This is a genomic window from Tolypothrix sp. VBCCA 56010 (assembly GCF_050875635.1).
Classification (GTDB): Bacteria; Cyanobacteriota; Cyanobacteriia; order Cyanobacteriales; family Nostocaceae; genus Hassallia.
The window spans coordinates 1-57,671 of sequence record NZ_JBPAOH010000006.1 but is presented as its reverse complement, the minus strand read 5'-3'; the positions used below and the strand labels follow the sequence as shown (position 1 = coordinate 57,671).

At 42.0% G+C, this 57,671-nt stretch carries 49 protein-coding genes and 1 pseudogene (1 of these 50 running past the window's edge); 18 read left to right on the top strand and 32 right to left on the bottom strand.

The annotated features are described in order from the left end of the window. Positions 1-514, top strand: partial view of a prephenate dehydratase gene (gene pheA / locus AABK37_RS03540; protein WP_432550221.1) — the 3' portion only. 359 nt of this gene lie to the left of the window's left edge; 514 of the gene's 873 nt are visible here — the last part of the coding sequence; its start codon lies beyond the left edge, outside the window; the stop codon is at positions 512-514. A 56-nt stretch (positions 515-570) separates the two neighbouring features. On the opposite strand, the gene AABK37_RS03535 is transcribed toward pheA, so the two are convergent. The 11 genes from AABK37_RS03535 to AABK37_RS03485 form a co-directional block, all read right to left on the bottom strand. Beyond that, positions 571-1,218 carry an LON peptidase substrate-binding domain-containing protein gene (locus tag AABK37_RS03535; protein WP_432550220.1) on the bottom strand — a complete coding sequence of 216 codons (648 nt, stop codon included), beginning with the start codon at positions 1,216-1,218 and terminating at the stop codon, positions 571-573. Between the two features lie 243 nt (positions 1,219-1,461). Next, positions 1,462-1,779, bottom strand: a complete 318-nt coding sequence (gene rpsJ / locus AABK37_RS03530) for a 30S ribosomal protein S10 (RefSeq protein ID WP_008232935.1) — start codon at positions 1,777-1,779, stop codon at positions 1,462-1,464. 188 nt (positions 1,780-1,967) lie between these two features. Further along, positions 1,968-3,197: an elongation factor Tu gene (gene tuf / locus AABK37_RS03525; protein ID WP_432550219.1), complete on the bottom strand. Its 1,230-nt coding sequence runs from the start codon at positions 3,195-3,197 to the stop codon at positions 1,968-1,970. Positions 3,198-3,220: 23 nt separating this feature from the next. Then, positions 3,221-5,299: an elongation factor G gene (fusA, locus tag AABK37_RS03520; RefSeq protein ID WP_432550218.1), complete on the bottom strand. Its 2,079-nt coding sequence runs from the start codon at positions 5,297-5,299 to the stop codon at positions 3,221-3,223. Positions 5,300-5,481: 182 nt separating this feature from the next. After that, positions 5,482-5,952: a 30S ribosomal protein S7 gene (rpsG, locus tag AABK37_RS03515; protein WP_039742496.1), complete on the bottom strand. Its 471-nt coding sequence runs from the start codon at positions 5,950-5,952 to the stop codon at positions 5,482-5,484. A 398-nt stretch (positions 5,953-6,350) separates the two neighbouring features. Further along, complete coding sequence (rpsL, locus tag AABK37_RS03510) at positions 6,351-6,734, bottom strand: 30S ribosomal protein S12 (protein WP_006196398.1); 384 nt, start codon at positions 6,732-6,734, stop codon at positions 6,351-6,353. A 38-nt stretch (positions 6,735-6,772) separates the two neighbouring features. Continuing rightward, entirely contained in the window at positions 6,773-6,904 is a 132-nt protein-coding gene (locus AABK37_RS03505) for a hypothetical protein (RefSeq protein ID WP_432550217.1), read from the bottom strand. A 114-nt stretch (positions 6,905-7,018) separates the two neighbouring features. Further along, positions 7,019-7,348 carry a HesB/IscA family protein gene (locus AABK37_RS03500; RefSeq protein WP_432550216.1) on the bottom strand — a complete coding sequence of 110 codons (330 nt, stop codon included), beginning with the start codon at positions 7,346-7,348 and terminating at the stop codon, positions 7,019-7,021. 233 nt (positions 7,349-7,581) lie between these two features. Continuing rightward, on the bottom strand, positions 7,582-8,031 hold the full coding sequence (locus tag AABK37_RS03495; protein WP_432550215.1) for a phosphomannose isomerase type II C-terminal cupin domain: 450 nt from the start codon (positions 8,029-8,031) through the stop codon (positions 7,582-7,584). 211 nt (positions 8,032-8,242) lie between these two features. Further along, positions 8,243-8,518: a hypothetical protein gene (locus AABK37_RS03490; RefSeq protein ID WP_432550214.1), complete on the bottom strand. Its 276-nt coding sequence runs from the start codon at positions 8,516-8,518 to the stop codon at positions 8,243-8,245. Further along, positions 8,515-10,581, bottom strand: a complete 2,067-nt coding sequence (locus AABK37_RS03485) for a phosphodiester glycosidase family protein (RefSeq protein WP_432550213.1) — start codon at positions 10,579-10,581, stop codon at positions 8,515-8,517. The genes AABK37_RS03490 and AABK37_RS03485 overlap by 4 nt, the downstream gene beginning before the upstream one ends. Positions 10,582-11,317: 736 nt before the next feature. On the opposite strand from AABK37_RS03485, the gene gltB reads away from it, so the two are divergent. Then, positions 11,318-16,048, top strand: a complete 4,731-nt coding sequence (gene gltB, locus AABK37_RS03480) for a glutamate synthase large subunit (protein WP_432550212.1) — start codon at positions 11,318-11,320, stop codon at positions 16,046-16,048. A gap of 289 nt (positions 16,049-16,337) precedes the next feature. Here the strand turns inward: gltB and AABK37_RS03475 are convergent, their stop codons facing one another. The 10 genes from AABK37_RS03475 to AABK37_RS03430 form a co-directional block, all read right to left on the bottom strand. Beyond that, on the bottom strand, positions 16,338-17,249 hold the full coding sequence (locus AABK37_RS03475) for a polysaccharide deacetylase family protein (RefSeq protein ID WP_432550211.1): 912 nt from the start codon (positions 17,247-17,249) through the stop codon (positions 16,338-16,340). A gap of 975 nt (positions 17,250-18,224) precedes the next feature. Continuing rightward, positions 18,225-18,455, bottom strand: coding sequence for a hypothetical protein (locus tag AABK37_RS03470; protein WP_432550210.1), 231 nt, complete (start codon positions 18,453-18,455; stop codon positions 18,225-18,227). A 66-nt stretch (positions 18,456-18,521) separates the two neighbouring features. Next, entirely contained in the window at positions 18,522-19,832 is a 1,311-nt protein-coding gene (locus tag AABK37_RS03465; RefSeq protein WP_432550209.1) for a hypothetical protein, read from the bottom strand. 29 nt (positions 19,833-19,861) lie between these two features. Next, positions 19,862-20,230 (bottom strand): EamA-like transporter family protein, encoded by a 369-nt coding sequence (locus AABK37_RS03460; protein WP_432550208.1) that lies wholly within the window; start codon positions 20,228-20,230, stop codon positions 19,862-19,864. A 49-nt stretch (positions 20,231-20,279) separates the two neighbouring features. Continuing rightward, positions 20,280-21,263, bottom strand: a complete 984-nt coding sequence (locus AABK37_RS03455; protein WP_432550207.1) for a glycosyltransferase family 2 protein — start codon at positions 21,261-21,263, stop codon at positions 20,280-20,282. 44 nt (positions 21,264-21,307) lie between these two features. After that, positions 21,308-22,045, bottom strand: coding sequence for a class I SAM-dependent methyltransferase (locus AABK37_RS03450; RefSeq protein ID WP_432550206.1), 738 nt, complete (start codon positions 22,043-22,045; stop codon positions 21,308-21,310). Positions 22,046-22,162: 117 nt separating this feature from the next. Then, entirely contained in the window at positions 22,163-23,647 is a 1,485-nt protein-coding gene (locus AABK37_RS03445) for an ArnT family glycosyltransferase (RefSeq protein WP_432550205.1), read from the bottom strand. Positions 23,648-23,649: 2 nt separating this feature from the next. Next, the gene (locus tag AABK37_RS03440) at positions 23,650-25,053 is read right to left on the bottom strand and encodes a DUF2079 domain-containing protein (RefSeq protein WP_432550204.1); all 1,404 of its coding nucleotides are present in this window, start codon (positions 25,051-25,053) and stop codon (positions 23,650-23,652) included. 31 nt (positions 25,054-25,084) lie between these two features. After that, entirely contained in the window at positions 25,085-26,359 is a 1,275-nt protein-coding gene (locus tag AABK37_RS03435) for a mannosyltransferase family protein (RefSeq protein ID WP_432550203.1), read from the bottom strand. 78 nt (positions 26,360-26,437) lie between these two features. Continuing rightward, positions 26,438-26,791 (bottom strand): hypothetical protein, encoded by a 354-nt coding sequence (locus tag AABK37_RS03430; RefSeq protein WP_432550202.1) that lies wholly within the window; start codon positions 26,789-26,791, stop codon positions 26,438-26,440. Positions 26,792-26,976: 185 nt separating this feature from the next. Between AABK37_RS03430 and dxr the strand changes: the two genes are divergently transcribed. Both dxr and AABK37_RS03420 read left to right on the top strand, forming a co-directional pair. Further along, positions 26,977-28,173 carry a 1-deoxy-D-xylulose-5-phosphate reductoisomerase gene (dxr, locus tag AABK37_RS03425; RefSeq protein ID WP_432550201.1) on the top strand — a complete coding sequence of 399 codons (1,197 nt, stop codon included), beginning with the start codon at positions 26,977-26,979 and terminating at the stop codon, positions 28,171-28,173. Positions 28,174-28,611: 438 nt separating this feature from the next. Further along, entirely contained in the window at positions 28,612-28,809 is a 198-nt protein-coding gene (locus AABK37_RS03420; RefSeq protein WP_432550200.1) for a hypothetical protein, read from the top strand. A gap of 271 nt (positions 28,810-29,080) precedes the next feature. On the opposite strand, the gene AABK37_RS03415 is transcribed toward AABK37_RS03420, so the two are convergent. Next, the gene (locus tag AABK37_RS03415; RefSeq protein WP_432550199.1) at positions 29,081-29,581 is read right to left on the bottom strand and encodes an acyl-CoA thioesterase; all 501 of its coding nucleotides are present in this window, start codon (positions 29,579-29,581) and stop codon (positions 29,081-29,083) included. A gap of 120 nt (positions 29,582-29,701) precedes the next feature. On the opposite strand from AABK37_RS03415, the gene AABK37_RS03410 reads away from it, so the two are divergent. After that, positions 29,702-31,786: a CHAT domain-containing protein gene (locus AABK37_RS03410; RefSeq protein WP_432550198.1), complete on the top strand. Its 2,085-nt coding sequence runs from the start codon at positions 29,702-29,704 to the stop codon at positions 31,784-31,786. A gap of 221 nt (positions 31,787-32,007) precedes the next feature. Here AABK37_RS03410 and AABK37_RS03405 read toward each other — a convergent pair whose 3' ends face one another. From AABK37_RS03405 to AABK37_RS03390, 4 genes are all read right to left on the bottom strand, one after another. After that, the gene (locus AABK37_RS03405; protein WP_432550197.1) at positions 32,008-32,199 is read right to left on the bottom strand and encodes a hypothetical protein; all 192 of its coding nucleotides are present in this window, start codon (positions 32,197-32,199) and stop codon (positions 32,008-32,010) included. Between the two features lie 46 nt (positions 32,200-32,245). Next, positions 32,246-32,590: a DUF1815 family protein gene (locus tag AABK37_RS03400; RefSeq protein ID WP_432550196.1), complete on the bottom strand. Its 345-nt coding sequence runs from the start codon at positions 32,588-32,590 to the stop codon at positions 32,246-32,248. Positions 32,591-33,435: 845 nt separating this feature from the next. After that, positions 33,436-33,648 (bottom strand): DUF2839 domain-containing protein, encoded by a 213-nt coding sequence (locus AABK37_RS03395; protein ID WP_432550195.1) that lies wholly within the window; start codon positions 33,646-33,648, stop codon positions 33,436-33,438. A 137-nt stretch (positions 33,649-33,785) separates the two neighbouring features. Continuing rightward, the gene (locus tag AABK37_RS03390; RefSeq protein WP_432550194.1) at positions 33,786-35,372 is read right to left on the bottom strand and encodes a helicase C-terminal domain-containing protein; all 1,587 of its coding nucleotides are present in this window, start codon (positions 35,370-35,372) and stop codon (positions 33,786-33,788) included. A gap of 206 nt (positions 35,373-35,578) precedes the next feature. Between AABK37_RS03390 and AABK37_RS03385 the strand changes: the two genes are divergently transcribed. From AABK37_RS03385 to AABK37_RS03375, 3 genes are all read left to right on the top strand, one after another. Continuing rightward, entirely contained in the window at positions 35,579-36,541 is a 963-nt protein-coding gene (locus tag AABK37_RS03385; protein WP_432550268.1) for a M48 family metallopeptidase, read from the top strand. Between the two features lie 92 nt (positions 36,542-36,633). Next, positions 36,634-37,176, top strand: coding sequence for a hypothetical protein (locus tag AABK37_RS03380; protein WP_432550193.1), 543 nt, complete (start codon positions 36,634-36,636; stop codon positions 37,174-37,176). Positions 37,177-37,264: 88 nt separating this feature from the next. Then, positions 37,265-37,792 carry a hypothetical protein gene (locus tag AABK37_RS03375; protein ID WP_432550192.1) on the top strand — a complete coding sequence of 176 codons (528 nt, stop codon included), beginning with the start codon at positions 37,265-37,267 and terminating at the stop codon, positions 37,790-37,792. A gap of 106 nt (positions 37,793-37,898) precedes the next feature. Here AABK37_RS03375 and AABK37_RS03370 read toward each other — a convergent pair whose 3' ends face one another. Then, on the bottom strand, positions 37,899-38,162 hold the full coding sequence (locus tag AABK37_RS03370; protein ID WP_432550191.1) for a hypothetical protein: 264 nt from the start codon (positions 38,160-38,162) through the stop codon (positions 37,899-37,901). 164 nt (positions 38,163-38,326) lie between these two features. On the opposite strand from AABK37_RS03370, the gene AABK37_RS03365 reads away from it, so the two are divergent. Next, positions 38,327-38,524: a hypothetical protein gene (locus AABK37_RS03365; protein ID WP_432550190.1), complete on the top strand. Its 198-nt coding sequence runs from the start codon at positions 38,327-38,329 to the stop codon at positions 38,522-38,524. A 542-nt stretch (positions 38,525-39,066) separates the two neighbouring features. Continuing rightward, a complete protein-coding gene (gene lysS, locus AABK37_RS03360; protein ID WP_432550189.1) occupies positions 39,067-40,587 on the top strand; it encodes a lysine--tRNA ligase in 1,521 nt (506 codons plus the stop codon). An 86-nt stretch (positions 40,588-40,673) separates the two neighbouring features. On the opposite strand, the pseudogene AABK37_RS03355 reads toward lysS, so the two are convergent. Beyond that, positions 40,674-41,123: pseudogene (locus AABK37_RS03355) on the bottom strand (DUF29 domain-containing protein). A gap of 128 nt (positions 41,124-41,251) precedes the next feature. Continuing rightward, the gene (locus tag AABK37_RS03350) at positions 41,252-41,851 is read right to left on the bottom strand and encodes a glyoxalase-like domain protein (RefSeq protein ID WP_039742408.1); all 600 of its coding nucleotides are present in this window, start codon (positions 41,849-41,851) and stop codon (positions 41,252-41,254) included. Positions 41,852-42,076: 225 nt separating this feature from the next. Between AABK37_RS03350 and AABK37_RS03345 the strand changes: the two genes are divergently transcribed. Together AABK37_RS03345 and AABK37_RS03340 are read left to right on the top strand one after the other, a co-directional pair. Further along, entirely contained in the window at positions 42,077-42,706 is a 630-nt protein-coding gene (locus AABK37_RS03345; protein ID WP_089128634.1) for an RNA polymerase subunit sigma-70, read from the top strand. Positions 42,707-42,800: 94 nt separating this feature from the next. Further along, the gene (locus tag AABK37_RS03340) at positions 42,801-43,883 is read left to right on the top strand and encodes a tetratricopeptide repeat protein (protein ID WP_432550188.1); all 1,083 of its coding nucleotides are present in this window, start codon (positions 42,801-42,803) and stop codon (positions 43,881-43,883) included. Between the two features lie 856 nt (positions 43,884-44,739). On the opposite strand, the gene AABK37_RS03335 is transcribed toward AABK37_RS03340, so the two are convergent. The 3 genes from AABK37_RS03335 to AABK37_RS03325 form a co-directional block, all read right to left on the bottom strand. Next, complete coding sequence (locus AABK37_RS03335) at positions 44,740-45,525, bottom strand: hypothetical protein (protein WP_432550187.1); 786 nt, start codon at positions 45,523-45,525, stop codon at positions 44,740-44,742. Between the two features lie 226 nt (positions 45,526-45,751). After that, positions 45,752-46,219 carry a DUF2267 domain-containing protein gene (locus AABK37_RS03330; RefSeq protein WP_432550267.1) on the bottom strand — a complete coding sequence of 156 codons (468 nt, stop codon included), beginning with the start codon at positions 46,217-46,219 and terminating at the stop codon, positions 45,752-45,754. A 502-nt stretch (positions 46,220-46,721) separates the two neighbouring features. Continuing rightward, positions 46,722-48,296 (bottom strand): sensor histidine kinase, encoded by a 1,575-nt coding sequence (locus AABK37_RS03325; RefSeq protein ID WP_432550186.1) that lies wholly within the window; start codon positions 48,294-48,296, stop codon positions 46,722-46,724. Positions 48,297-49,084: 788 nt separating this feature from the next. On the opposite strand from AABK37_RS03325, the gene AABK37_RS03320 reads away from it, so the two are divergent. The 6 genes from AABK37_RS03320 to ppk1 all read left to right on the top strand — a co-directional run. Beyond that, on the top strand, positions 49,085-49,687 hold the full coding sequence (locus AABK37_RS03320) for a hypothetical protein (RefSeq protein ID WP_432550185.1): 603 nt from the start codon (positions 49,085-49,087) through the stop codon (positions 49,685-49,687). Between the two features lie 152 nt (positions 49,688-49,839). Beyond that, entirely contained in the window at positions 49,840-50,382 is a 543-nt protein-coding gene (locus AABK37_RS03315) for a hypothetical protein (protein WP_432550184.1), read from the top strand. Positions 50,383-50,446: 64 nt separating this feature from the next. Then, positions 50,447-51,343 (top strand): fimbrial biogenesis chaperone, encoded by an 897-nt coding sequence (locus AABK37_RS03310; protein WP_432550183.1) that lies wholly within the window; start codon positions 50,447-50,449, stop codon positions 51,341-51,343. A gap of 184 nt (positions 51,344-51,527) precedes the next feature. Continuing rightward, positions 51,528-55,127, top strand: a complete 3,600-nt coding sequence (locus AABK37_RS03305; RefSeq protein ID WP_432550182.1) for a carboxypeptidase regulatory-like domain-containing protein — start codon at positions 51,528-51,530, stop codon at positions 55,125-55,127. 98 nt (positions 55,128-55,225) lie between these two features. Continuing rightward, entirely contained in the window at positions 55,226-55,612 is a 387-nt protein-coding gene (locus tag AABK37_RS03300; RefSeq protein ID WP_432550181.1) for a four helix bundle protein, read from the top strand. Between the two features lie 172 nt (positions 55,613-55,784). Then, positions 55,785-57,671 (top strand): polyphosphate kinase 1 (gene ppk1 / locus AABK37_RS03295; RefSeq protein ID WP_432550180.1); only part of this gene is annotated, 1,887 nt, incomplete at its 3' end.

The window sequence follows — 57,671 nt, the reverse complement described above, 5'->3', positions numbered from 1 at the left end:
GCGATGGTTGGAAAAATATCTGCCTAGCGTGCAGCTGATTCCCACTAATTCTACAACCGAGCCGCTACAACGCTTAGAACACGACAAAACGGCAGCAGTGATTTCATCTAGTAGGGCGGCGCAATTGTACAACTTGCCAATACTAGCTAGGGGAATTAACGACTATCCAGAAAACTGTACTCGCTTTTTGGTGGTAAGTCAAACTGAAGTAGACACAGCTTATCGAATAGCTTCAGCAAGTGCTAGTCATACTTCTTTGGCTTTCAGTATGCCTGCAAATACACCGGGTTCTTTGGTTAAACCGTTACAAATATTTGCCGAACTTGATATTAACCTTAGCAAAATTCAGTCTCGCCCGACAAAGCGATCGCTCGGAGAATACTTGTTTTTTATTGATTTAGAAGCAGATTCCACCGAGCAAAAAATGCAATCTGCTTTGGCTGAATTAAGCACTCACACAGAAGTATTAAAAATTTTTGGTAGTTACAATGTTCTACCAGCCAACGCTCTATAAGTTAACAGTCTAAAGTCTAAAGATACTTTAACTGTTGACTGTTGACTATTAACTCATTATTTATCATTAAAGGTGTCTTTGAGAACAGTCCGAGCTGCCAAATGATTGCGAGTAGAAGTCAAAATTTCTGCTTCGCGTTCTAAGCGAGCTGCGGTGTCTTGCATTTCTAACAATAACTGTTGCTCTGGGGCTACACCATAAAGGTTACTCGCTACCCAGTAAGATAATTCTATCGGCAAGTCTGGCAAATCTTCTGGTAGTTCGATATTTTGTTCGGTCAACTTAGATGATAGACGCACAACATCTCGCAGCAGTTGTTCTACATCTGTTGCTAAAGGTCGTAAATCTTTGCTTGGTGGGTGGTCTTCAATCCACTCAACTAAACCAACACGATATGGCTTTTCTCTGACATATTCTAGGACGCGAAATCTTTGTTGTCCTAAAGTTAGCATCTTCATGCGGTCATCTGGCAGGCGTTGGTAATGAATAATTTCCGCACAGCAGCCAACGTTGGAAATTGTGCCTTTTGCTTGATCGTACATCAAAACACCAAACCTGCGATCGCTCTCCAGAATCGTGTTCATCATGATTCTGTAGCGAAATTCAAAAATATGTAGTGGTAATGGTCTGGTAGGAAATAGAACTACTTCGGGTAACGGGAACAGAGGTAGTTCGCGAACCGCAATTTTAGAAGAAGATGCCATTGTTGCCTTGGTATAAATTTAATCTTTAAAAGATATTATTTTTTGCTTTTCCCGTTTATTGCTTACATTCTACCATTTGTTTTCCGGCTAAATAAAAAGCCCTGAGACATATTTCTTCAGGGCTTTGTAAATATTCATACTAAGGATGTTGGGCAATGGGCAATGGGCAATGGGCAATGGGCAATGGGAGATTTTTTCCATGCCCTATGCCCCATGCCCTATGCCCCATGCCCCACTATCCATTTACAATTTCACTTCAATATCCACACCAGATGGCAAATCAAGTTTCATCAAAGCATCAATAGTTTTAGAAGAAGGCTGATAGATGTCAATAATGCGGCGATGGGTGCGAGTTTCAAAGTGTTCTCGTGAGTCTTTATCGACGTGAGGCGATCGCAGTACGCAATAAATTCTGCGTTTTGTTGGTAAAGGAATCGGTCCTATGGCTGTAGCGTTAGTCCGGTTAGCTGTGTCTACAATCTTCTCGCAAGATGTATCCAGTAAGCGGCGGTCAAAAGCCTGTAAGCGAATTCTAATTTTCTGCTGTTGTAGAGTTGCCATCTTTAATTGTCCAGGTTCTGATTAATTAGGGGACTGGGGAGTGGGGAGTAGGGAGTAGTGAGTGGTAATTTCTTTTTTTACCCTATTCCCTACTGCCTATTCCCCACTCCCTAAATTTGAGGTCAGAGAAAGGAGCAGAGAGGCATTATACCATCTCTGCTCCATATTTTGATTAAATTACAGAAGTGTTACTTCAGGATTTTGGATACGACACCCGCACCGATGGTGCGACCACCTTCACGAATAGCGAAGCGCATACCTTGTTCAATAGCGATCGGGTTGATTAATTCCACACTCATTTTAATCCGGTCTCCAGGCATCACCATTTCTGCCTCTTTGCCATCATCGGAAGTGAATGCTGTAATCGTGCCTGTTACGTCTGTTGTCCGCACATAAAACTGAGGACGATAGCCAGAGAAAAATGGAGTCTTGCGACCACCTTCTTTTTCTGTCAGCACGTACACTTCACCTTCAAATTGGGTGTGGGGAGTAATCGAACCGGGTTTTGCTAGCACCATACCGCGTTCAATATCAGTTTTCTGAATACCGCGCAATAGTACACCGGCGTTATCCCCAGCCATACCCTGGTCAAGACTCTTCTTGAACATCTCAATACCAGTTACGGTAGTGGCGCGAGTGTTTCTGATACCCACTAGTTCAACGTTATCGCCTACTTTGACTATACCCCGCTCAATCCGACCTGTGGCAACAGTACCACGACCTGTGATGGAGAATACGTCTTCAATCGCCATTAAGAAAGGCTTATCGACATCTCGCTCAGGAGTGGGGATAAACGAATCTACAGAGTCCATCAACTCATAGATTTTATCTACCCACTCATTTTCACCGCGTTGGGTCTTAGGATTCTTGGTCATAGCTTCCAGAGCTTGCAGACCAGAACCTTTGATAATGGGGATGTCGTCACCAGGGAAATCGTAGCTAGAAAGCAATTCTCTCAGTTCTAGTTCTACTAGTTCCAATAGTTCTGGGTCATCCATCAAGTCTTCTTTGTTCAAGAAGACAACCAAGCTGGGTACACCCACCTGCTTTGCTAACAAAATGTGTTCGCGAGTTTGGGGCATGGGACCATCGGTAGCAGCTACTACAAGGATGCCTCCATCCATTTGTGCTGCACCGGTGATCATGTTCTTCACATAGTCAGCGTGTCCGGGACAGTCTACGTGAGCATAGTGACGATTTTCGGTTTCGTACTCAACGTGAGCGGTATTAATTGTAATACCCCGTGCCTTTTCTTCGGGTGCGTTATCGATTTGATCGTAACCCTTAGCCACAGCTTGACCCAAAGCAGCTAAGGTCATCGTGATAGCTGCTGTTAAAGTAGTTTTACCGTGGTCAACGTGCCCAACAGTACCGATATTTATGTGGGGTTTATTCCTTTCAAACTTTGCGCGTGCCATTAATCCTCGTTTCCTTTATCTAATTAAGCGTTCCCTTTGCTTTTAGCAATGATTGCCTCTGCCACGTTACGAGGCACTTCGTCGTAGTTGCTAAACTCCATTGAGAAGATGCCCCGACCTTGGGTTTTAGACCGGATGTCAGTAGCGTAGCCAAACATTTCTGCCAATGGTACTTTAGCAGTTACTTTGGCAATTCCCTGCTCAGATCCCATCCCCTCAATTTGCCCACGACGGGAATTGAGGTCGCCCATAACATCTCCAAGGAAGTTTTCGGGAACTTCTACCTCAACTTTCATCATAGGCTCTAACAGGACAGGTGAGGCTTTCATGACAGCCTCTTTCATCGCCATTGAGCCAGCGATTTTGAAAGCCATTTCCGACGAGTCTACATCGTGGTAAGAACCATCAACCAACGTTGCTTTGACATCAATTAATGGATATCCAGCGAGAACACCGCTTTCACAGCTTTCTTTCATTCCTTGTTCGGCAGGTCCGATGTACTCTTTCGGTACGATACCACCGACAATCTTGGAAACAAATTCAAAGCCAGTTCCTGGTTCTCCGGGTTCTAAATTGATGACAACATGACCGTATTGACCTTTACCACCACTCTGACGGATAAATTTGCCTTCTACTCTGTTGACACCTTTACGAATGGTTTCGCGGTAAGCTACTTGTGGCGCACCAACATTCGCTTCTACCTTAAATTCTCGCAACATGCGGTCTACAAGAATTTCTAGGTGTAACTCTCCCATCCCTGCAATCACGGTTTGGTTTGTTTCTTGGTCAACACTGACACGGAAGGTGGGGTCTTCTTCCGAAAGTGATTGCAACGCCTTGGATAATTTATCCATGTCGTTCTTGGTTTTGGGTTCAACCGCTACCGAGATGACAGGTTCAGGAATAAACAGCGATTCCAGAATAACTGGTGAGCCGTCATCACAAAGGGTGTCACCTGTCAAGGTATCTTTTAATCCCAACGCGGCTCCTAAATCACCTGCACGCAGTTCCTCGACATCTTGCCGCTCATCTGCTTTCAAAACCACCAAACGGGAAATCCGCTCTTTTTTATTCTTGGTGGCGTTGAGGACGTAGCTACCCTTTTTGAGAACCCCAGAATAAACACGGACAAAGGTAAGGCGACCGTAAGGGTCAGCCATAATTTTGAATGCCAAAGCCGATAGAGGTTCGTTGTCATCAGCGCGACGCTCAACGGTATCACCATTCAGCAGCGTGCCTTGAATTGGCGGTACTTCAGTTGGTGCTGGCAGGTAATCTACAACTGCATCTAACATCAATTGCACGCCTTTATTTTTAAAGGCGGAACCGCATAGTACTGGGACAATCGTACCTGCAATGGTGCCTTTACGCAGAGCAGTACTGATTTCTTCTGTTGTTAGTTCTTCGCCCTCGAAGTACTTGGTCATCAGATCGTCATCGGTTTCTGACACTGCTTCTACTAACTTGACGCGGTATTCTTCCGCTTTTTCTTGCATGTCGGCGGGGATATCCGTTTCTTGGATATCTGTTCCCTGGTCATTGTTGTAGATGTATGCACGCATCTGCACTAAGTCAACAATGCCTTTGAAGTCGTTTTCGGCACCGATGGGCAGCTGAATGGCGATCGCATTTGCCCGCAGGCGATCGCGCATCTGATCGTGAACTCGATAAAAGTTCGCCCCTGTGCGATCCATTTTGTTAATAAAGGCGATCCGAGGCACTTTGTAACGGTCTGCTTGCCGCCACACTGTCTCTGACTGCGGTTGCACGCCGCCCACTGAACAAAATACTGCAATTACACCATCCAACACCCGCATCGAACGTTCAACTTCAATCGTGAAGTCAACGTGACCCGGTGTATCGATAATGTTAATTTGATGATCTTTCCAACTGGTTGTAATCGCAGCGGCAGTGATGGTAATTCCCCGCTCCCGCTCTTGTTCCATCCAGTCTGTTACGGCTGTTCCCTCGTGGACTTCACCGATTTTGTGAATAATGCCAGAGTAAAATAATATTCTCTCTGTTGTTGTTGTCTTGCCCGCATCTATATGCGCCGCAATCCCAATGTTGCGTACTTTCTCTAGTGGGATCGTACGTGCCACAGCTGCCTCCTAAGTTTTCGCCTCATGATATCTTGTATATTACACTTTGTTAAGTTTGTATACTTTTACGGAAAACCGCCTTTTTTTATAGAAATCCACGATATACCGCTTTTTTACTAGCGATATATCGGTTCTCTACGTAGTTTAGGCATCCTGTTATGTAACACAGGTAAGAATGCCAGTTAGTAACGATAGTGAGCAAAAGCTTTGTTAGCTTCAGCCATCCGGTGCGTTTCTTCGCGTTTGCGAATGGCGTTTCCGGTTTCGTTGGCAGCATCCATTAATTCATTTGCCAGTCTGCTTGCCATTGTGCGTCCGGGTCTAGCCCTTGAAAACTGCACCAGCCAGCGCAATGCTAGGGTGGTACCGCGATCATTACGTACTTCCATCGGTACTTGATAGGTTGCTCCACCAACCCGACGAGCTTTTACTTCTACTAAAGGCGTTGCATTTCGCACTGCTCTTTCAAAGGTTTCTAAGGCATTCGCTCCAGTGCGTTCCTCAATTGTTTTTAAAGCATCATAAACAATCCGGGCGGCAAGTGATTTCTTGCCATGACGCATTATCCGCCGAATTATCATGCTAACAAGACGACTGTTATACACGGAGTCAGACGGAACTGGGCGCTTTTTAATAACACCACGACGAGACATACTTTACCCTTACTTCGGATTTGCGAACCAGATTATATGCGTTACATGCGATCGCTGCGACGCTCTCTCAACTTAACTTGTTGCCCAAAACTTGACACAACAAGGCGACAATATTATATACCTTAATATCAAACAAAATTAAAATGCTGCTGTCGCTCTTCAGCATTCTAAAAAATCCTGCACGCACCGGGTGTAGGTGGAAGCTTTACCAATTTAACTTGATTTCACCTAAACTAGCTACCATCTCTGATGGCTGCCGTTTCTGAGCAAGCCTCCGGCAAACAAGCATACCCTTGGGGAAGCTGCTTTACGTCTACACTAACGTTAACCGTTTTTTGGCGCTATACACAAAGCTGAAGCAATTAATCGCTATTTAATGCGATTAATTAACTATCATTCTATTTTTTCGCTTCTTTCGGACGCTTGGTTCCGTATTTGGAACGACCTTGCTTGCGGTCTTTGACTCCGGCTGTATCTAAGGTGCCACGAATTATGTGGTATCTCACGCCTGGTAAGTCCTTGACCCGACCGCCACGAATCATCACAACGGAATGCTCTTGCAGGTTGTGACCAATTCCGGGAATGTAAGCTGTGACTTCAAATCCCGAAGTCAGTCGTACCCGTGCTACTTTACGTAGAGCTGAGTTCGGTTTTTTCGGTGTAGTTGTGTATACTCTTGTACAAACGCCTCGACGTTGAGGGCATTGCTTCAGAGCTGGGGACTTGGTTTTCTGACGCGCTTTTTCGCGTTCAGTTCGGATGAGCTGCTGTATGGTTGGCATGAGTTACAGCGCGTGAAGCTGCTTTAAGGTCTAAGTTTTCAACAAATCCTTATTATATCGTTTTCTGGGGGTTTTGTGTCAAATATTTGTTGGTTGTAGGGCATGGGGCATGGGGCATTGGGTAGGCAGTGCCGTGCGGAGGTTCCCTCCGTTGAGGCACCTGCCGTCATTGGTAATGGGTAATCGGTAATGGGTAATGGGAATCGGATAAATTTTTCCTTGTCTTTTTGTCTTTTTGTCCCCTTGTCCCCATGCCCTATGCCCTATGCCCCACTATCCACTATCTACTGACTGATAGAGAAAGAATTGCCGCAGCCACAGGTAGCGATCGCTCTTTGATTATGAAAGCGAAAACCACCGCCCATAAGATCCTCTGAATAATCGAGTATTAAACCATTGATATAATCTAAGCTGGCAGGGTCTATGAGTATTCGGATGCCGTGAGAATCAAAGAGGCGATCGTCATCTTTCACCGCATCATCAAAAGAAATATCATAAAACCACCCCGAACAACCACCGGGTTTGACTGCCAAGCGAACGAAAATATTTGACAGCAGCTGCTTTGATTTTAATCGCCCAATTTCGCTGACGGCTGCTTGACTCAGTTCAATCATAAAATTTACGTTCTTAAGTTGAAAACCCCATCTTCATATTACAGATGGGGTTAGTATTTAAGGCTGCTTTGCAAACCTTTGATATTTTCAATCGCGATTGACACGCCCAGTTAGCAAAGACGTTTTTTACTCACCAAAATCCGCTATGAACGCCGACACTTACGCACAGCCGCGTCCAGGCTTCCAAGCCGATCGGGGCGACCTGCGAGATATGATAGAAACACAAAGGCGAATTATCTACTTTTGACAGCGGTCTTTGAGTTTTCATCATTAGTACGGGCGTAGTCATCTTGGTAGCGCACAATATCATCTTCGCCTAAGTATTCTCCATTTTGGACTTCAATCAACACCAAAGGAATGACACCAGGATTTTCTAGACGGTGAGTTGTACATTGAGGTACGTAGGTTGACTGATTATTGCTTAGTACCACTTCGCGATCGCCACAAACTACCTTAGCTGTACCAGAAACGACAATCCAGTGTTCGCTGCGGTGATGGTGCATTTGCAAGCTAAGGCGGTGTCCCGGCTTAACTTCGATGCGCTTGATTTTGTATCCGCGCCCTTCTTCCAAAACCGTGAAAGAACCCCAAGGACGCAACTCGGTTGCAGCAACGCCTCTAGGAGTGCCGGCTGGAGGTATGGGCAGTGTGTTGATTTGTGTTGTTTCAGAAAATTGAGCCATAAGTTACCTCATTAGGAGACATGACAAATTGCTTGTACTCTTTACCATTGATGAAAAAATATGGCGCAATGTAGCAACCGTGAAAATAAGCAATTCAGTTCACCTTTGCCAAACATAGCAGAACCACATTAAATGGTGTAATCGGTAACTACTGAAATTTCTGTATCTACACCAAGTCTTCATTAAGTAAGAGCAAAGCTTTGACTAACCTTTAAGAAAGGGAGTGGGGGAGTGGGGGAGTGGGGGAGTGGGGGAATGAGGGGCAGGGGGCAGGGGGCAGGGAGACAAGGGGAGCCAGCGCCGTGCGGAGGTCACGAACGTTGAGGCGCCTGGCACAGGACAAGGGGAGCCAGCGCCGTGCGGAGGTCACGAACGTTGAGGCGTCTGGCACAGGACAAGGGGGAAATTCCTCTTCCTTGTCTCCCTTGTCTCCCTTGTCTCCTTGTCTCCTTGTCTCCCCCTCCCCCCCTCTCCCCCTCTCCCTCATCGGGGTTGGAGAAAAATACCGATTCCGTTGTGGACGCGGGCGGCGGTGTTGGGGGAACGGTCGAGTAGTTGTCCTCCTAAGTACAGGCTGGTAGAACTACCGCCGTCTAAATTAAGGGCGTTCACACACCCCATACGCTGCATCAATTGGGCGTGTTCTGTCAAGGTGGGACCTGCACCACCTGCGCGATTATGAACGGCAGCAATCATTACTGTGCCTGTTGCTGTTGTACAGATGGCGCTGCGAATCGCTTTTTCGGCAATAAAGGCATCGCTGAATTTTTCGGCTTTGGCATCAAGGACAATTTGATTATTTTGTACTAATAGCGGTCCTGCGCCAATAATGTTGGGGTAACGGCTAAAATCAACGGGAGTGGTGGTGCTGGAAATGCGTAAGCTAGTGCCAATGGGCAATAGATTCGCATTATTGACGGCGTTACCGCGCAAGACTAGCAGGTAGCCATTTTGAGGAATATTGACAGGGATGCTAGCGTCACCAGCTTTGCCGCCTAAGAATTGATTGGTAACTTGGTTATTTTGGACGACGAGAATGATTTCGTTGTCGGTAAGGAAGGTGTAGGTTCCCCATGCGGGGGTGTAACGGGCGATACCGCTTTGAACGTAACCACTGTTGACAAATGAAATCGGTAGCTGCTGGTTATTGGAGGTGGTTAAGGTTTCTGCTAAGGTGAGACGACCAAAGTAAAATTGTCCGGAGTCATTCCAAGCGATCGCTCCTCGGTTGAGTATTGGACTAGATAACCATTGATTATCCCGACGAATCGCACCTAAAGGTAAGCGATTATTGCGGTTAAAATAACCACCATTAATTCCAGCTACGGCTAAGTATTGTTGCGCTGTTTGAATTAAAGGGGCAGTCCCTGTAAGAGTATTGAGGTTGGTTATTATTGGTTTCAGCTTTAATCCCACGGTGCGGGGATTAACTTCTAACCAAACAACCGGAAATCGTTCTGTGCCTAAATTGACAATCTGCTGTCGCCAGCGCAACCCCTGCGCCCAGGTAATATCTTTTTCTATTAATGCATCGGGGCGAATATCAACAATCAGGCGATCGGGGTTTGGTATAGTACTTATCCGGGGCGCTAGACCAAAGGGGACACTCAAATGAATTATCGTTTGGTTGTTGACCACTTCCACTTGTTGAATAAGTGGTTCTGGAATCGGTTCCGGGGTTGTTTCCGGAATTGGTGCTGGTATTATTACTGGTGGTAATTGTTTGAGAAAATTTGGCAGTTGTAATGGTGCTGGTGCTGGTGCAGGAGGAGTATAGCGTTGCAGCAAAACCGGATCGGCGATGCCATCTAAGGTAAGTATCCACTCTCTATTTGGCGGTGCGGAGGTTTTGGGGGTGACTGTATCCGGGTCGGGTGGCAGCGCTTTTTTAATTGGTAACTCTTGTCTAATTTGCCAAGCAGTAGGGCGATCTAAATTTACAACGATGCGAGCCTGTTGAAGAGAAGCAACGCCAACAGTTGAAGATTGTGGACTTTGACTAATATCTGTTACTTTTGCGACTGGGGTGGAAATCACCAATGTGTTGCCATTAACTTGCATCTGCCATTGAGATGTTTTTGCAAAATTAGTGATATCTAAATACCGATATCCTCCTGCCAAGACGCTGCTTAAAACCACTGGCTTTGTCTGAAGCGAAAACCACTGTACTGGCTGTTTGCTGGGATTGTTGCTGTTTAAAAAATCTACTCCAACTAATTGCCTGAGTGCCCCATCACTTAGATAAGTGCTAAATGAGCCTGATTTAGAACGTTTTTGTAACCAAATACCTGGTAAGGTACGACCATTGAGGAAAATTTGATTACCATAAGAGATCACCCCTGTCAAAGGAGGTTGAGGTAACTGTTGAGTCAAAATCGGTGCTAATTTTACTTCTACCGGAGACTGCTGGGCAAGAGTGGGAAAGGTAGCAGATAAGCACAGTACTGTTGAAATTATTGGCGAGACAAAAGTTGAAAAAAATTTTCTATTGCCCTTATTAGCAATAGCTTTACGGTCTTCTTCTCGGCAAAAATTGAGCATTTTCACCATAACTTACTAGGTAATTTGGAAAACTATTACGGACAAGATGAATTAACTAATGTTTCTTAATATCAAAAAATCCTGACATCAAGTTTGAACTACAACGTGATAATCTATATCTTGGAGTGTTGTATTTTATAAAATTCAACGAGTAGTTTACCTACCAAAACCACTGCAATTTCCGTGTGTTGACTAACACTTTAAGCCAACCAGACGATAGCGGTAGTCTTGGTGATTAAAGTTGAATTTAAGTCTTCCATCCTTACGGATGGTTGCAACTTAAGCGAGGTAGTGGTGGTAGTAACACAGGTGGCAATGGGTAGAAACGCAAAATTTCCATAACAACAAAGATTTAGGAATTGTCAAATGGGCATATAGTGTAATACGCTGCTAAATATTGTTAAATATAAAGAATTTCAGCTTTAAAAACAGTGAAGCTTTAAAAACCCGTTTTGTTCCAGGTCGGTCGATAAAGACTATACCAAAAAAGTAACTTTGATTTAAAAACAGCTAATTGAGGAAATACATAGCTTCACGATATAAATAAAAGACTGTTGATTCTCCAGAAAATAAACACAAAAAAAATAACGCGATTAGTTTAACACGGGTGAACCAAAAAATAAACCTGAAGTTAGATTTTTTTTTCCTAATTTTAGGTAATTCTCTATTTTTGCATTTTTCAATGTGAGAAATTTTTTTTCACAGTAGTGGCAAAATTCATAACTCAAGTTATCAGCAATAAAATATGAATAATCAACCCATGAATCAAGACCAACAAATGACATTTTCGGATACGTCTTCAAGGTGTAACTACCAGGGTCCTCGATGGTTAGTAGAAGAACGAGATGCTTGTGGTGTGGGCTTTATCGCCCATCGCCTAAACCAAGGTAGCCATGAACTTGTAAGTATTGCCTTAGCTGCTTTGACTTGTTTAGAACACCGGGGTGGTTGTAGTGCAGACCAAGATTCCGGTGATGGTGCGGGAATATTGACAGCGATTCCTTGGGAGTTGTTCCAAGCTGAGTTTGCCACAAAAGGTGTGGAACTGACTTCTACCAAAAATATTGCTGTAGGAATGATATTTCTACCGCAAGATATAGAAACAGCGCTTTCATGTAAGACAATAATTGAGGAAGTAGCTGAGTCAGAAAAATTGACTGTACTGGGCTGGCGAGTAGTGCCGGTGCAATCTAATTTATTGGGGATACAAGCAAGAGAAAATCAACCCCAAATTGAACAAGTTTTGCTAGCTTCCGATAAAAGTGGCGATGAATTGGAACGACAATTATATATTGCTCGTCGTCTGATTTTCAAAGCTGTAAAACACATTTGGGAAGATTTATACATCTGCTCTTTGTCGAGTCGGACAATTGTCTACAAAGGCATGGTGCGTTCTGCTGTATTGGGAGACTTTTATCTCGATTTAAAAAATCCGGCTTATAAAAGTGCATGGGCTGTATATCACCGCCGCTTTAGTACCAACACTATGCCCAAATGGCCCTTAGCGCAACCAATGCGGCTTTTGGGTCACAACGGTGAAATTAATACGCTATTGGGTAACATCAATTGGATGATGGCACGAGAAGCATGTCTGAATCATCCAGTATGGGAGAATCGCTTAGAAGAACTCAAGCCTTTTGTTCACATCGATAACAGTGACTCAGCTACTTTAGATAACGTAGTTGAGTTATTGGTGCAGTCTGGACGCAGCCCACTGGAAGCGTTGATGATTATGGTTCCAGAGGCTTACCGCAATCAACCTGATTTAAGTAATTTCCCAGAAATTGTCGATTTTTACGAATACTACAGCGGTCTGCAAGAAGCTTGGGATGGTCCAGCACTTTTGGTATTTGGCGATGGTCGGAAAGTCGGTGCAACACTTGACCGCAATGGCTTAAGACCGGCTCGTTATTGTATCACCAAAGATGACTATATCATTGTCGCTTCTGAAGCTGGGGTAGTGGACTTACCAGAAGCCGATATTGTCGAAAAAGGCAGACTCGGACCTGGGCAAATGATTGCCGTGGATTTAGAAAGCCATGAGGTGCTGAAAAATTGGGAAATTAAACAGCGCATCGCCAAACAGCAGCCATATGGAGAATGGTTGCAAAAGTACCGTCAAGATATGAAGTCATTAGTCGGTGAATCGTCTGTTAATGGTAATGGCAACGGACATCATGCAGTCAACGGTAACGGACATTCTACAACCAATGATATAGAGAGTATGAGCGGGGTTTCGCCATCCCGATTGCAACATCAAATTGCTTTTGGCTACACCACAGAAGATGTGGAAATGGTAATTCAGCCAATGGCGATGGATGGGAAAGAAGCGACTTTCTGTATGGGGGATGATATACCTCTAGCGGTACTGTCTGAAAAACCCCATTTGCTGTATGACTATTTCAAACAGCGCTTTGCTCAAGTGACAAACCCGGCAATTGACCCTTTGCGGGAAAGCTTGGTGATGTCGTTGAAAGTAGAATTGGGTGAAAGGGGTAATTTATTAGATCCGAAGCCGGAATATGCTAAAAGGCTGAAGCTAGAATCGCCCGTGTTGAATACAGCAGAGTTGTCAGCAATCAAGCTGTCGGGATTTGCTACCGCTGAGTTGTCAACGCTGTTTGAAATAGCCGCAGGTCCAGATGGGCTGAAAGCAGCTGTCGAGGCTTTACAAGCACAAGCTGTGGAATCGGTGCGAGCTGGTGCGAATATTTTAATTCTGAGTGACAAGGTAAGTGACGGCATCGGTACAGAATACACCTATATTCCGCCTTTGTTGGCGGTGGGTGCGGTACACCATCACTTAATTCGTGAAGGGTTGCGAATGAAAGCATCCTTGGTGGTGAATACGGCTCAGTGTTGGAGTACACATCATTTTGCGTGTCTAATTGGCTACGGTGCTGGTGCGGTTTGTCCTTATCTGGCTTTGGATACTGTACGCGATTGGTGGTTAGAACCGAAGACGCAAAAGGCTATGGAACGTGGTACAATTACCACTTTCACTTTAGAGCAAGCTTTTGGTAACTATCGCAAAGCGGTGGAAGCAGGTTTGTTGAAAATTCTCTCGAAGATGGGAATTTCTCTGCTATCTAGTTATCAAGCAGCGCAAATCTTTGAGGCGATCGGCATCGGTCAAGATTTATTAGAGTTGGGATTTTATGGTACTACTTCCCGCGTGGGTGGTTTGAGTATCAGCGAACTCGCTACTGAGGTGCTTTCGTTCCACTGTAAGGCTTTTCCGGAACTGACAACTAAGAAGTTAGAAAACTTAGGTTTTGTCAATTACCGTCGTGGTGGCGAGTATCACATGAACAGTCCGGAATTGGCAAAAGCGCTGCATAATGCTGTCGGGATGGCTAAAGCTGAAAACGGGGCTTCAAGCAAAACTGTTTATGACCATTACGAGGTATATAAGAAGTATTTGCAAGATAGACCGATAACGGCGTTGCGTGACTTGCTAGACTTGCAAAGCGATCGCCAACCCATCCCCCTAGAAGAAGTAGAATCTGTAACTGAGATTGTCAAGCGCTTCTGCACCGGCGGTATGTCTTTAGGTGCTTTATCGCGAGAAGCTCATGAAACTTTAGCGATCGCCATGAACCGAATTGGCGGAAAATCTAATTCTGGGGAAGGTGGCGAAGATCCGGTACGCTTTAAAGTTCTGGATGATGTAGAAGATGGTTACTCGCCTACACTACCGCACCTGAAAGGTTTGCAAAATGGCGATACTGCTTCAAGTTCGATTAAGCAAGTCGCATCCGGACGCTTTGGGGTGACACCTGGGTATTTAATGAGCGCTAAACAAATCGAAATCAAAATCGCTCAAGGTGCAAAACCGGGTGAAGGTGGACAACTTCCAGGAACAAAGGTTAGTCCTTACATCGCCATGTTACGCCGTTCTAAGCCTGGAGTAACGCTGATTTCCCCACCACCGCATCACGATATTTATTCGATTGAGGATTTGGCGCAGTTGATTTTTGATTTGCACCAAATTAACCCGAAAGCACAGGTATCGGTGAAGCTGGTTGCGGAAATTGGTATCGGTACAATTGCGGCTGGTGTGGCAAAAGCAAACGCCGATATCATCCAGATTTCCGGTCACGATGGCGGCACGGGCGCATCTCCCTTAAGTTCGATTAAACACGCTGGTTCCCCGTGGGAACTCGGATTGAGTGAAGTGCATCGCGTGTTGATGGAAAATAGTTTGCGCGATCGCGTAATTTTGCGCGTTGATGGCGGCTTTAAGACTGGTTGGGATGTGGTAATCGGTGCGTTGATGGGTGGTGAAGAATTCGGTTTCGGCTCGATCGCCATGATTGCTGAAGGCTGTATTATGGCGCGAATTTGTCATACCAACAAGTGTCCTGTAGGTGTCGCTTCGCAAAAAGAAGAACTGCGGAAACGGTTTACTGGTATGCCAGAACACGTAGTCAACTTCTTCTATTTTGTTGCGGAAGAAGTGCGGAGTCTGTTAGCGCGACTTGGTTATCGAACCCTTTCGGAAATCGTTGGACGTGCCGATTTATTGAAACAGAGGGAAGAGGTTAAGCTGACGAAAACGCGATCGCTAAATCTCGACTGCTTGCTGAAGTTGCCCGACGCTAAAGAAAACCGTAGCTGGTTGCAGCATGAAGAAGTTCATAGCAACGGTGTGGTTTTGGATGATGAATTGTTAGCCGATGCAGATATTCAAGCTGCGATTGACAAGCAATCTACTGTGACGAAGACTTGGAAAATAGTCAATACAGATAGAACAGTCGGTGCAAGATTAGCGGGAGCGATCGCATCTCAATACGGCGACAATAACTTTGCAGGGCAAATTAACCTCATCTTTAAAGGTAGTGTCGGACAAAGTTTTGGTGCATTCAATCTTCCAGGCATGAATTTAATCTTAGAAGGAGAGGCAAACGATTACGTAGGTAAGGGAATGCACGGTGGTGAAATCATTATTAAACCCCCGGCAAATGCTAACTATAACCCAGCACAAAATGTGATAGTTGGCAATACCTGCCTTTATGGTGCTACCGGTGGAGTATTGTTTGCCAACGGTAAGGGGGGAGAACGCTTTGCGGTGCGTAATTCTAAAGGTACGGCAGTAATTGAAGGTGCAGGAGATCACTGCTGCGAGTATATGACTGGTGGTGTAATTGTCGTCTTGGGTAAAGTTGGACGCAACGTAGCTGCTGGGATGACTGGTGGACTTGCGTATTTCTTAGATGAAGAGGGTGGATTTCCTGAGTTAGTTAATCGGGAAATCGTCAAACTTCAGCGGGTGATTACCGAAGCTGGTGAAAAGCAACTGCAAGAATTAATCAAAGCACATGGCGATCGCACTAATTCACCAAAAGCGAAGATGATTTTGCAAAACTGGCAAGAATTCTTACCCAAGTTTTGGCAGTTGGTTCCCCCTTCTGAAGCTGATAGTCCAGAGGCAAATCCCCAGTTTATTGCCGAAAAACAACTCAGTTCAGTTTAGAATATCATGTCCTTCGTAGAGACGTTCCAATGGAACGTCTCTACCATGATATATAGCGGTTCTGTTGTTCGATGTAATACACAAGGATACCGCAGCTCCAAAGGACAATTCATGAATTGTCCCTACAATCAGATAGCAGTCCGTTTAGGATTTGTGAAAAAATAAGATCCCCGATTTCTTGGATAAATCGGGGATCTGAAATTATCAATTTTCACAAATGAAATAGAATTATATATTAGTTTTTAATTGTTATTAACTTAACTAATGATTAATAACTAATAACTAATAACTATTGTTTTTTAGCTGTCATTAACTTTTGGTCTTTATCTTGCATTTCTAAAAGTTCTGGTACAGTGACAAAGCTATAACCCTGCTTTTTAAAGTAGTCAATAATTTGTGGTAAAGCTTGTACAGTTCTGGAACGATTACCACCACCATCATGTAGCAGCACAATTCCGCCCGGTTTTGATGCCCTCGTCACATTACTTATTAATCTAGATAAAGCTGGACGGCTGTAGTCTAGAGAGTCAGCAGACCACATGACTATTGTATATTTTTGGTTTCTGGCGTAAGCAGCCACTCCATTGTTCATCATCCCCCCAGGTGGTCGGAACAAAGTTGTTTTCACACCAGTAGTTTGATAAATCAGGTCAGATGTGCTCTCAACTTCGTAAGCCGCTACTTGTGGATTCATGGAATGATATCTGTGAGTCCAAGTATGATTAGCAATGACATGACCTTCAGTCACAATTCGCACACCCAATTCTGGATGCTGTTTCAGCATTTGCCCAACAATAAAAAATGTGCCTTTAATGTTATTTTTTTTGAGAATATCCAGTACTTTAGCTGTACTTCCAATCCAAGGACCATCATCAAAGGTAAGAGCAATTACTTTGTGATTTGGACTGAGTTTTGCTTCTGCGATCGTTACCCCTTGAAAACGTTGTGGCACACTGTAAGCAAGACCCTTTGCTTTGGCTTCTTGCTGCCAAGTTCTCAGCATCGCCGATTTGAACTGCTCAATGCGCTGAGTTGTTTCTATACTAATAGAGTTATTGTTTGAATTTATACTAATTTTACTTTTTGCCTCGGAAGCTTTTGGGTTAATAGGCATCATTAAACCAAGGCTTAAACTGCTACCTAAGGCAAGCAGAGCAATTATGATTCCTTGCGACCAAAAAAACGACTTACTGTTTTCCACGTCATAGCTCCTTCAAGGGTCGAACCATCAGTCTCGGTTCTGACGGTACTTTATAGCACATTTTTTGTAATTATTAGATACCAACTTTTTTTCTGGTAATCCTGAAGAATTAAGAATTGATTAACAGAAATATAATAAAAATTGAGCAAATTAATTGCACAAGTTTAATTTCAGCTTAGATTATCCGGCTTGAGGCGATAGTAGCTAATAATAGCTATATGAATAACAAATCATTTGCCTAAACATATTTGTTATTTTTTAATATGAATTTTAAGTGTCAGACAAAAAATGAAGTTAAGACTTCAGAGATAATTTATCCTTCTTTTGTCACCAGACCAAGACGAAAAGGCTTTATTGTTTTCATGCTTTATCCTTTGTCATTCATACTTTACAAAAAATATTGTACTGCTAAATGTTATTCCTTCCTTTTTAAAAGATAGTTAAATTTGGAATTTACTCAATGTATCTTTTGCCGTTTGTTAATTACTTAAATGTAAATTAACTTAATATAGTTTCTATGAAGCAAGATGCACTAATACCCTTAGAATTACCTCTGACAAAACTCAAAATGCTTGTATAGCAAGCATTTCAATAATTTTAAATGGTAGCGTAGCTTTATTTTTGCCGCGACGTGCTAGTTCGTCAACGTGCATACAATAAAAGTAATTTACTAACTATCCTGATTTGAATCAGGGTAATTTTAAATTATGATACTTTGGCTATTAAGTATCAATGGAGACTAAAACACTGTCTTATTGTCTGCCACTTTTAACTATTAGTTGATTGCAGTTATTACTTTAGTCATACTACAATTATATCTCCTTGAATATAGTATAAATACTGAACCCAGAAAAAAGTTGTTGCTTAAGCCAGTTAAAATACTGTATACTCTAGTCTGATTGAAGCATTTAATTTGCAATCAAAAAGTAATATTGAATACGAGCAACACTGAAAATGTTGAGTAAGGGTGTATTTTTATATACTAAATGCCCCAGTTAAATAATTAGTAATATGACATGATTCTGCGCGTCCCCAAACAAAATGACGAGCACAAGCAGCACCCCACATGCGATCGCGTCTCAATACAATACCGTAAGACAAACGATTTAGAGAAATTGTACCTCCCGATGCCAGTAACATACCGATGCCACAAAAACCATAGACAACAGTAATTAAACTAAGTTCCCGACGTAAGCGGCATAACAAATATATACTTAGGATTTATATAATATGATTTCTTCTCGTAGTAAGCACTTCAGTGCTTACTACAGTTTAAGCTAACCAAAGTTCTTGGGAAAATCGTACAGCAAAGGTGGCTAAAATAATCGCAAAAAATCCTATAATTGCATATCCCCAACGCGGATAACGAGCAAGCAATAGTCCAAATGCAAACGACAGCGACACAATACCATAAGCGTAACGTTCAACAGAAGCGGTAAGTCCGGTATTAAGAATTAATGCATACGATAAAAAACCATATATAACAGCAACCAGAGGAATTTTATTTCTATAAAACCAAAGTAAATAAACACCACCGAAAATAATTAATATTTTAATTAATGGTTCACTTGTAAATTGATCGTTAGGTAAGGAATTGCGTGTTAATAACCATAGCAAAATCCATAGTAAATAAAATCCATAGCGCACCTTGGTAGCACCGAACTTGCCGCGAAAACGCCATAACAAATAACTGCTACCGATAATAATTGCGAATAGTAAAGGATGCAATGGATCTTGAATATAGCCATTTAAATTAGTTGGACCGATGACGATTTGCATCAACATTTTCCGCCAACCTTGCCAGTCAAACCCGACCGAAGAACGCCATCCTTTTTGTGCGTGAAGAAATGCGAAAGCGTCGCCAAATTTAATTTGGCAATACAAATTGTAAAGAAGCAAACCGCTACTAACAGCTAAACTAGCAACATAGGCTTTTAAACCTCTGCGTTCTTTCCAGGAGACAAACAAAAAAGCAGGTATGAGTGTGATTCCAGTTACTCGTGTTGCTGTAGTTAATCCACCCCAAAAAACTGTCCAAATATATTGTCTTTTATCGAAAGCTCGCAAAGCAGATATGCTGCACAATAAAAATAATCCTTCTGTGTAAACTACAGTTCCGTAAACTGAATAAGGACACCATGCTAAAACAGCAGTTGTCCACCGTGCCGCACTTTTACCATAACTTTCGTTTACCCAAGAATAGAGTATTATCAAAGCAGCTAAAAATGCAAAAGTATTTATCAATGTGCCTGCCACTGCAAAAGGCAAGCCAAGATTCATAACAAGTCGGATAATTAAGGGAAATAACGGAAAAAATGCAGTTGAATATAATGCTCCATTATCGGTAGTTTGATATCCTGAAGTTGCAATTAAATGATACCAAATACTATCCCATGCAGTGAAAACATCCCAGCTAAATGTGGCAGCAATACCATTTGCGGGAGCGGTAAATAAAGGGGCAATTAACAACATAGCAACGGCTATGACAAATCGGCTCAATAGCCACATCGCTACTACAAAAAAAATATTTTTGTTTGTATATGCTATTAGCTTGGTGAGATTTTTATTAAAGAATTTTGTCATTTATTTATTTTTAACATTGATAATTTGATTTATTTTTGGCAGACAACTAATATAACTCCACCTACAATTAAGCTTAAGCCTATTAAACGAATCGAGGGAATTGATTCTTTAAAGATGAAGTAACCCAGCAAGACTGAAAAAACATAAACCAACGATGCAGAAGGACCGGCAACACTTAAATTGACTCTAGTTAACAAAAGGATGTAAGCAACAGCACCTAGACCGTAGAAAGCTAGTCCGGTTAAAAGTTCCGGTGTTGTAATAATGCCCAAAACTAAATTAACAGCATTACCTAAATTAACTCTGTCTAACTTCAGTGCGCCTAATTTTAAAAAAAACTGTCCTGTTACACTGGCAAGAACAGACATCAACAGTAAAAAAAATTCTTGTAAAGTCACAAAACTTACCTGAAAATTATTGTAGTGTTTTTATATATGTTGCTACGAATTAAATTGATGAATGACGAGATGGCTTAGACGCGGGTGTTGTTGTATGATTTACATCACCAATTTCCTTGACGATATAAACAGGACGACCTTTGACTTCTTCATAAATACGACCAATGTATTCGCCTAAAATGCCAATACAGAATAATTGGACAGAACCCAAGAAAAATAGACCAATTGTAATTAATGTGAAGCCAATTAATGGAGAAGCTGGATCGAATAAGCGCCAGTACAGCACTAAGAGTATCATTAATAGAGCGATCGCTGCTGAGAGCATTCCTAAATAAGTGGCTAGTCTCAAGGGAACTTTTGACAGGGAAACTATTCCATTCACTGCTAATGCCCAAGACTTACCGAAAGTATACTTTTCTTTGCCAGCAAAGCGAGGATCTCGTTCAAAATATACAGATGTTTGCCGAAAACCTACCCACGCTCTTAAACCGCGAATGTAGCGGTTGCGTTCGGGCATTGCATTGAGAATATCTACCACTTGCCGATCCATCAAGCAAAAATCACCTGTATCGGGTGGTATATCTACATCAGCTAAAATTCTGAGTATGCGATAGAAGGCGTAAGCTGTCAAGCGTTTGAGCCAACTTTCTTTTTTGCGAGAGAGACGCTGGGCATAAACTACTTGATAGCCTTGTTGCCATTTTTCTATCATGGGTAAAATTAGCTCTGGGGGGTCTTGCAAATCGGCATCCATAACGATGACGATTTTGCCTTGAACGAAGTTCAAACCCGCAGTTACAGCGATTTGATGACCAAAGTTGCGTGCAAAACTGAGGTAACGCACGCGACGATCGCAATGGTGAAGTTCGCGAATCATGTTTAAAGAGCGATCGCGACTTCCATCGTCAATTAAAATTAACTCAGCCTCACCGTCTAATTGCTCGATTAAATTACTCAGACGACGATACATCTCGGTGATGTTCTCTTCTTCGTTATAAATCGGTATAACTATAGAGTAGATTGGTTTATTCACTGTTCTTATGTATGTTTTACTGCAAATCATAACCTTCATAAATTTTATTTATTTTTATGTGCTACAAGCAAAATAGATACGCCAAAAGGAAGGCTCAAATTCATTAAGTGACGTTCGCTTGCAAATAATAAACTTAAAAACTTATTGATATGTTTCGGTGGCAAATGCAAATCGCTGTTATCAAGAGAATTACTTTCAAGTTTTAAAAGTTTTCGCAAGTAACGCACGCCTGCAACGATAGGAAACAAAAAAAAGTTAAAATAACTGCTGTAATGAACAGTATAGCCAGCCTTTCTCACAATTTGTTGCAAATTTTTCAATACATAACGACGTTTATGATGGTTAATTTCATCATGCTGGCTCCACAAAAACTGGTAAGCAGGAACTGTAACTAACAATGCTCCTCCAGTCTTTAATTTTCTATGCAATGCTAAAAGTGCTGCCAAGTCATCATCAAGATGTTCCAAAACATCGAGTATGAGAATTATGTCATACTCTTTGCTAAAAGGAATTTTATCAGGCAAGCCACCCAATTTAACCGGAATTACTTGCCGCTCATTGGCAATTTTACAAGCGATTTCATTCAACTCCATCGCTGAAACTTGACCGTGACTCTTTAACATTCTCAAATTACCACCCGTACCGCAACCAACTTCGAGAATTTGGGCATTTTTCGGTAAACTTAGTTTCCGAATCGCTTGTTCTATAATCATCCGCCGACCGACAAACCACCAATGTTTATCTTCAACGGATGCATACTGTAGGTAAAAGTCTTTGTCCATAAAGTGTTACTTCTTATTCACAGGACTTACGCAAAAACTCTCTGCAACTCTTATTCCTTCGTGTCCTTCGTGCCTTCGCGGTTCGTCCCATCCGTGAAGGAGTGCGTAAGTCCTAATTCACTCTAAACTATGCTTGGGTGTACATTTGTGAACTTTATTTAAGAGATAATGTTCTACGGTCTTTTTTTCGTCTGTGTAGATTTTTGAATAATTTTCATTAATATAAGCCATAAAGTCACTATCACTCTTTATTTGAGAAATCCACCTTCCAAGAACCATTTGTTCAGGACAATAATTTTGTAAGATAGTCAGCAATTGTTTAGATGTTAAATCTCCTGAGTTAAGCCGTTTATATGATATTACTGCCATTTCTGGAGGGACGCGCAACCCAGCATAAAAAGCATAGATTGGACGGTCTGTAAATACCCAATGAGTTGAATTTTTGTGTTTTAATAACAGTTGTATAACTTCTACATCTGTGGGAGGTCTACCTTTGGGATTGGCTGGAGTTGTAATCATCAAGAAAATGAAAGTTGCACTTAGTATCAAAAATATGAATTTTTTTATTTTTAATGACTTAGAATGATGCCAATTTTTGCAGAAATCAAGAAATGAAGCAATAGCATAAGCAGCTAACCAAGAGATAGGAATAGTCAGCAAAAGGTAATGATGATACCAGATTGGTTTATGTTTTATTAAAATTAGTGTTGCAGTTACTAGCCAAGCTAAAGGTAAAAGACCATTTCGCTGTTTTTTGATAATAATTGTGAGGATACCGAGAAACGCTAGAAAGATATATTCATAATCTGGACTGATTATCTTTTTGAGATACTCAAAATTATTAAAATTTACTAATTTTATTTCACTCGGTTGGTGAAAATGAGATTCAAATATCTGGTCTAAATGAGAAAATTGCTGAAAGCACAAGCCAATTAATAAAAAAACAACTCCCAGACTACCAAGCCACCAAAGAAAAGGTTGAAGAATAATTTTCAGTTGCTTTTTTGGAAAAATCGTTACATTTGTCAATGCCAGAGAAAAAAGCATTAAAGGAATCAGAAATACTGTCAAAAATTTGATTTGCAAAGATAACGCTAATAAACCTCCAGACAAAATCAGAAAAGGCTGACGATACTGCTTTTGATAAAGATTTAAAAAATAAATCGAAAGCATTGCCAGTGATAGCGAGGGAATACCAATCATCACGGAAAAACTCAGGCGAATAAATAGCCCAGAAGTGAATAATACAAGTGTGGCAACAAAAGCTGGTATTTTTCCGAGTTCACTGTTGATAATTTGATAAAAGCACCAAATTAATAGTGCTGAAAAAAGTATGATTAGAAAGCGGGCAGCAAAGATGGACTGACCGAATAAATGAAACCATTGCGATAAAATAACGGTAAAAAGGGGTGGTTGGTCGTTCCAAATTTGAGTGTAAAGAGAAAACCCTTGTCCGTAAAGAAAAGCTTTAATTAAATTCAGTCCTTCGTCGTAGTCTAATTCCAAAGACTGTGTAATTGGCTTGAACCTGATGGCAAGTACAAAGCCAACAAACAAAGACATAATCAGCAGGTGAATAAAAATATTTTTCAGTTTGGGCATACTCACTTTGCCGACGATTTTTTCACAAATAAATAAACGTCATCACGCTGGTAGCTTAGTCGCAAAAATTCCGTATTTTTCAGCTTGTTTACTAAGTTGGTAGCAAACTGTGGATTGCGAGTACCGTCTGGGTGACGCACATTGAGCAATATATATTTAAATTGGGCAAAATCAGGGATGAAACCGCTTAAATCATCGACAAACTGGATCTGTTGTCGGTGGGTTAAATGCGGGCAAATACTGTGAGTACTTAAAACAGCGCCTTTGGTTTGAATTTGGGCGATCGCTTCTCGTGTTGCTTGCCAATTATCAATTGATCTGAGATATCGCGACCAAAAATAGCCATACTTTCCCAGCACTATAAAAGCTAGCAACGCCCACAAAATAATAACCCGTCTCGAACGCAGCCATCCTCTACCCGCAGCTAAACTGGCAATTACAGCTAAAATCAAAAAAGGCAGTATCGGTAAAGAATACTGGTGAATTAAGTCGCGTTGCGCTTGCTTATCAGAAAGAATATTCAAAATTAATGCGGGAATAGCACTCACCAAAGGAGTTAGATGTCTTGGTGCAAGTCCCCAAATCACCGGGGCAATTAACAGTGCTAAATATCCGAGGGTATCTAATGAAAAGATTCTCCCTAATATCAACCCTGGCTGAAGGATGAGATTTCTGGCAATATCTAAAACTGAGTTGCCTAGATAGCTATAACGTTGTACCGCTGCTGCTTCATGATTGCTGAAGAAGGGAATAATCGCTTGACTAGCAATCAAAAACCAAGCGCACCCAGCAATCAAAGCGAATATACCGCACACGCGCCGCTTCTCAAACACCAGCAGCCAAAAGCCCATCGCCGCAACTGTCAGCGATAAAACGGCTTTACAGCCCAAAATAAAGATAATGCCTATACAAAACCACCCTACTTGACCTAGCCGCGCTGCCAAAACTACCCCCAGCAATACGGGGACAGCCATGACTTCTGGGTGGAATTCAAAAATATTGACATTAAAAATTAAGGGGTACAACAGATAAACTGCTGCCATTGTGGTTGCTTGAGTTTGCTTCAGTCCGGCTTGCAGTGAAAGATAGTAAGTAGGCAAAGCACCCAAAGCTAACGCCACTGCTTGCACAGCTAACAGCCAGTATGCGCTAGGGTAAATCTTGTACAGTAAACCGAGTAAATAGACTGCCCAGGCTGCATGGTTGCCCATGTGATGAAAGCCTAAAAAAGAAGAGATAGGTGGCAGTCCTTGGCTAATTAAGTAAACAACCTGGTCGTAAATTCCGAGATCGAAAACTCCTGATTGAAACAGGGTATGTCGTAAACTGCTGCACGCAAATAGAATTAAGGCACTGATGGCGATCGCCCAACCGACAGCGCCAAGTTGAAAAACAAGTTTTTTCACCCTAAGCTCTTTATCTTCTCATCACTTCGCTTTAACCTACCCACAGTTCTTGAGCAAATCTAATACTCAAACTAACGAGTAATATGGCGAAGAAGAACAGTGTTAAGTATCCCCAACGAGGATGGCGAGATAATAATACACCAAAAGCTACGCTTGAGGATACAATGCCGTAGACCAAACGACTTAGTGACCAAGTTCCCCCAGAAGCAAAAATTAAGGCTAACCCGCAGAACCCATAAATTACTGTGACTGGTGTCAGCTGACTGCGTAAGTGCCATAACAAGTAAATACCACCGAAGACAGAGATTGTATTAATTAACGGATCGCCTGCTAATAGCCACAGCAATAAGAATAAAGCCGCAAAACCATAATCTACTTTTGCAGAACCTAATTTTTGCCGAAAGCGCCATAAGAAATATCCAAAAGCGACAACGATCGCAAATAACAACGGATGCAACGGATCTTTTATTGCGCCATGTTTCCAATTGGTTGTACCAACTGTAATTTGCATTAGCATTTTCCACCAACCCAGCCAATCAAAGCCTAAAGAAGGTCTCCATCCTCGTTGTGCTTGGATAAATGCTAAAGGATCGCCAAATTTAATTGCACAATACAAGCTGAATGAAAGTAAGCCGATCACAGTCGCAAAAGACGCGACATAAGCAATCGGTGGTCTGCGTTGTTGAAACGAAGCGATCGCTAACGCGGGTATCAATGCGATGCCCGTTGGACGTGTTGCTGTCGCCATTGCACCCCAAAAAGCTGTCCAGCCATATCGCTGTTTGTCAAAGGCTTGCAAAGCTGCTGTAGACAGCAATAAATATAACCCTTCAGTATAAATCACCGCTGCAAACATCGACAACGGACACCAAGCCAAGACAGCAGTAGCCCACCGTGCAGAATCCTTCCCGTAATGCTCTTTTACCCAAAAATACAAGCAGTAAAGCGCTGCCAAAAATGCTATATTGTTTACCAGCGTGCCTGCCACTTCAAACGGCAAACCAACAGCCATGACGAAGCGAACTATTAAGGGAAACAGCGGGAAAAAGGCAAGATTGTGTCCTTTACCGTCATCGGCGTATTCATAACCAGAAGTAGCGATCGCTCGGTAATGTATAGTATCCCAAGCATCAAATACCCCCCAGCCAAATGTCGCTGCAATTCCTCCTGGTGGTGCTGACAATAAAGGTGCAACCAGCAACATCGCTATCCAAATCAACATTCGGCTTGTTAGCCATATCGCTGCTGGATAAAGCAAGTCATTTTCTGGGAAAATTTTTCTTATAAGTACCGGAACTTGAGCCATAAACTAGAGTCTTTCAAGAGACTGTTTTGTGCATCGTTTTACTTTTAATTGTGAGTATGCAATAGACTTTTGCATAAATCAAAAACAAGAACCCCACCTTCTTTTGGCTTGTGCCAAAAGTCCCCTCCCCGCTTGCGCTAGGGTGTACACACAAGTATGACCAGCATAGGTTTCAATTCTAGTAGTTTCGTAGAGTGTGTTATGGACACGCCAAAATAACTTTTGAGTTCGCCAAAATAACTTTTGAGTTCGCCGAAATAACTTTTGAGTTCGCCGAAATAGCTTTTGAGTTCGCCGAAATAACTTTTGAGTTCGCCGAAATAACTTTTGCGTTCGCCGAAATAGCTTTTGAGTTCGCCAAAATAACTTTTGAGTTCGCCAAAATAACTTTTGAGTTCGCCAAAATAACTTTTGAGTTCGCCGAAATAACAATCGCGGTGTTCTCAAGTTGGGGGTGGGGTTTTGGACACTTTTGCTCGTAGGTCTAAGAAATTTGTCATATTTTACACACAAGCTTTTTACTCGCGGCGATCGCCAAATAAGAATAATATCTCATTGCTGCGCTTGGGTTGTCCCCAGCAATTTATAGTAAAGTTGTCTTTAAATATAAAACAAATATGAAACCGATTACTCTGCTTGGTTCCACTGGCTCTATCGGTACTCAGACTTTAGATATTGTCTCGCAGTATCCGGATCAGTTTCAAATTGTCGGATTGGCTTCTGGGCGCAATGTAGAATTGTTAGCGGCTCAAATTCGGCAATTTCGACCATCTATAGCAGCGATTTGCGATGAAGATAAATTACCCGCACTCAAAGAAGCCATAAAAGACCTCGATCCCCAACCGATTTTACTGGCAGGTGAAGCTGGAGTAATCGAAGTTGCCCGCTACGGTGAAGCCCAAACGGTTGTCACCGGTATCGTTGGTTGTGCTGGTTTGCTACCCACCATCGCTGCCATCGAAGCTGGTAAAGATATCGCTTTGGCAAACAAAGAAACTTTGATTGCTGGGGGTCCTGTAGTTCTACCGTTAGTTGAAAAACACGGTGTAAAATTATTACCAGCAGATTCCGAGCATTCTGCTATATTTCAGTGCTTGCAAGGTGTTCCCAAAGGCGGCTTGCGGCGGATTTTGCTTACTGCTTCTGGTGGCGCTTTCCGCGATTGGGATGTAGCCAAGTTAGCAGAAGTGACAGTTGCCGACGCTATCAAGCATCCGAATTGGTCGATGGGTCGGAAAATTACGGTAGATTCTGCTACTTTGATGAATAAGGGATTGGAAGTGATTGAAGCGCACTTCCTTTTTGGGATGGATTATGAAAATATTGATATTGTCATTCATCCTCAAAGTATTATTCACTCGCTGATTGAGCTGCAAGATACGTCAGTTTTAGCTCAATTAGGCTGGGCTGATATGCGTTTACCTATACTTTATGCTTTATCTTTTCCCGATCGCATCTACACTGATTGGCAACAACTAGATTTGGTAAAAGCCGGAAATTTAACTTTCTGTGAACCAGATCACCAAAAATATCCTTGCATGAAACTAGCTTACGCTGTCGGTAAAGCTGGTGGATCTATGCCTGCGGTATTGAATGCTGCAAATGAACAAGCTGTAGCGTTATTTTTAGATGAGAAAATTGGCTTTTTAGATATTGCTAGATGTATTGAATCGGTATGCGATCGCTTTAGAGATGATAACTCTGCCAATCCTTCTTTAGATGATATTGTGGCAGCTGATAAATGGGCAAGACTTGAAGTGTTAGCAGCAACTGAAAATTTCGATGCGCGATCGCGTATCATTTCTCTGCGATAATCAGATTAATAGCCTGTTTTATTCAGCCTTTAGCGTTATAAGGCTAATAATACAAACTCAATCTTTACAATACATTGATTGTCTGAAAGGGCGGGGAAACCCCGCCCCTACTGTGGTATTATTTTGGAAAATTGGTATAATATTATGTAATTAATTACTTGACAAAACGTTACTTTACATACCGTTTTTTGTGTCGCTTTCCGGTATATTGAGCGCAGGACAATTACACAAAAAATGCCCAAGTATAAAAAGCTCGATTATATAACAATCCTATATGATTTGTGAAAATTCACATCGCCCCAGAAACCCCGTTTCTTGGAGAAACCGGGTTTCTAAACTTGGGTGAAAGAGCGATGGGCGCAATAATTGTTACTAAATGTAAAATTTTATTCTCAACACAAGACTTTTTTCAAGGGTGATTATTAAGGAATTAATAATATGTTAGTTGCTTTAATTGTAGCGTGGGTAGTATTTACAATATTAGTGAAGATAGTAAAAACGACCGTCAGCAGTGCAATGACAATTGCGGCGATCGTTGTTTTATTACAAATAAGTTATGGCATTACTCCTCAAGATATTTGGAATCAAATAATTCACTTGCCTCAAACACTATCGCAAATACATGGCGGTAAATAACGGTAAAATAATACCCCCGCAGATGCCCGCAGGCTGTAAGCCTGGGGCTATACGAACGAAGGCTACCTTCGCAGCCTAAGATGATAAGGCTGCCTTCGCAGCCTTTGCTTGTATAGTTGCACCCTTCTAGGGTGTCGGCGGCGATAAATTTGCGATATTCCCCCAACAACTAACCACCAACAACTAACAACCAACAACTAACCACCAACAACTAACCACCAACAACTAACCACCAACAACTAACCACCAACAACTAACCACCAACAACCAATCAATTATTCCTCGATCCCCCAAGCCGCGCTAATGCATCTTGAACAGTTGTAGGCAACTGAAGCATAACTTTACCTCTTTCTTTGTCCACCGCGACTAATGTCACCTTGGCAGTAACGTATAACTCTTGCCTATCTGGTGATTCAATCGCATAATCCCAATTAATATGCACACCACTTACCTCACTCATGCGCGTTCTGACGACTGCTGTCATACCTAAGCGAATTGCCCGATGATAGCGCAACGACAAATCTACAACTGGTAAATCACATCCTAAAGCAACTAAATCAGCAAATTCAATGCCTATAGATCGCAAGCATTCTATTCTTGCTTCTTCCATCCAGGCAATATAAGAACCGTGCCAGACAACACCTGCATAATCAGTATGGTGCGGTTGCGCTCTGATAAGATATTCAAACCAATTCTCAAATGCCCTCAGGGTTGGAGTGTCAATGGCACTTGTTGGCGATAATTGTGGTTGATTTGATTTTTCTTCAGACATTTTAACTTTTCTTAGCAGAAATTAGAGATTTTTTACCAATATAATGGTAAAAAAATTAGTTGCCTTGTACAATTTAGTGGTTTCAAATTAACACTCACCAAATAAGGTGAGGGTTTTATTATGCGTCCTCATTTTTATTACTTCAGTTTTGCTATTGCTAGTTTACTTCTTTTCCCAGGTTGTGGGACGACATTATCAGCAAATAAGTCAGTCAATTTAAATACTATAAAAGAATATAATTACCGAAATTTGGCTCAGGCATTACCTGAGAAAAATAGCCAATCAGAAGTTAAGCGGCTAAACGCAGAGGCGATTAAACTATTACGTGCAAATCGCTCTGAACAAGCATTGCAAACATTGCAGAAAGCGCTATTACTGACTACAGACACTGGAGAACGCTGGTGGGAAGCGGTGACGCTGAACAATATTGGCAGAGTGTACCAAAAGCAAGGTCAGTATTCACAAGCACTTAAATCTTATCAGCAAGCTTTATTCATTAACAAAGAATTAAGCGATCGCGTTCAACTTGGCAAAACCTACAGCAACATCGGTAATCTTTTCGATATTCAAAATAGACCAGATTTAGCAGTTTTTTTCTACAAGCATTGTCTCATCAACCGCGAGCTCGCACGTCTTGTACCAGCAGCGCTAGAAGTAGATCCGGATGCTTACAGCATAACTGTTGCCCAAACATATCGGACTTTGGCTGAAAGATTACTGCAAGCGCAGGGACGCATTTCCCAAGCGCAGCGGGCTATGGATTTACTCAAAGTCGAAGAACTACAACAATATCTCCTGAATGTACCTGGAAATCAACGCACTGCCAAAGGCATTGAAATATCCCCATCAGAAAAACCAACCAAACAAAAGTTGGATCAAACTCTGGATAATGCTGTTGTTTTGGGTAAAGAACTGACAAAATTACGTCAGATTTCTCCGGAAAAGCGATCGCCTCAACAAAAACAACGTATCGCCCAACTGGTAACAAATCAACAACAACTGTTGGATCGATTCAACGATTTTATCAATAGTCCTCAGGTAAGATCCCAAGTAGAACAAATTAACCGCACCGCCAGAAGGCAAAATTTAGATTTGGAGAGTCTTAACGAAATTCGCGATAATTTGGCGCAATTACCCAAAAAATCCGTCCTCGTCTATCCATTAGTTTTACCAGATAGCTTGGAATTGGTACTGGTAACTCCTGATTCCCCGCCGATTCATCGTACCGTAGCTGTCAAACGCGAAAACCTCAACCAAACAATATCAGCTTTCCGTCAAGCTTTACAAACTCCCAGTCAAAATGCCAAAAAACCTGGACGTCAGTTGTATAACTGGTTAATTAAACCGATAGAAAACGACTTGAAGCAAGCTGGTACACAAACTATAATTTATGCACCAGATGAACAGTTGCGCTACGTTCCTCTAGCGGCTTTATATGATGGTACACAATGGCTAGTGCAGCGCTACAGTATCAATCACATCACCGCTGCCAGCTTAACTAATTTCAACACCCAACCCGAATCTAAATTGCGGGTTTTAGCTGCTGCTTTTACGAAAGGTAATTATGAAGTTAGAATTGGTAATCGAAAGGTTGCCTTTTCCGGTTTGCCCTTTGCAGCGCAGGAAGTGCAAAGCTTGGCAACCACTGTCCCCGGAACCAAGACAATTTTAGATGCTGCTTTCAGCCCTGCTGCTACTGTGCCACAATTGGACGACTATACAGTTGTCCATTTTGCTACTCATGCTGCGTTTGTGACGGGTAGACCGGAAAACTCTTTTATTTTATTTGGAAATGGCGATCGCGTTAACTTGCGAGATGTCGCTAATTGGTCATTACCCCGTGTGGAATTGGTAGTATTAAGTGCCTGCGAAACTGGCTTGGGAGGCTTTTTAGGCAGCGGTGAAGAGATTTTAGGCTTTGGCTATCAAATGCAAAAAACCGGCGCTAGGGCAGCGATCGCTTCATTATGGGCTGTCGATGATGGCGGTACAGAAACTTTGATGACTGCTTTTTATACTTTGCTCACTTCGAGTAAGCTGGCAAAATCTGAAGCTTTAAGACAAGCACAAATTGCTTTAATTACCGGAAAATCGCCTACAAGTAAACAGCAAAACGGTAGTAACAATATATCCCCTGCCGTTGACGCTAGCCTCAATCATCCTTACTATTGGGCTTCTTTCATTTTGATTGGTAATGGCTTATAATATGCAACCGCAGCAAACCTACTTAAGAATCAAATGTCAATTTTACAAATTGTTTCTGAGGAGAGATTGACAATTTTGTCTCAGCTTAAAATAAACGCATTCTGATAGAAGCGACAAAAAGAATGCTTTTATTAAGTTTTGATTTGTGATTTTATGCAGAAGCGGAAGCCAGACAAGGCAGCCAATAACTTTGGTGATAATGGGGTGTAGGTAAAAGGCGATCATGTAAGCCACAAATACCAATAGCGCGATCGCAGTTTTTTCAAATCGAGCCAGCCAGTTGCACAGTCAGGGTTTCCCGACTTGAACAATAGCCGCGTTGGGATTTTCCCGTTGCCTTTGTTAAGTGCAGAGCCGCCCATTCGACTGCTCACCAATTGCCAATTACCTCTTAGTAATTCCCAAATTGACATCTACCTTTGGGAGGTTTTTTAAATACCCCATTAGACACAGAGATTTTTAACACTTCTTGGCTAGAGTTTTGTTACCTGTAGAAGTTGGCGTAGGTTGCTTGACAATATTGGCAAGTTCCTGTAGTTGGTTGATTGCTTCTGCACCTTCCAACTTCATTAATTCGCGATCGTCCCGCATCTCCGTCCAAGTGATCCCGTAATCAGATACCAAAAAGCGAATCAGATGATTGTCACCCAAACTAACCATAAATGAAGCACTATTCATCTGGTCGCCACAGGTGTAGCAAGATGCCAGATATCCACGTCGCTCAAGTACAGTTGCCAAGGCTTGCAGGCTCATTACCAAGTCTTGAACGAATTGCCGATGTTGTTGCGCTAGTCTTAGAAACACGTTTTTCCTCCAAACACCACTATCATTTGATTGAAATTTATATTTTCTTTAGATTTCTTCATCAACTGGTATTGTAAACTATTCATTACAATTTCCAGATGGATGTTGAGTCGTTGAGTGGCTACCTTGCTAAGGGTAGTGCATAACTCGTTGGCGTTACGTATCAAAATATTCAGTTTGCAGATCCAAAATTTCGGACAGAATAGAGAAACTTAATCTTACCCTTATACTCCTGTGTCAAAGTAGATGCTTGCGGAAAGCAATCCGCTTTAAGAGTAGCGCAAATTTGGAACAAGTCAACCACGCAAAAGATACATATCATATCTTTTTCGCGAATTTACAGCCAGATTTTGGATTGGCACAAGCTCTCACGCCTTGTTACGTCTTCTGATTAACTTTTGATAACCTGGTTAGGTTGTACTGTGTCAGAATCAGGAAAAAGCGATCGCGCTTTGTATACGTCTAGCTTGGCAGATAATCTGGTAAATTGTCGGTTTCAGGTCGGGCTGAATCTATAGTTCTCGATTTTTACCATCCGCAATCAAGGTAAGACCTATCGGTCAGTTTAATAGAAGTCTAATCTAAAACCCAAAACCTGTGGTCTTATTACTGAGAATAAGTCAACTCAAAAACGCCATGTTGCCATTTAGGCAGGTTTTTCAGCCTTTTCTTCATATTTTCATAAACAGTTGCATAAAATACAAAAACTTTTGTTACTGATTTGAGTAAACAGTAGTATTAGATACAAAAATTTTTATTTTTATCAGACTTACACAATAAAAGATAAAAGACAGCTTGATTGTTAATCGCTGTCTTTTATGTAAAAATTATCCGCGCACTCTTCTTTAGACGACTTGCCACCAACCGAAAGCAGGACCAATAAAACGGATTGTTATCCAGGCAATAACTGTAAGGATAATGCCAATCCAGGCACCTTTAGTAGTCCATTGGACAAATTTTTCGGATTGACTTTTGGTAATGGGAACCCACGGTAAGATGCGAGCTTCTTGACCGTATTTTTCTCCCAGAGCAGTTTTACGACGCTTTGCTTCACCCATAATCAGTAATTCAAAGTTACAAAATTTTTACGCTGTGACTACAGTTGTTTTAAATTCCTAGTCCCCAGTCCCGATGATAACTTGATTGCGATTGAGGCGATCGCTTGTGCTTGACAAAACGTAAATAGCCAAGAAGATTATGTAGAATTTTCCTCATCTTCTGTAGAAAACAAACTGGGATCGAGATAGTTAATACGTGCTAGGGGACTAAGGGCAGCCAAAACTTGAGTACCGTAGCTACGATTTACCACACGAGTGTCAAGTAAAGCAACAATGCCTTGACTTTCTCGCACAGGAGCGATCGCCCGTTGCAATTCATTCAAAGCAGCAGGCAATAAATATAAACGAAACCAATCTTGATGCGATCGCTTATAATAATCAACCCTGCCAGCGACCAACGGATTTTCTAAAGATGGCAAAGGCAAAGTCGCAATAATTAAAAGCTTCGGTGAAGGCAACACACCTTGATGCGATCGCCAAAATTCCCAACCACTGACCAAAATACCATTTTCATCCAAACAGGTTTTTTCTACCTGCACCCGCGAACCAAACTCAGATGCTAAAATTGCCCCGACTCGAGCCTTTAATGGCACATCCCCCACCAGAATGACTGTCAATCCTGGCGCAGTTGCACTTAAACAAAGCAGCGTCCGGACTTTGTGAATAAAAGCTGATTGAAATTCCGGCGTATTCGGTAGAGGTAACTTATGCGGCAAATATAATTGAATCGCTTCTGTTTGGCTATCAGAAGAAAACTTCAAGCAAGTTAAATCATCCAACCCCAAACGCGCTTTAAAAATAGAAGCTTCAGTTTCCGGTTCTAAAGCGCTACCAATCAACACCACAGGTTGCCGACTCCATATGGGCGAGAGAATTTTTCCTACTTCAATTGGCGCGTAATGTAAAGAAAATAAACCTTGGCGACGGGCAATAGTCGCCCAGAGGAGTACGGGCGGGGTTCCCCCGCCCGTACCCCCGCCCGTTACCCCGCCCGTACCCGAATTTTCATCAATGTTTTGAAATGCCTGAGCGAAGTGTTTCCACACATCGGGGAGCGTAGCTGGATCTAAAGCCGAATAAAGACGGCTGAGAATTTCTGTTTCCGGCTGAGAAATCAGATAACATTCGTAAGGATTAGCCGGATGCTGGAACAGTTCCCGTGTCAGTTGTACCCTTACCTCGCGAATGAGTTCGGCTTGATATGGACAAGCTAGCATCAATTGATCCCAATCATGGGGTTGAATTTCTCTTTTGAGTTGATGACGCACCCAATCTTCCAGATCGTCCACGCCATCAATAATTGTGGGAATACCTGCCGGAAAATCGTCTGTAAAAGTCAGTTGCGCTTTTAACCAAGCTTCAGGGGAAGTGAGAAACAATCCTTGGAACCCATCTTTTGGGAAAGCGTCACCGGTTCTAATCGGTTTGCCGACTTGCAGCCATTGCTGTAGTCGGGGAATTTCCACTTTTACAAGGCGTTGTTGTACCAATTCCGGGGCAACAATAATTACAGAACCATGCCACATTAATGCGGATGCTACAAAACTAGTGCGATATCGTCCTTGATAACCGCAAACCGCCCCGACTTGAATTAAAGCGCTACGTCCGGTACGCAAGGCGCGTGCTACCAACCTTGCCATCGTCAAATGATGGGGCCAGGAAGGGAAACCCGCCTGCGATCGCAAAAAGTTATGTAGTGACAAATGAACTTCTGCCTCAATCACGCGCTTTTATCCCCATACAAAGTAATTTTTACCTACAAAGCCCCACTTCTATCATGTTGTTATTGGGTAATGGGGAATGGGGAATGGGGAATGGGTAATCGGTAATGGGTAATGACCAATTACCGCGTTCCCAATTACCTTTTTCCCAATGCCCAATGCCCGCTTGCCCAATGCCCAATGCCCAATTACCAATTTCGGTGTTCATTATGCCTACATACACAGGAATTTCCAGCGAAGCCTTCAGGCATCCACTGGATCGCCAAGCCGAGGAAGCTTTACGAAATTTACCCGGATTTGATTTGATTGCTCGTAAATTTGTGGAATTTGTCTACGAACGCCCTCAGTTAGTCTATCTAATGGGCAACACCATCCAAGTCGGGCCGCGTCAATATTCCACTATTTACCAGATGTTTCGGGAATCCGTGCGAGATTTGGACATAATCTGTGAACCTGCACTGTTTGTCTCACAAAATGCCCAAGCAAATAGTTATGCTTTAGGGCAAGAGCATCCTTACATAGTCATAAACACAGGGATTCTAGACTTACTGAACGAAGCCGAGATTCGGGCGGTGCTAGCCCATGAACTGGGGCATATTAAATGTGGTCATACTATTTTAATTCAAATGGCGATGTGGGCGATGAGTGCCGCTAATGCCTTAGGTAGGTGGACTTTTGGTGTGAGCAATTTTGTTACACCAGCTTTGATTTATGCCTTTTTTGAATGGCGGCGCAAAGCCGAGCTATCTGCTGATCGCGCCGCGCTGTTGGTGATGGATGATTTAAATACGGTCATGTCTTCGATGATGAAAGTAGCTGGCGGTAGCAGCAAATATGCCCACGAATGCAGTTTACAAGAGTTTATCCGTCAGTCAGAAAATTATCAGGCTGATGAAGATGTGCTTAATCAAGTGTATAAATTTTTAATGTATAACGGCGCACAAGGCGAGATGCTCAGTCATCCTTTCCCCGTAGAGCGCTTGCACTATCTACGTGAGTGGGCAGTATCAGAAGAGTATCAGCAAATAAAGAAAGGAAATTATATGCGATCGCCCGCTGAGGGTGCTGTCAATGTAGGGGCACAAACACCGCAAAATCAAGAAGCAGAAAATTTACGCCGGAAAATTGAAGAATTGCAACGAGAAATTAACAAAATGAAAAAAAGGGACTAGGGATTAGGGAGACAGGGAGACAGGGGGACAGGGAGACAAGGGGACAAGGGGGACAAGGGGGACAAGGAGGACAAGATGAATTTTCTTCTCCCTTGTCTCCCCCCTCTCCCTTGTCTCCCCCATCCCCCCCTCCCCCACTCCCCCACTCCTCCACTCCCCCATTCCCAAATGAGAAAATTAAATGCCTGACAGTTTATCATTTGCTTGTAGGTGGGAGAATTTACGCATTGCTTAGTATGGCTATTAACTGGATAAAACGGGTGTTTGTGTTAGCTAGTATTCTTGCTATTGTCTTATTGTTGCCCTTCATTGCCTCGGCAGCACCAACTAAACTTGATTTTAGTAATAGTGCAAATACTTCTCAAGCCCCCAATTCATCATCTGAAACTAACCTGACTCCTCAACATCGGCAACAACTTCAAGCTGTGCGTCAGCGTAGAAATAGAGATATTCAGGCTATGTTAGACTCATCCCAACGTGCCAAACTCGCCAAAAGTCTACACGCAGGTAATAGCCTCAATCAAGCGTTAGAGTCACTTGACTTGCAACCAGATCAGCAAGAGATGTTGAAAGCGATCGTGCAAATTAGTAAGTTGAAAATGAAAGCTATTTCAGCACGCTTTTTGTACAATTAAATAACTAATTTTTGTAATGCCGTACAGCCAATTTACTATCGATGTCATATCGGAAACGTTTGGATTTACTATTTCCGAGAGAATTGGCATGTTTACTGATGTTCCAGCAGTGGAGTATAGCACACTTTTAGCGCAAATTATCAAAGAATATATTCCTTTAGCAGTTGCAATTGGTACAGAAAAAGCGCGTTCGGAATTTATTATCGCTCCGATTCTTTTTGAACTTAAAAAACAACTAGCAAATCGGATTAGTCTATTTTCTGGTAAAGAATTTAACGTTGCTCCAGAACAAGGTTTAAGTGGTTTTTGTGATTTTCTAATAAGTTTATCTCCAGAACAGCTATTTATTCAAGCGCCTGTAGTTACTATCGTTGAAGCCAAAAACGATAATATTCAATCTGGATTAGGGCAATGTATCGCCGAAATGATTGCCGCAAAATTATTTAATCAACGTAAAGAAAATAAAATTGAAATTATTTATGGCATTGTCACCACAGGCAGCGTTTGGAAATTTATGAGATTAATTGAAGAAAGAATTGAAGTTGATTTAGATGAGTATTTTATTCAAGATATTGGGAAACTTTTAGGTATTTTACGCAGTTTTGTTGATGTTTGAAAGTGATTAAATGTGAGAGGCAGCAGCCCACTTAATAGCATTGAAAAACGATTTGCCCCGACTTCGAGCGAGAAGTCAGGGATCTGAAGCGTCAATTCGACCCCCATCATTCCTCGCTACTTGGCTCATCACCACTGTTGTCAGCAGTTCCATCTAGGATGCTTTTGAACAGATCGTCGGCAGTCATCCCCCGCTTTTTCGCCATATATTCCAGCATTCTTTCAATTTCAGGTTTTCTTTCTCTAATCCCAAAACTTATTACTGAAGCACCTTGAGCTGACTTGCTGCAATCGTTTAACCAAGCCCAAACGGTCAGCCAGTCATCATCGTGTTCATTTAATGAATCAATTTTGAAACAGTTTTGGCGCATTTTTGTTTCATATCTGTTTCAAAATCTTTTAAAGTTTGATAGAATAAAAGATTTAGAAGTTTTTATATTTTTCTGATAAGATTTGATTACAGCAAAAAGCCAGTGCGTCCCGTGGAAAGTTCGGCACTGGCTGTTGCTCCAAACTCAATGGAGACTTATCTATTATGACCTATCGAGATGACCTCAATAGGTGGTTAGTCGTGCGATCGCTTTCTGATATGCAACGAGTTGTTGTGGCTCGTTTCCGCACACAATCAAATGCCGATGGTTATTTACATGTTATTCGGCGCTTAATTCCCGACGGTAAATTTTTGGTGGTATTTGATGGCGATGTAAAATCTGAGTGTGAAGATTGCGGATAATCGCCCCACTTCATGACAGCATCTATAATTAATCTTGCCCTGTCAGTAACCCAGCCCTGAAGGGACTGGGCTTGTAAGAGAAATCAAGCAAGCCGTACTGACCAGACCACTCGGTAAAACGAGTAGCCGTTATTTGAGTCACGACACCTCGGAATGCGAAGCTAGTTCCGCGCCCTGTCGCTTGTGATTAAACAGTTCTAAGGTCACTGGAACAGTGTTGCAAGCCCAACAAGCTCTTATAACTGGTCGTTCGCGCAGCGTCTCCCCTTGGGAGAAGCTAACATCACCCCGAAAGGGAGGCACATCGTGTGCAAACATTATGCGTACAGGGTGAAAAGTTTGAAACGGTAATTGTCCCGTTGAAAGTGCAGTACAACAGCACACCAAACAGAGTAGCCCCAAGGCGGTAATGGTTTCACTCATATCCACGGCGATTAAAATCGTGGTCAGTAAGCTTGTCAAACTGTTCGTGCCGCTTCCCTCTCAGCTTTGAAAAGCTGAGTTTCCCGCATCCTGTGTATTCTTATGAAAGTTCGTTAACCATGTCTGAAGAAGATATTCGTGCCACGCGGCTAGAAAAAGTAGAACAGCTAAAGCAGCTAGGTATGAATCCCTACGCCTATCGTTGGGAATCTACCCATAATGCGGCTGAATTGCAAGAAAAATATGCGGATTTACCCAACGGTGAAGAAGTCGATTTAGAAGTGGCGATCGCCGGACGCATCAAGTTACGTCGCTTTATGGGTAAACTTGCCTTCGTCACCTTGCAAGATGAAACTGGCACAATTCAGCTTTATCTAGAGAAAAAACGCATTGAAGAAGGCATGGCAGATATTGTTGACAATGCTTTCAAACAACTCGATAAACTCACAGATATCGGCGACATCTTGGGCGTTAAAGGCACTATCAAACGAACTGAAAAGGGCGAGTTATCTGTTTACGTCAAACAATACACTATTTTGACCAAATCTCTGTTACCCTTGCCTGATAAACAGCATGGGTTAACGGATGTTGCCAAGCGCTACCGTCAGCGATATCTTGATTTGATTGTGAACCCGGAAGTGCGGCAAACTTTCCGCCGTCGCGCCCAAATTACTGCTGGTATTCGCCGCTACCTAGAACAACGGGATTTTCTGGAAATTGAAACGCCAGTGTTGCTAAGTGAAGCCGGCGGTGCCGATGCGCGTCCTTTCGTCACTTATCACAACACGCTGGAAATGGAATTGTATCTGCGAATTGCCACAGAATTGCATCTCAAGCGGTTGATTGTCGGTGGTTTTGAAAAGGTGTTTGAATTAGGGCGGATTTTCCGTAATGAGGGAGTTTCTACCCGCCACAATCCTGAATTTACCTCAATTGAAGTTTACCAAGCTTACGCCGATTACAACGACATGATGGCGCTGACAGAGGGAATTATTACCACTGTCGCCCAAGAAGTTCTCGGTACGCTGCAAATTACTTATCAAGATACGGCAATTGATTTGACTCCTCCTTGGCGTCGGGTAACAATGCACGATTTAGTTAAGGAATATACGAGTTTGGATTTTAACGCTTTCCAAACTTTAGAAGAAGCGAAAGCAGCAAGTAAAAACGCTGGGCTTGAAGGTATAGAAGATTGCTCATCAATTGGCAAACTTTTAAATGAAGCTTTTGAGCAAAAGGTTGAAGAAAAGTTAATTCAGCCTACCTTTGTGGTTGATTACCCGGTAGAAATTTCGCCATTAGCCAAACCGCATCGTTCTAAAGTTGGTTTGGTAGAGCGATTTGAGTTATTTATCGTCGGGAGAGAGACAGCTAATAGCTTCTCAGAATTAACCGATCCGATTGAACAACGCGATCGCCTAGAACAACAAGCTGCACGCAAAGCCGCTGGTGACTTAGAAGCGCAAGGTGTAGACGAAGACTTTCTGACTGCGTTGGAATACGGGATGCCGCCGACGGGTGGGTTAGGTATTGGAATTGATAGGTTGGTAATGTTGTTAACTGATTGTGCGAGTATTCGGGATGCGATCGCTTTTCCGTTACTCAAGCCAGAAAAATCAGAACCCGAATCAACGACTTAGCTGTAGCTGTAGGATGCGTTAGGCATCAGCCGTAACGCACCCTACAGAACTACAATCGATGATTTTGCGCTCATTCCTAATAAGTTCTAAATTTGATTCGATTCTGGTAAAAATTCCGAATTCAGCGCTTGCTCCCAAGTGTAAGGACATATTTCTGGAAAAACCTGTTCACCTAATTGCATCTCTCGAATCGCCAAAGCTAAACCTAATTCATAAGCAGTGAGAAAAACTTCCTCTAAGTAAGCTTTCAAACTAGGGCTATCTGACAAAAGCAACTTAATTTGAATACGTTGCTCTCGAATTGTACCTAACCAACTATTGCTACGTTTATCAGCTTGAAACTGCCATTTTAATAAATGTCCCAGCAAGATTCCCAGCCGATTTCTCAGTTATTGCCGTTCTTTTCTACCCAAAGTTTCAATTTCTTCAATCAGGTTGATCGTGTCTAATTGATCCCACTGTTGAGTTGTCAGCAACCTCACCTGTTCTTGAGTCCAAGCATAGAAATCTGTTTTATATAGGTGAGATTTGTACATCCTTTGTAAGCTTAATTTTTCGCCCGCGCATCAAAAAAAATTATGATTGGGTCTGGTCGTAGTAAACCCAATCAAGAAATTAATTAACTATGACCAATGACCAATGACCAATGACCAATAACCAATAACTAATTCGCCACTTCCGCCAATTCAATCACGCGCCCTTCATAATCCTTAACCAAAAAATTCAAAGGCTTGCGATTGCGAATCTTGAACTTCAAGCCGCGCATTTCCACACGCATTAAAATCATATCCAGGCAATCACGATCGAAGCAAACGTGACGTTGCTGACTTTTGCTGCCTAAACTAGCTCCAGTAATGACGTGTAACTGGGTGTTTTTCTTTAATTGATACCAAAGCCCTTCGCTAGCATTATTCATCATTCTGCTGCCGGAAAATGTCGGGCTAGCTGACATGTAAAGCGGATCGATTCCGGCGGCGCCTATACTTTGCTCGTAGTTGTAGTAGTAGTGCAAAGGTACTTCTGCTGCTGGCAAATCTAGCAGCCCTTCATACAACTGGCGGGCAATTTCCAAATCTGACACCATAACGGTGTGTACTTTTGGCGCACTGGTAAGGAACATCCACATGGCACCGGCGTAAGCTGCTAGCAGCATCACCATAATACCTTGGGTGGAAAATAAGCTATCTAACGGCAGGGAAGGCAAAAATGAGCCTAAAGTATAAGGTTGAATCAACAACGGTGTCACACTAACTGCTATAACCATGAACACATCTAGGATTTTATTGAGGAATAGCTTTTATTATTCAAGGGTACAGACTAAAATAAAGTCCGTATTTCTAGTGTATCAATAACGAACTAGTCTTGATGTTACTCACAAACAGACACGATCGCGATTAGCTGGAGGACACTTTATGAAAAATTTAAGTGTAGACCAGGAAATATTCATTTCTAATAACATTCATTCTAACAACATACATTCATTTGGATTGTGCAAATACCACATTTCCCCGAAGCTAATCACCCACTAGTTAAATCGCTGTTTCATCACAGCGATCAGGAACTTTTGGATTTATTTCAGTCCCATCCGGAAGCTGGAAAATACTTTACGGCGATGTTTTGCCGTTATAGCCCGATAGTGTACACGTTGATTCGCCATTCAGCGCGATCGCCTGTGCAAGCAGATTATCTGTTTGCCCTCACTTGGCGACACATATACTACGAACTTGGTGGACTTGATTTAAGTGACGCTGAATCAAGCAAAGAAACTTTAACTTTGCAAAATTGGCTAATCAATATGACGGCTTTTTGTATCAACGATCTCGAATTACCACCCACAGAAGCAATTCATTATTCTCTGCAAGCAACTTCACCACCTTTATGGTGTTATATCGAACAAGCTTTGGAACAAATGCCTCCAGTTTTGCGATTGATGGTTTTAATGGCTCAAACCTTTCACTGGAGCGAAACTCGCATTGCTGCTTACCTGCAAGCTGAAGGTGAAGCGATCGCTCCAGCAGAAGTAGCCAATTTTCTCCAGGAAGGCTATCTTATGCTAGAGGACAAATTACCTGCGGATGTCCGCGCCATCTACTTGGGTGAAGATTTACCGCAATCCTAACTTAAGTATTAACTCTTATCATGTCTGTTCTCAAATAAACAGTAATTTGGTTACTAACTATTTTATTTTCAACCGTAAAATTACGGTTATTTTTATGAAACAAAAACATTTATTTTTCAGTAATTTTTCTGGAAAACTATTGCCAAAATCTCAATTTTGTGCTGTCTCGTATTTACTGTTTGCAGTTTTGCTGAATCCGATCGCAGCGGGTGCGGTAGATATTACCCAACAACTCCACCGCCCATTAAATCATTCAGTGGTGCGAGAATCAAGAGACGAGGCTGATATGTTGGTGCGTCAAGGTGAACAACAATTAGCCTCAGGAAAATCCGATAAAGCAATTGAGTCTTGGTTGCAAGCATTGGATATTTATCATTTGATTGGCGACTTGAAGGCGCAAGGTTTAGTTTACGATTTAATTGGTAGAGGTTACGTGCAGCTGAATCGATTAAAAGAAGCTGAAGATCCAATGCGTCGAAGATTAGCGATCGCTCGCGATACTCAAGACTTTCAAGGACAGATTTTTGGACTAAATAACATCGGTACGTTACTGCTGCAAAAAGGAGAATTCACCGCAGCGGCTGAAACTTTTACAGAAGCAGTTACAATTGCTAGCGATGTCAAAAATATTGAAGGACAAGGACTGTCTTTGAATAATTTAGGTTTGGCGACACTCAAGCTAGGAGATTATAACAAAGCAATTAAGCTGTTGGAAACTGCTTTAATTTTCCGGCGTCGAACACCAGATGCGATCGCCGAGGCAAATACCTTGAATAATTTAGGCGATGCTTACCTAGCCGCCAGCAATTATCAAGATACCATTGGTACATATGGTTCGGCACTGCGAATCGCAAAAGTTACACGCGATCGCACCAACGAATTACGAGCAATTGACGGTTTAGTTACAGCTCACCGTTCTGTGGGAAGATATGAACGCGCTTTCGACTTACTAGAACAGCGTTTAGCACTAGCTACAGAATCAGAAAATTTAGCAGAGAAATTAAAATCTTTTGAGTCTTATGCTTTATTGTACGAGCAACTAGGTAACTATCCCACCGCCCGCAATTTTTATGAAAGAGCAATTATCCTAGCGCGGACATTAGAAGATAGCAAGCGCGAAGTTTTATTGCTTGATAGACTGACGCAAATGCTAAAACTGTCAAAAGTCCATCGATAACTTATTACCCGACGACTAAAGTCGCGGCTAAACAAACAAAGTCCGCCTACGCGGACTTCGTGTTTAAAGGAACACGCAGGTGGGCTTTGTTCGTATAGCCTCAGACTTCAGTCTGAAGGTCTGAAAGTGTAGAGCGACAGATTATTTGACCGCAAGAACAAATTCTATCATGGGAGCGCTAATTAACCATAATTCCCGAATTAACCTCTTCCCTGCCTTGAACGTCCGTTCAAGTCTGTCTCTCTGTTGACTCCCAGAGGGACAGGTTTTGCGTGGTCAGACCAGGGATTCTTTTTTATTACGGGTGATTTCAAAGGACTGTCTTCAGTTTTTCCCACCTAAAGGACTACAACATGAAAGCGATCGCTCAAGTACTTTCCCAAGAGTCCTCTGCGTTGATCGGACTTGCTGCCACACTCAGGTGAGTTAGATCGGATTCTCCGTTTGGCTGCTTAAACCGACAGTTGCAATTTTTTGATAGGTCAGTCCAGGAGCTTAATTTATGGGTCAATTTCTGCAAAAGTATACTTAGAGGTGCATAAATTAATTTTGCTTGCGCCTATATAAAATAAGAACGTCTTAGAGCTTGACTTTTTGATAATTAAAAATATTATCAGTCAACGATTTCAGCCATTCTAAGATAAATCCAGTTATTAGCTGTTCAGAGTATAGCTGCTGCCAATAGCAGTTATTAAGATTGCTTTATGTTAGTCAATCAAACCGACATAAAGCAACCAACACTTGCCGTTGATTTTTGTCCTGCTTGGGGCGATCGCGCTGTTCTACGTTACTGCCGCCTTTGAATGTGAAACGAGTGTTTTACAGCCGCGTCAAATTTTAGTCGTCAAGACGTATTCTAATTCAAGAATACGGCACCATTTTTCTCAATTCTCATTGCACTTTTATCCATATTCACGTCGGTTGTTTCCTTGAAGGAAAGTTGCAACATACCTTCTTGAGAAGATCCTTGTGGTGTCACCATCAACAGTCCTTTATCCTGACGGTAGAAAGTAACCGTTACAGGAGTGTTTAAACCTTGCAGCATCACCTCAGATTTACCTTGCAGGGTTCGCGGTGCTGTATCGCCAATTACTTGGTAGCTAATAGGTGCGGCTGTTTGATTTACCAAGCGGACACCTACTTTGCCACTCATGGGCATTACCATTGCGACAGCGGGTTGTTGCTGTTGTGGCGATGGTGTTTGGATTACGGAAGTTTGGCTTTGTTGTGTAGAGTTGGTGACAGCACCAGATGAATTAGTCATGCCTTGTTGCGATCGCATCATCGACGACTGGCTGTTATAATTGTAATTCTGCGATGTGCTTGTTCCATCAGGCGTTTCACCACCTACACCCATTGTTGTTTGTTCCGGTGTTGGATTCGCAGAGGTGTTGTTGCGAATAGGAGTTTGCCCTTGCATTCCCATTTTTTGAGTGAAAGCATTAGGGGGACATCCTTGAGGAACCATAACTCGATTATTGTGTGGTTCTTCGTAAAAAATCCGAGGGCAAGGATTAATTTGGGGAGTAGATTGTTGAGCGATCGCCGCATGTGGAACTGCTGGCAAACCAATAAGCAGTCCGCCAAAAATAGTGCCTAGCAATTTCGCCGAATTCTGCCAATTCTGTTGATGTTTATTCATTTATTTATTCTCCAAAATCTTTACGTTTGATATCTTAAAAAATATTATTTAAATGTTAGCTAAGAAATAATAACCTTGACCTCTAACTAATAGGTGAATAAATCAAAACCGGAAAGTTTTTATTTCAACCTTAAGTAAAATGTAAATCTATCATTAGTTATAGTTTTGGTAAAAATTAAGAGGTAAGAATTGCTGAAAATTCCCACCTCCTAACTTTATATTTGATTTACGCTTCTTCCCACATTTTGCGAACTAGATCGGGCAACCAGCTAGCAATTTCCTGAATTCGTTCTTGTGATAGTTCGTCTTTAGTGGCAGAAAATATTGCCATGACTACCTTTTCGCGGTCAGCATTAGGTGGCATTGTACCTTCATTAGCGACCCGAAATAAAAAGCGATCGCTATCAATCTTAAAGATACCAGGACCATCCCAAGGTGGACGCACCCGACTTAAAAATCCGACAATTGGATTTGTATCGTGCCAGAGTTCGGCAATTTCCATTTGTAGCGCTTTATCTTCAGTTTCTTCGGCTGGTTTGTGCAGTTCCGCTTCTACGCGATCGGCAGCTTCGGTACTCATCAAATCGCGCATCACCCGGAATGCGACTTCTGTGATATCTCTAGCATCGAAGATATCTGGCAAACCACCATTCACCATCACCTTTTCCAAAAAGGGCAAATCTTTCTCAGCGATTGGTGCAGATGAACGTGAGTCTGGGTTTTTCGACAACTTATCCTCATAGTTGTCTATCAGATTACGCCCTTTATCGGTTATTTTTGCCTTCTGAAAGCGACCATCGTTTGTAAACTCAGCATTAATGTACTGATTTTGATTTAGGTAATCTAAATGAGCTAATAAATCTGCTTCTGATAATTTGTTTCCCGAAAAATCAACTTCATGCAATTCTTGCCCACTTTCGGCAATTTTTTTTAGTAAATCGTAGAGCTCGTGTCTGACTATAGAAATTGGCATCTAACCCTCCACAAATGCTTTTATATATGCGTTTTCGCCGAGTGCGATTTTTACCAATAGCAAGCTAGCAGTTTGAATAACTACTAAAAGAAACTTCAGCAGTAGGAATTTCAAACCGCTAGAGACCAAATTGATGGCTCAAATCTCATGGCTTCGCAATATAAATTACAAATTAAATTTATACCTTTGCATCTGTCACAGGAAACAATTGTCTGTTAAAAAACTAAGACTCAAGAGTGATTGGTAAAATGACAGTGAAGGTGGTGCCTTTGCCAAGAGTGCTTTCAACGTGAATTTGACCTTGATGGGTTTGGACAATAGCTTGAGCGATCGCGAGTCCCAAACCCGAACCGGTGGCAGTTTCGCACTTTTTATTTGCTGTATTGTGGGTACGTGCTGGATCTACTCGATAAAAGCGATCGAACAAGCAAGGTAAAGCCTCGCTGGGAATACCAATCCCCGTATCACTCACTTTAATTTGCAAAGCGGGGCTATGACGTAGCCGAGAAACCGGATTTATTGCCTCAATCCGCGTCAATTCCACATTTACCCGTCCACCAGATGGCGTATACCTTAAAGCATTGCCAATCAAATTTGTGAACAACCGCACTAGTTGATCCCACTCGCCCACAAGTGTAAACCAATTGTCGAGCAATTCAAGGTTAATTTCCGTAGCTGGGGGGTCAATTAAGTTTAAAGTTAGAGTGATGTTTTTTTCCGCAGCTAGCAGATGTTGTTCTTCAATCACTTCCATCAGCAAAGCATCAAGGGGACAAGGTGAAAAAACATCTTTGCTAATACCACTATCTTGCCTTGCGAGAAATAGTAGATCGTTGACTAACTTCCCCAAACGCTGCGTTAAGCGTTCTACTATTTTTAATTGTTGGCGATAGTGTAAAGAAGTAGGATTTGCATCTCTCCATTCCAAATCATTGAGAGCAACTTGCACATTAGTTTGAATTAAAGCGATCGGACTTCTCAGTTCGTGAGAAGCATCAGCTGTAAATTGTTTCAGACGTTGGTAAGACTCACCCACCGGTTCCATTGCCTTACCTGAAAGAAACCAACCACTAGCACCCACCGAAAGCACCATCAACCCAGTACCCCATGCCAAATCAAAAATCAACTGACGACTCGGTTTAGTCACCTCAAACCAAGGATGACTAACACGCAGATATCCTAAAACCTGCCGTCCGACTTCCACCCGTTGCGTAACTTGCCGCAGCAACATCGGGGGGGGAGTGGGGAGTGGGGGAGTGGAGGAGGGGAAAGACAAGGGAGAGGGGGAAGCAGGGGAAGCAGGGGAAGCAGGGGAAGAAATTTCCCCTTGTCTCCTTGTCTCCTTGTCCCCTTGTCCCCCCACTCCCCCCACTCCCCCACTCCCCCACTCCCCCACTCCCCTAACCACACGCACAGTCTCACCCATGCGGTTAACATGAATAGGAATATTCAGCGGTTGAGATAAAGTTGACCAAATTAATTCACCAGTCGGACTAAACCACTCTAAGTCGATATGGTCATCTTCTACCGTGTCCGCATTGTTGGCAAAATTAGCTGACACATTAAGCCGGAACTGACTTAAATTAGGCTTTATCGAGTCAATCACAAACGTAGACGCGCAACGACTTGTCGTTAGACATCGCTCTACTACTTCCACCACATGATTCAAAGTATCGTCAATCCGCTCAATCAACGTACTGCGGACATATAAATACACCCCACTAGCAAACACTAGCAGTAGTACCGCTGTTACAGCAGTGTACCAAAGAGCGAGACGGCGACGAGTAGCTTGAAACATACTTGTTAGTCATTAATCATAAATAATCAGTTTTTCTTAGTTATTACTTTAAATGTTATTTACTCTGCCTACCGAAAAGCAGAAACCATTAAGCGCAGAGTAGAGTAGGCATTCATTTTTTTACCCGCAAACAGCGCGACTTTAGTTGCTTCTTCTCTTTTGGCAAAGGGCACTGAAATCTAAGTTACTATTAATGCTTTTAGCTGAGAATATGTCTTCAGTGCTATTACTGAGTATATTTGGGATTAACCTCCTCACAATTCCATATTCTCACTGAAGTGGTCTTTTAGGTAAACAGGTTAAATTCTTCTTGTAAAGACGTTACGAGGAGAAATTAATAATTATCAGCAAGTTTAACTACTAAAAATTCCAACGAGAATAATCTAAGAAGGAATTTTTTATTGTTTAAGGCAGCGATCGCTCTCTTTTTTTAGTTGGTTTATTAAGTTACATTTTCTTGCTAATAAATTCAACACAAATAATGCATTGGTATTACATAATTTTCAATTTTTCAACAAAGGAGGTGATGTTTCAAATAGTTTAAATTTCAAATGCAAAATTTCAAATGCTAACAACTAATGCTGGCACTCATCCTGGAATTACGACTGTATACAACTTAAGTAGTTTTTCCAAGATAAGACAGTTATCAATGCACTCTCGGGCTTACCAGGGAATCTCTATCAAACAATAATTAACAAAACCCGATTAGTTTGAATGAGTGAGAAAACGAGAGTTAATCACATTTACACAATTGACACTACCTACACCTCGGAGAGATTTTTGACATCATGAAAAACAAAGTTTTAGTTATTCTAGCCGCTAGTGCTACCGCTTTGGGCACCGCCATTTTTGCAGCACCTGCTCATGCGGTTGATCAAAATGTACAGGTTTCAGTTAGCGTCGATCCAGTAATTTACTTGCGTACTTTCAAAAACATTGATTTGCGGATTAGCCAAGGAGAATTAGGTGGAAAAGACGGCGATCAAATTCAAGAGAAAACAGACGGTTCTACTCTAATTACCAGAACTACTCCAGATGCACTGAATAGTGGTGCTGCTGGAAATAATACTTCTGCTGAGAAAACCGTGAAAGAGTTATTCGCCGTTTGGGGTAATTCTCCAACAAATATAAAGGTAACAGTTGAACCCGATGCAACGGCAGACATGCTCTCAAACAGTCAAACCGGAACTGCACTGAGAAAGGCAAAAATGACAGTTTCTGAGGTCACTGGAGACAAAGAGGGTCCTTTTAATGAGAATGGTGATCCGAAAGTAGGAGGAGTAAAACTGAAATTTCAATTTTACGCTAGCAATGGCACCACTGAAGCAAAACCGACAGCAGGTACTTACACCGGAGGCATACTGAAAGTCAGAGCAATATCAAATCCATAACCAAATTTAAGTAGTGATAATTTCTGGTGCAGGCGTTTCTTTCGCCTGCTTCCATTATCAATTAGGCACAAAGTAATCTCAGAACAAGTATTGAGAAAAACGTCATCTGTAAACTTTGTGTGCAAAATTTGTAAAAGGTCAGTTTTGATACAATGAACCGCCAACGCAATTTTCAACGCTGTTTGGCTATGGTTGTCGCACTTGTTGCTTTGCCCCAACCTCAAGCTTTTGCACAATCCACACCTCCTCCAGATCCAACAAACACTTGTCAACTGTCTGTTTTGCCCCAACGACTGCCAATAGAGAAACTTAAGTCTGAGGAATTATTAACTAGGGCAACCGGTACGGCAACAAATCTAAACGAATTACTAGCCCCTCCCGACTTATCATCCTACAATTCGAGCATCACCCGCCAACTAGAACAGCTTTGGAGATTGCGGGTTCCTACAGATAAAGTTTCATCTGTTACTTCTAATTATCACTTTGACGGCTCTAGTGCAAACAGTAATCCGTTTAACGCTAACAACGTTGTTCTAGAACCTTTGTCTATTCAGAGAATATCAACAGACCAAAACACCAACACCACCGTAGTGCAGGGAGGTGTGAGGTTGCAATTCCGAAGTTTATCCAGAATTAGACCCGGTAGCTATTCGGGTGGCTTAATAGTAAGCGTGCAATACGAGGGTTGCTCATAGGAGAGCTTGAAGGGTGAGTGTGAAGTTAAATGAGTTTTTTTGTGTGAGGAAGTTAAAAGTTCAAATGTTCCGAAAAACTACAGGTATCGCGCTAAGTTTAATTGGGGTCTTAGCCTTGCCAATGTCTAGCACCACCGCGATGGAAGTTGGTGTTAGTCCACCCCGATTTGAAGTGCAAATTAATGGCAAAACGCGCTCTCAGTCAATTAACATCAAAAACTTTTCTTCCGAACCAGTGGAAATGAGGGCTTTCATCGGCACTTGGACGATGAGTGAAGACAACCAAGTGCAAGAAATTGAATCTAGTGAGCAATCTCTAGATCAGTGGATTGTCTTCACTCCCTCTAGATTTACCATTCCACCCCATAGTTCTCAAACTGTACGCTTCGCTATTCGTCCGAAAGTCAAGCCTGCGGCTGGTGAACACCGCGCTGTGCTTTATTTCGAGGAAATTCCTTCGGGCAAGCAAGATCCACAATCCGTTACTACCGTCGGTCGCTTAGGTATTATTATTTATGGCTATGCAGGAGATATCAAACGAGTTGGTGTCCTCAACTCTGTGAATGTGGACGCTAAACCAGATCAAGTGACAGCGGTATTTGATGTTTCCAGTACAGGTAATGCCCATGTCCGCATGAAGGGTCAATATGCAATATACCGTGCTGCCAACTATCCAGGAGCCTCGGCAACAAAACCCCTATCTAATACAGGCAATTCCAAGGCAAAACTTCCAGATAATGTATTAGACGTGGGTTCTTTAGAATTACCTCCAGTTTTACCCAGTAATCGTCGTCAGTTGTTGCTGTCCATAGCCAAAAAATTACCTGCTGGAAATTACGTCTTGGATCTCAATGGCGATTTGAGCGGTACGTCAATTGATAAAGGCATTCCCTTCACAGTTCCGGTTGCGACTGGTAACGCGCAGCCTGCAACTAAGCCTGTAACATCTTCTAAAAAATAGCTTTTGCCGTTACAAAAATTCCTTTCAGGGTGTGTCAAATCAACACACCCCTAAATCAATTTGCTTGTCTATTTAACGCAACAGGACAAGGGGAATATCTCATAAAAACTTTCCCCATCTCCCCATCCCGCTTACAGTTCACAGCCTAGATATAGGCTGGCTATTGCAACCTTTGTGCTTACGTATGCTCTACCTAGCTTTACCACCTGCGCCCCCGCCAATTTTCATTACGTTGACACCTGAACAGGTTGCTAACAAATCGGATATAGAACAAATTTTTGCGGCTGATTCAATAAAAACCTCGCTACAAAATAGTGCAACTAAAGCACAAACTAAGATTTGTCGATCGCCACAACTTCCGCCTCATAAATCCGATCTTGTCAACAACTTATTAGGGAAAATGCTGGCGGCTTCTAATCAAGCAAGAGAAGCTATAGTTTGCAGCACATCCCAAAAGAAAAAGTCGGTAATTCTAAGTTTCCAAGCACAAAATCAGAAACAAAAACAAGCAAAAGGTTTTTTACCAGCCGCCGACCAAAAAACAGAAAATACTACCACCGCACCAGTATCAAGTTCTCCTGAAAATAGTTCACTTACACCTAACATTGCGACAGTTGACGAGGAAGTAACAGCCTCTGCAAATATAGAACCTCAAAATACTGCAACGCCAGCAAATACAAATACTATTTCTGGTGAGCAACCTGGGTATCAAAAGTTAATTAGCAGCTTATCTAATAACAAATCTGCGGAGAAAAATACGATAGGTAAAATTCTTTCAGCAGTGCAAGAATTAATTAGCGTTTCTCTTTATGCTTCGCTAAATAATATTGGTAATGATGCGGTAAAATCAGATAATCAACATTCTGAAGAAATAGCGATCGCCACTCCTGAAGTTTCTACTTCTGGACAAACTACAGATAATAAAAAGCCAGAATATAACAGCAGCAATAGTGTTACCCAAGAAATTGCTACTAACACAAATGCACAGACAGGAAAAATTCTGGCAATTGTGCAGGAACTAATCAGCGTTTCTATATCTGCTTCCTTAAATAATAAGCTCAAACCAGATACAACAACTTCAGAAGAAATAGCTAGTTCTATACCGCAGGAAACATCTAATTCCACAGAAAACACTAATTCCTTAACAGCTAACAATAATAAAAATCCAGAAAATAATATTGCTAATGCTTCTAACCAAGAAAAGGTAGCAGCAAACAATAATATTACTAATAATGACAGTAAAAATACGTTAATAGAAAAACTTACCGGAAAAGGTTCTATCCAGCTAGCCAAATCTCCCGATGAGCCTTTTTTGGTGGGTGTAATTATCAACGGTCGAGAAGTAGGTACTTTAGATATTATTCAAGAGGGAAATACTCTTCTAATTCCTCTAGAAAGCTTTGGTGAAATTGCTGGATTTAAGGTAGAAAATACTGATACCGCAACCCAAGTAAAGACTCCTTTAGGAGTTGTCAAGCTACAACCGAATTCTTTAAAGCAAATTAATGGTATTATATACATTATTAAGTCTGCACTTAAAGATGAATTAAGCATAAATGTAGAGCTGAACACTGCTGATTTAAATTTGCTTACAGACTTACCTTGGCGGGGTGGTAGTGGACAATATCGAGCAAGAGCGGCTGATTTAAAACCAGAATTTTTTGCACCTAGCAGCGGACTTTCAAACTTTAGGCAAGAGTTAAATATTGATACTAATGGCGGAGATACAAGCCTACGTAGTTCTTCACTTTTGGGTGGTAGACTAGGAGGATGGGCATATCGTTTGCGCTTAGATAATAATTTTGTCGATCAACCAGACGTTTCTGAATACTTTTTATATAAACATAGCGGTCGATTTCTTTATCAATTAGGACGGCAACAAGTAGGGTTACATCCGCTGTTAAATGGCATTGATTTAACGGGTTTTCAATTCGGTTATAGCAATCTTCCAGAAGGAAGCTTTGGTAATAGTTATAGTGCAAATGAGCTTTTGTCCAGACGATCTAGACCTATACAAAGTTTTCGTGGTAAAGCTGAACCAGCAAGTTTTGTACAACTGAGAGTTGGTGGTTCTGTAGTTGCTCAACAGCAGGTAGGATTTAACGGATTATACGAATTTGTTGATGTCAATTTGCCTGTCGGTCAAAGCAATGAAATTGAAGTTTTGATTTTTGACCGCAATAATTTACGTGTACCCCGCGAAATTAGAACTGTCAGAATTAATGCCTCTGATTTGCTACTTCCCGCAGGTGGTAATGTACAGTTAGGTGGGTTAGGTTTTAGCGGAAATTTAGTCCAAAATGGTTTGTTTGGAGATATCAATTCTGATTATCAGGGTAAACCAGTTGGTTTTTATCAATTGCGGCAAGGACTTTCAAGTAATTTAACTTTTGAAAGTTCATTACAAGCGGTTCCCAATGCTTTGCAAAGTCAAGCTGGTTTAATTTGGCGTTTGGCAAATCCAGTGATTTTATCTGCAAGTGTTGGGACTTCTGCTAATAAGCTTGGTTACTCGGCAGATTTAGATGTGCAGTTAAACAGATTGGAAATTAATGCTAATTCTCAATCATTACCAGAAGGATATAGATTATTTAGAAACTCTACACAATTATTTAATCATAGTCTGGAACTAAAATATCGCTTCGGTAATACTCTCAATTTGGGATTTCTTGCCCGCAATCGCAAAGATGATAGCAGTTCTGCTAGTTACATTTTACCTACTTTTTCAGCCCGACCTTTTTCAACATTATCTTTAAACGGTAGACCAGATTTTGACGGACGGTATTTATTTAATGCTTTCTATCAGCCAAATAGATTAACAAGATTCTCTTTTAATACTTATGGTGATGCATATATTTCCGATTTAACTTATAACTTAAGTAATACTTATCAGCTATCTTTTGGCAATGAATTTGGTGGCAATTCAGCACCTCGTTACTCTATAGGTATTGGTCATAATCCCAGTGACCTGAGGGCACTCAGTTGGAATTTAGGAGTGTCATATAGAGATGGAGAAATAGGACCGCTTGCAGGTGCTAGTATGCAGGTTCTTCCAGGGTTATTTGCCAGAATTGAATACCAAGGCATACCCTCCAGAACTAGAGGCAATTTTGGCGGATTTGGCGACGATCGCCTGAGTTTATCACTGGTATCAGATTTATCTTTTGCCGGGGGTCGAGTCGCCCCAGCTAACTATAGCGGTATTGGCAAAGATCGCGGGGCGATCGCTGGACGCTTAGTCGTACAAGGTGAAAACAAAAAGTTTGATTTAAGTGGTTCTAACGTCCGCGTATACGATAAACGCAACCAAAGTGTCGGCGCAGCTAGAACCGATTCTTCTGGTAACTTCTTTGTCGGCAACTTGCCTGAAGGTAACTATATAGTTGAACTCGAACCTGATGAATTACCTGTAGAACTCTCGATATCGAAAACTTCTACAGTCGTTCAAGTCGCTACCTCTGCTGTCACTAAATTAGATTTCCCCGTTAGACCAGAATACGGTGTAGCCGGACGCATCACGGATGTAGCAGGTCAGCCTATCGAAAAAGTGCGAATTGAACTCATCAACTCTGCCGGTGTCCGCGCTTTATCTGCAATAACTGACCAATTTGGTCTTTATCGCCTTGATGGAGTTCCTGTAGGTAAGTATACATTGCGGGTTTCTCCCCAAGATTCACTCAACCCCAACGATACTTTACCCAAACAACAAGTCGAAATCAAGAGCGAGTTTGTTTATAACCAAAATCTGCAACTACCTATTTCTGCCGCAGCGAAGAGGAAATGAGATAGGGGGATAGGGGGGACAAGGGGACAGGGAGACAGGGAGACAGGGAGACAGGGGGACAAGGGGACAAGGGGACAAGAGGACAGGGGGACAGAGACATGAGGAAAGGATCAATTAAAAGTCATGAGGATTTGGAAGTTTATCAAGTGGCATTTGGTACAGCCATGAAAATCTTTGAATTGTCTAAAAAGTTTCCCGTAGAGGAACGATATGCATTAACAGATCAGATGCGTCGGTCATCTCGTTCTGTGTGTGCCAATTTAGCTGAGGCATGGCGGAGACGTCGTTATGCAGCAGCTTTTGTAGCTAAATTAAATGATTGTGAAGCAGAAACTGCTGAAACTCAAACATGGATTAAATTTGCCGTTAAATGTAATTATTTAGATATTGAGTCTGGTAGAGAGCTTTATGCTACTTACAACCAAGTTTTAGGTAGTTTGGTAAGTATGATTAACAATCCTTCTGTTTGGGTCATAGAAAAATAAACTAACCTCCCCCTGTCCCCCTGTCTCCCTATCTCCCTCTCCCCCTGTCCCCTTGTCCCCCTGTCTCCCTATCCCCCTTGTCCCCCCTCTCCTTTAGAAGCGATCGCTCGATTTAATCTACTATATTTATTATCTAGTTAGATGGGTTACGCTTGTTTATCCCTAGGTAATTATGCCAAAATCTAAGAAGATCGCTCAACAAGTAAATCTTAGTGACCCACAATATTACCTGAACCGCGAGTTAAGCTGGTTGGAGTTTAATCGCCGGGTGTTGCATGAAGCTTGTGATGAGCGAACACCCCTTTTAGAACGCCTCAAATTTTTAGCGATTTTTGGTTCTAACCTGGATGAGTTCTTTATGGTGCGCGTTGCAGCATTAAAGCAACAGGTAGAAGCAAAAGTCAGCCAGTTAACTCCTGATGGTCGCACACCGCAACAACAGTTAGATGATATTAGTTTGAGCTTGCGTCCTGTGGTAACGCAACAGCACCAACAGTTTGAGCAAGTATTAAAACCTAAGCTGGCAAGTCATGGTATCCATATCCTGGATTACATCCAATTGACTCAAAAACAGCGAAGTTATCTAGATAATTATTTTAACGAACAAATTTTTCCAGTTCTGACTCCGCTTGCCGTTGACCCCAGTCATCCTTTTCCTTACATTTCTAATCTCAGTTTGAATCTGGCTGTTGTCATCAAAAACCCAGAAACTGAGGAAGAATTTTTTGCTAGAGTCAAAGTCCCGAAAGTCTTACCGCGATTTTTGGCTTTACCGCCAGAGTTGGGAATTCACCACGATGGACAACCTGCGAATTGGACTGGTGTACCTTTAGAACAGGCGATCGCTCATAATCTGGAATCTCTATTTCCAGGCATGACTATTCAAGAATATCATCCCTTCCGTATTACTCGCAATGCTGATTTGGGACTAGAAGAAGATGAAGCTGACGATTTGCTGTTGGCAATTGAACAAGAACTAAGAAAACGCCGCTTTGGGGGAAATCCGGTACGGCTAGAACTTCAATCCCAAACTCCGGAAAGCGTGCGATCGCGACTAGTAGAAGATTTAGAATTAGCAGAAAGCGATGTTTATGAAGTAGACGGTCTTTTGGGACTGCGGGATTTAATGTATTTTATGGCATTGCCCCTGTCAGAACTCAAAGACGAACCGTGGCAGTCTGTAGTACACCCACGTTTGCAACGGATTAAGGAAGCACGTATAGAACCAGGTGTCTCAGGGGTAGAGGATGGCAGAGACTTTTTTTCGGTGATTCGGGAACGCGATTTACTCGTACACCATCCCTATCAATCTTTTTCTACCTCGGTAGTACGTTTTATTACCCAGGCGGCACACGATCCGGGAGTGTTGGCGATTAAAATGACTCTTTACCGGACTTCTGGTGACTCACCAATAGTTAATGCTTTAATTGCTGCGGCTGAAAATGGCAAGCAAGTATCTGTATTGGTGGAACTGAAGGCGCGATTTGATGAAGAAAATAATATTTATTGGGCAAGGCGATTAGAAAGAGTTGGTGTTCACGTTGTCTATGGTTTGGTCGGTCTGAAAACTCATAGCAAAATTGTCATGGTGGTGCGCCGCGAACAAGACCGGATTATGCGCTACGTGCATATTGGTACTGGTAATTATAACTCGAAAACTGCACGACTTTACACAGATTTTGGCTTGTTCAGCTGTCGGGAAGATTTGGGTGCTGATGTTACAGATGTGTTTAATTTTTTGACGGGATATTCTCGGCAAAAGTCTTATCGCCAGTTGCTGGTTGCACCTGTGAATATGCGCGATCGCTTTTTGGCACTAATTCATCGCGAAATCGAGAATGCTCAAAATAAATTATCCGGGCGCATTGTTGCTAAAATGAATTCTCTAGTAGATCCGCAAATTATCGCCACTTTATACGAAGCTTCTCGCGCCGGAGTGCAAATTGACTTAATTGTGCGCGGTGTTTGCTGTTTGCGCCCAGGTCTTAAAGATATCAGTGAGAATATTCGCATTATTAGTATTGTCGTACGCTTTTTGGAACACTCCCTCATTTTCTAC

Bases quoted from the DNA above. Each gene is read 5' to 3' on its own strand.
- AABK37_RS03350 (WP_039742408.1), bottom strand. From the start codon at position 41,851: ATGGTTATAGCAGTTAGTGTGACACCGTTGTTGATTCAACCTTATACT.
- AABK37_RS03405 (WP_432550197.1), bottom strand. From the start codon at position 32,199: ATGTCAATTTGGGAATTACTAAGAGGTAATTGGCAATTGGTGAGCAGT.
- rpsG (WP_039742496.1), bottom strand. From the start codon at position 5,952: ATGTCTCGTCGTGGTGTTATTAAAAAGCGCCCAGTTCCGTCTGACTCC.
- AABK37_RS03410 (WP_432550198.1), top strand. From the start codon at position 29,702: ATGCGTCCTCATTTTTATTACTTCAGTTTTGCTATTGCTAGTTTACTT.
- rpsJ (WP_008232935.1), bottom strand. From the start codon at position 1,779: ATGGCAACTCTACAACAGCAGAAAATTAGAATTCGCTTACAGGCTTTT.
- AABK37_RS03375 (WP_432550192.1), top strand. From the start codon at position 37,265: ATGTTTACTGATGTTCCAGCAGTGGAGTATAGCACACTTTTAGCGCAA.
- AABK37_RS03300 (WP_432550181.1), top strand. From the start codon at position 55,226: ATGAGGAAAGGATCAATTAAAAGTCATGAGGATTTGGAAGTTTATCAA.
- AABK37_RS03450 (WP_432550206.1), bottom strand. From the start codon at position 22,045: ATGGACAAAGACTTTTACCTACAGTATGCATCCGTTGAAGATAAACAT.
- AABK37_RS03370 (WP_432550191.1), bottom strand. From the start codon at position 38,162: ATGCGCCAAAACTGTTTCAAAATTGATTCATTAAATGAACACGATGAT.
- AABK37_RS03535 (WP_432550220.1), bottom strand. From the start codon at position 1,218: ATGGCATCTTCTTCTAAAATTGCGGTTCGCGAACTACCTCTGTTCCCG.
- AABK37_RS03320 (WP_432550185.1), top strand. From the start codon at position 49,085: ATGAAAAACAAAGTTTTAGTTATTCTAGCCGCTAGTGCTACCGCTTTG.
- AABK37_RS03445 (WP_432550205.1), bottom strand. From the start codon at position 23,647: ATGCCCAAACTGAAAAATATTTTTATTCACCTGCTGATTATGTCTTTG.
- AABK37_RS03415 (WP_432550199.1), bottom strand. From the start codon at position 29,581: ATGTCTGAAGAAAAATCAAATCAACCACAATTATCGCCAACAAGTGCC.
- rpsL (WP_006196398.1), bottom strand. From the start codon at position 6,734: ATGCCAACCATACAGCAGCTCATCCGAACTGAACGCGAAAAAGCGCGT.
- AABK37_RS03310 (WP_432550183.1), top strand. From the start codon at position 50,447: ATGTTCCGAAAAACTACAGGTATCGCGCTAAGTTTAATTGGGGTCTTA.
- AABK37_RS03340 (WP_432550188.1), top strand. From the start codon at position 42,801: ATGAAACAAAAACATTTATTTTTCAGTAATTTTTCTGGAAAACTATTG.
- AABK37_RS03305 (WP_432550182.1), top strand. From the start codon at position 51,528: ATGCTCTACCTAGCTTTACCACCTGCGCCCCCGCCAATTTTCATTACG.
- tuf (WP_432550219.1), bottom strand. From the start codon at position 3,197: ATGGCACGCGCAAAGTTTGAAAGGAATAAACCCCACATAAATATCGGT.
- AABK37_RS03490 (WP_432550214.1), bottom strand. From the start codon at position 8,518: ATGAGGGAGAGGGGGAGAGGGGGGGAGGGGGAGACAAGGAGACAAGGA.
- AABK37_RS03505 (WP_432550217.1), bottom strand. From the start codon at position 6,904: ATGACGGCAGGTGCCTCAACGGAGGGAACCTCCGCACGGCACTGCCTA.
- AABK37_RS03325 (WP_432550186.1), bottom strand. From the start codon at position 48,296: ATGTTTCAAGCTACTCGTCGCCGTCTCGCTCTTTGGTACACTGCTGTA.
- AABK37_RS03500 (WP_432550216.1), bottom strand. From the start codon at position 7,348: ATGATTGAACTGAGTCAAGCAGCCGTCAGCGAAATTGGGCGATTAAAA.
- AABK37_RS03365 (WP_432550190.1), top strand. From the start codon at position 38,327: ATGACCTATCGAGATGACCTCAATAGGTGGTTAGTCGTGCGATCGCTT.
- gltB (WP_432550212.1), top strand. From the start codon at position 11,318: ATGAATAATCAACCCATGAATCAAGACCAACAAATGACATTTTCGGAT.
- dxr (WP_432550201.1), top strand. From the start codon at position 26,977: ATGAAACCGATTACTCTGCTTGGTTCCACTGGCTCTATCGGTACTCAG.
- AABK37_RS03385 (WP_432550268.1), top strand. From the start codon at position 35,579: ATGCCTACATACACAGGAATTTCCAGCGAAGCCTTCAGGCATCCACTG.
- AABK37_RS03495 (WP_432550215.1), bottom strand. From the start codon at position 8,031: ATGGCTCAATTTTCTGAAACAACACAAATCAACACACTGCCCATACCT.
- lysS (WP_432550189.1), top strand. From the start codon at position 39,067: ATGTCTGAAGAAGATATTCGTGCCACGCGGCTAGAAAAAGTAGAACAG.
- AABK37_RS03435 (WP_432550203.1), bottom strand. From the start codon at position 26,359: ATGGCTCAAGTTCCGGTACTTATAAGAAAAATTTTCCCAGAAAATGAC.
- AABK37_RS03420 (WP_432550200.1), top strand. From the start codon at position 28,612: ATGTTAGTTGCTTTAATTGTAGCGTGGGTAGTATTTACAATATTAGTG.
- AABK37_RS03465 (WP_432550209.1), bottom strand. From the start codon at position 19,832: ATGACAAAATTCTTTAATAAAAATCTCACCAAGCTAATAGCATATACA.
- AABK37_RS03485 (WP_432550213.1), bottom strand. From the start codon at position 10,581: ATGGTGAAAATGCTCAATTTTTGCCGAGAAGAAGACCGTAAAGCTATT.
- AABK37_RS03315 (WP_432550184.1), top strand. From the start codon at position 49,840: ATGAACCGCCAACGCAATTTTCAACGCTGTTTGGCTATGGTTGTCGCA.
- AABK37_RS03395 (WP_432550195.1), bottom strand. From the start codon at position 33,648: ATGGGTGAAGCAAAGCGTCGTAAAACTGCTCTGGGAGAAAAATACGGT.
- AABK37_RS03335 (WP_432550187.1), bottom strand. From the start codon at position 45,525: ATGAATAAACATCAACAGAATTGGCAGAATTCGGCGAAATTGCTAGGC.